This is a genomic window from Actinocorallia sp. B10E7, from assembly GCF_039871655.1.
In the GTDB taxonomy this organism is placed as follows: Bacteria; Actinomycetota; Actinomycetes; order Streptosporangiales; family Streptosporangiaceae; genus Actinocorallia.
On record NZ_JBDPLZ010000014.1, the window covers coordinates 55,585 to 112,224 of the forward strand.

At 70.6% G+C, this 56,640-nt stretch carries 52 protein-coding genes and 2 pseudogenes (2 of these 54 cut by a window edge); 24 read left to right on the forward strand and 30 right to left on the reverse strand.

Going from position 1 to position 56,640, the window contains the following annotated elements:
* The 13 genes from hypE to ABGB12_RS32030 form a co-directional block, all read right to left on the reverse strand.
* Positions 1-383 carry the start of a hydrogenase expression/formation protein HypE gene (gene hypE / locus ABGB12_RS31970; RefSeq protein ID WP_347683753.1) on the reverse strand. 691 nt of this gene lie to the left of the window's left edge, so only the first 383 of its 1,074 coding nucleotides appear in the window; it begins with the start codon at positions 381-383; its stop codon lies beyond the left edge, outside the window.
* Complete coding sequence (hypD, locus tag ABGB12_RS31975) at positions 380-1,507, reverse strand: hydrogenase formation protein HypD (RefSeq protein WP_347683754.1); 1,128 nt, start codon at positions 1,505-1,507, stop codon at positions 380-382. The genes hypE and hypD overlap by 4 nt, the downstream gene beginning before the upstream one ends.
* Before the next feature lie 18 nt (positions 1,508-1,525).
* A complete protein-coding gene (locus tag ABGB12_RS31980) occupies positions 1,526-1,798 on the reverse strand; it encodes a HypC/HybG/HupF family hydrogenase formation chaperone (protein ID WP_347683756.1) in 273 nt (90 codons plus the stop codon).
* 108 nt (positions 1,799-1,906) lie between these two features.
* Entirely contained in the window at positions 1,907-2,500 is a 594-nt protein-coding gene (locus ABGB12_RS31985) for a DUF5947 family protein (protein WP_347683757.1), read from the reverse strand.
* Positions 2,497-3,021, reverse strand: coding sequence for a NifU family protein (locus ABGB12_RS31990; protein ID WP_347683758.1), 525 nt, complete (start codon positions 3,019-3,021; stop codon positions 2,497-2,499). The genes ABGB12_RS31985 and ABGB12_RS31990 overlap by 4 nt, the downstream gene beginning before the upstream one ends.
* Positions 3,014-4,810 carry a nickel-dependent hydrogenase large subunit gene (locus tag ABGB12_RS31995; protein ID WP_347683760.1) on the reverse strand — a complete coding sequence of 599 codons (1,797 nt, stop codon included), beginning with the start codon at positions 4,808-4,810 and terminating at the stop codon, positions 3,014-3,016. The genes ABGB12_RS31990 and ABGB12_RS31995 overlap by 8 nt, the downstream gene beginning before the upstream one ends.
* A gap of 19 nt (positions 4,811-4,829) precedes the next feature.
* Positions 4,830-5,900 carry a hydrogenase expression protein HypE gene (locus ABGB12_RS32000; protein ID WP_347683762.1) on the reverse strand — a complete coding sequence of 357 codons (1,071 nt, stop codon included), beginning with the start codon at positions 5,898-5,900 and terminating at the stop codon, positions 4,830-4,832.
* Between the two features lie 19 nt (positions 5,901-5,919).
* A complete protein-coding gene (locus tag ABGB12_RS32005; protein ID WP_347683764.1) occupies positions 5,920-6,282 on the reverse strand; it encodes a hydrogenase maturation nickel metallochaperone HypA in 363 nt (120 codons plus the stop codon).
* Complete coding sequence (locus ABGB12_RS32010; protein ID WP_347683766.1) at positions 6,275-6,796, reverse strand: hydrogenase maturation protease; 522 nt, start codon at positions 6,794-6,796, stop codon at positions 6,275-6,277. The genes ABGB12_RS32005 and ABGB12_RS32010 overlap by 8 nt, the downstream gene beginning before the upstream one ends.
* Positions 6,793-8,175, reverse strand: coding sequence for a hypothetical protein (locus ABGB12_RS32015; protein ID WP_347683768.1), 1,383 nt, complete (start codon positions 8,173-8,175; stop codon positions 6,793-6,795). Before ABGB12_RS32015 ends, ABGB12_RS32010 begins: the two co-directional genes overlap by 4 nt.
* Before the next feature lie 157 nt (positions 8,176-8,332).
* Complete coding sequence (locus ABGB12_RS32020; protein WP_347683770.1) at positions 8,333-9,298, reverse strand: asparaginase; 966 nt, start codon at positions 9,296-9,298, stop codon at positions 8,333-8,335.
* An 89-nt stretch (positions 9,299-9,387) separates the two neighbouring features.
* On the reverse strand, positions 9,388-9,879 hold the full coding sequence (locus ABGB12_RS32025; RefSeq protein WP_347683772.1) for a hypothetical protein: 492 nt from the start codon (positions 9,877-9,879) through the stop codon (positions 9,388-9,390).
* A gap of 61 nt (positions 9,880-9,940) precedes the next feature.
* Complete coding sequence (locus ABGB12_RS32030; RefSeq protein WP_347683773.1) at positions 9,941-10,375, reverse strand: hypothetical protein; 435 nt, start codon at positions 10,373-10,375, stop codon at positions 9,941-9,943.
* A gap of 231 nt (positions 10,376-10,606) precedes the next feature.
* Between ABGB12_RS32030 and ABGB12_RS32035 the strand changes: the two genes are divergently transcribed.
* On the forward strand, positions 10,607-12,133 hold the full coding sequence (locus ABGB12_RS32035; protein WP_347683774.1) for an alkaline phosphatase D family protein: 1,527 nt from the start codon (positions 10,607-10,609) through the stop codon (positions 12,131-12,133).
* 3 nt (positions 12,134-12,136) lie between these two features.
* Here ABGB12_RS32035 and ABGB12_RS32040 read toward each other — a convergent pair whose 3' ends face one another.
* Positions 12,137-13,429 (reverse strand): FG-GAP and VCBS repeat-containing protein, encoded by a 1,293-nt coding sequence (locus tag ABGB12_RS32040; RefSeq protein WP_347683775.1) that lies wholly within the window; start codon positions 13,427-13,429, stop codon positions 12,137-12,139.
* A gap of 148 nt (positions 13,430-13,577) precedes the next feature.
* Between ABGB12_RS32040 and ABGB12_RS32045 the strand changes: the two genes are divergently transcribed.
* The 5 genes from ABGB12_RS32045 (at position 13,578) to ABGB12_RS32065 (ending at position 17,900) form a co-directional block, all read left to right on the forward strand.
* Complete coding sequence (locus ABGB12_RS32045) at positions 13,578-14,078, forward strand: hypothetical protein (RefSeq protein WP_347683776.1); 501 nt, start codon at positions 13,578-13,580, stop codon at positions 14,076-14,078.
* Between the two features lie 10 nt (positions 14,079-14,088).
* Entirely contained in the window at positions 14,089-15,222 is a 1,134-nt protein-coding gene (locus tag ABGB12_RS32050) for a sensor histidine kinase (RefSeq protein ID WP_347683897.1), read from the forward strand.
* On the forward strand, positions 15,219-15,872 hold the full coding sequence (locus ABGB12_RS32055) for a response regulator transcription factor (RefSeq protein ID WP_347683778.1): 654 nt from the start codon (positions 15,219-15,221) through the stop codon (positions 15,870-15,872). The genes ABGB12_RS32050 and ABGB12_RS32055 overlap by 4 nt, the downstream gene beginning before the upstream one ends.
* Before the next feature lie 94 nt (positions 15,873-15,966).
* Positions 15,967-16,884, forward strand: coding sequence for an ABC transporter ATP-binding protein (locus ABGB12_RS32060; RefSeq protein WP_347683780.1), 918 nt, complete (start codon positions 15,967-15,969; stop codon positions 16,882-16,884).
* Complete coding sequence (locus ABGB12_RS32065; RefSeq protein ID WP_347683782.1) at positions 16,881-17,900, forward strand: ABC transporter permease subunit; 1,020 nt, start codon at positions 16,881-16,883, stop codon at positions 17,898-17,900. The genes ABGB12_RS32060 and ABGB12_RS32065 overlap by 4 nt, the downstream gene beginning before the upstream one ends.
* Positions 17,901-17,911: 11 nt before the next feature.
* Here ABGB12_RS32065 and ABGB12_RS32070 read toward each other — a convergent pair whose 3' ends face one another.
* Positions 17,912-18,829 (reverse strand): SDR family NAD(P)-dependent oxidoreductase, encoded by a 918-nt coding sequence (locus ABGB12_RS32070; RefSeq protein WP_347683784.1) that lies wholly within the window; start codon positions 18,827-18,829, stop codon positions 17,912-17,914.
* Positions 18,830-19,068: 239 nt separating this feature from the next.
* Between ABGB12_RS32070 and ABGB12_RS32075 the strand changes: the two genes are divergently transcribed.
* Positions 19,069-19,830 (forward strand): DUF2071 domain-containing protein, encoded by a 762-nt coding sequence (locus ABGB12_RS32075; protein ID WP_347683786.1) that lies wholly within the window; start codon positions 19,069-19,071, stop codon positions 19,828-19,830.
* A gap of 9 nt (positions 19,831-19,839) precedes the next feature.
* Here the strand turns inward: ABGB12_RS32075 and ABGB12_RS32080 are convergent, their stop codons facing one another.
* On the reverse strand, positions 19,840-20,604 hold the full coding sequence (locus ABGB12_RS32080; protein WP_347683788.1) for an IclR family transcriptional regulator: 765 nt from the start codon (positions 20,602-20,604) through the stop codon (positions 19,840-19,842).
* Positions 20,605-20,670: 66 nt separating this feature from the next.
* Between ABGB12_RS32080 and ABGB12_RS32085 the strand changes: the two genes are divergently transcribed.
* From ABGB12_RS32085 to katG, 10 genes are all read left to right on the forward strand, one after another.
* Positions 20,671-21,828, forward strand: a complete 1,158-nt coding sequence (locus tag ABGB12_RS32085) for a cupin domain-containing protein (protein WP_347683790.1) — start codon at positions 20,671-20,673, stop codon at positions 21,826-21,828.
* The gene (locus ABGB12_RS32090; protein ID WP_347683792.1) at positions 21,825-22,673 is read left to right on the forward strand and encodes a fumarylacetoacetate hydrolase family protein; all 849 of its coding nucleotides are present in this window, start codon (positions 21,825-21,827) and stop codon (positions 22,671-22,673) included. The genes ABGB12_RS32085 and ABGB12_RS32090 overlap by 4 nt, the downstream gene beginning before the upstream one ends.
* Positions 22,673-23,383: a maleylpyruvate isomerase family mycothiol-dependent enzyme gene (locus ABGB12_RS32095; protein ID WP_347683794.1), complete on the forward strand. Its 711-nt coding sequence runs from the start codon at positions 22,673-22,675 to the stop codon at positions 23,381-23,383. The genes ABGB12_RS32090 and ABGB12_RS32095 overlap by 1 nt, the downstream gene beginning before the upstream one ends.
* 28 nt (positions 23,384-23,411) lie before the next feature.
* Positions 23,412-24,695 carry an FAD-dependent oxidoreductase gene (locus tag ABGB12_RS32100; RefSeq protein WP_347683796.1) on the forward strand — a complete coding sequence of 428 codons (1,284 nt, stop codon included), beginning with the start codon at positions 23,412-23,414 and terminating at the stop codon, positions 24,693-24,695.
* Between the two features lie 388 nt (positions 24,696-25,083).
* A complete protein-coding gene (locus ABGB12_RS32105) occupies positions 25,084-25,728 on the forward strand; it encodes a helix-turn-helix domain-containing protein (RefSeq protein ID WP_347683798.1) in 645 nt (214 codons plus the stop codon).
* A 113-nt stretch (positions 25,729-25,841) separates the two neighbouring features.
* Positions 25,842-27,416, forward strand: a complete 1,575-nt coding sequence (locus tag ABGB12_RS32110; RefSeq protein ID WP_347683800.1) for a bifunctional 3-(3-hydroxy-phenyl)propionate/3-hydroxycinnamic acid hydroxylase — start codon at positions 25,842-25,844, stop codon at positions 27,414-27,416.
* 8 nt (positions 27,417-27,424) lie between these two features.
* Positions 27,425-28,303 (forward strand): alpha/beta fold hydrolase, encoded by an 879-nt coding sequence (locus ABGB12_RS32115; protein WP_347683802.1) that lies wholly within the window; start codon positions 27,425-27,427, stop codon positions 28,301-28,303.
* Entirely contained in the window at positions 28,300-29,316 is a 1,017-nt protein-coding gene (locus tag ABGB12_RS32120) for a VOC family protein (RefSeq protein ID WP_347683804.1), read from the forward strand. Before ABGB12_RS32115 ends, ABGB12_RS32120 begins: the two co-directional genes overlap by 4 nt.
* A gap of 224 nt (positions 29,317-29,540) precedes the next feature.
* Entirely contained in the window at positions 29,541-29,972 is a 432-nt protein-coding gene (locus ABGB12_RS32125) for a Fur family transcriptional regulator (protein ID WP_347683806.1), read from the forward strand.
* Positions 29,973-30,091: 119 nt separating this feature from the next.
* Complete coding sequence (katG, locus tag ABGB12_RS32130) at positions 30,092-32,326, forward strand: catalase/peroxidase HPI (protein ID WP_347683807.1); 2,235 nt, start codon at positions 30,092-30,094, stop codon at positions 32,324-32,326.
* 168 nt (positions 32,327-32,494) lie between these two features.
* On the opposite strand, the gene ABGB12_RS32135 is transcribed toward katG, so the two are convergent.
* A complete protein-coding gene (locus ABGB12_RS32135; RefSeq protein ID WP_347683808.1) occupies positions 32,495-33,043 on the reverse strand; it encodes a hypothetical protein in 549 nt (182 codons plus the stop codon).
* A 377-nt stretch (positions 33,044-33,420) separates the two neighbouring features.
* Here ABGB12_RS32135 and ABGB12_RS32140 point away from each other — a divergent pair, with 377 nt between their 5' ends.
* Entirely contained in the window at positions 33,421-34,845 is a 1,425-nt protein-coding gene (locus ABGB12_RS32140; RefSeq protein ID WP_347683809.1) for an MFS transporter, read from the forward strand.
* A gap of 57 nt (positions 34,846-34,902) precedes the next feature.
* Here ABGB12_RS32140 and ABGB12_RS32145 read toward each other — a convergent pair whose 3' ends face one another.
* The 5 genes and pseudogenes from ABGB12_RS32145 to ABGB12_RS32165 form a co-directional block, all read right to left on the reverse strand.
* Entirely contained in the window at positions 34,903-35,241 is a 339-nt protein-coding gene (locus tag ABGB12_RS32145; RefSeq protein WP_347683898.1) for a carboxylesterase family protein, read from the reverse strand.
* Positions 35,175-35,630: a carboxylesterase family protein gene (locus ABGB12_RS32150; protein ID WP_347683811.1), complete on the reverse strand. Its 456-nt coding sequence runs from the start codon at positions 35,628-35,630 to the stop codon at positions 35,175-35,177. Before ABGB12_RS32150 ends, ABGB12_RS32145 begins: the two co-directional genes overlap by 67 nt.
* Before the next feature lie 92 nt (positions 35,631-35,722).
* Positions 35,723-35,914: pseudogene (locus tag ABGB12_RS32155) on the reverse strand (carboxylesterase family protein); the annotation flags it as partial.
* Between the two features lie 3 nt (positions 35,915-35,917).
* The gene (locus ABGB12_RS32160) at positions 35,918-37,069 is read right to left on the reverse strand and encodes a transposase (RefSeq protein ID WP_347683813.1); all 1,152 of its coding nucleotides are present in this window, start codon (positions 37,067-37,069) and stop codon (positions 35,918-35,920) included.
* Positions 37,066-37,862: pseudogene (locus tag ABGB12_RS32165) on the reverse strand (carboxylesterase family protein). The gene ABGB12_RS32160 and the pseudogene ABGB12_RS32165 overlap by 4 nt, the downstream one beginning before the upstream one ends.
* A 202-nt stretch (positions 37,863-38,064) precedes the next feature.
* On the opposite strand from ABGB12_RS32165, the gene ABGB12_RS32170 reads away from it, so the two are divergent.
* Positions 38,065-38,886, forward strand: coding sequence for a glycoside hydrolase family 16 protein (locus tag ABGB12_RS32170; protein ID WP_347683814.1), 822 nt, complete (start codon positions 38,065-38,067; stop codon positions 38,884-38,886).
* Between the two features lie 32 nt (positions 38,887-38,918).
* Here the strand turns inward: ABGB12_RS32170 and ABGB12_RS32175 are convergent, their stop codons facing one another.
* Together ABGB12_RS32175 and ABGB12_RS32180 are read right to left on the reverse strand one after the other, a co-directional pair.
* Positions 38,919-39,362 (reverse strand): hypothetical protein, encoded by a 444-nt coding sequence (locus ABGB12_RS32175; protein WP_347683816.1) that lies wholly within the window; start codon positions 39,360-39,362, stop codon positions 38,919-38,921.
* A 127-nt stretch (positions 39,363-39,489) separates the two neighbouring features.
* Positions 39,490-40,170 (reverse strand): metalloregulator ArsR/SmtB family transcription factor, encoded by a 681-nt coding sequence (locus tag ABGB12_RS32180; protein WP_347683818.1) that lies wholly within the window; start codon positions 40,168-40,170, stop codon positions 39,490-39,492.
* Between the two features lie 89 nt (positions 40,171-40,259).
* Between ABGB12_RS32180 and ABGB12_RS32185 the strand changes: the two genes are divergently transcribed.
* Together ABGB12_RS32185 and fxlM are read left to right on the forward strand one after the other, a co-directional pair.
* Positions 40,260-41,510, forward strand: a complete 1,251-nt coding sequence (locus tag ABGB12_RS32185) for an MFS transporter (RefSeq protein ID WP_347683820.1) — start codon at positions 40,260-40,262, stop codon at positions 41,508-41,510.
* A gap of 87 nt (positions 41,511-41,597) precedes the next feature.
* The gene (gene fxlM / locus ABGB12_RS32190) at positions 41,598-42,821 is read left to right on the forward strand and encodes a methyltransferase, FxLD system (RefSeq protein ID WP_347683822.1); all 1,224 of its coding nucleotides are present in this window, start codon (positions 41,598-41,600) and stop codon (positions 42,819-42,821) included.
* Positions 42,822-42,979: 158 nt separating this feature from the next.
* On the opposite strand, the gene ABGB12_RS32195 is transcribed toward fxlM, so the two are convergent.
* Positions 42,980-43,555 carry a hypothetical protein gene (locus ABGB12_RS32195; RefSeq protein WP_347683824.1) on the reverse strand — a complete coding sequence of 192 codons (576 nt, stop codon included), beginning with the start codon at positions 43,553-43,555 and terminating at the stop codon, positions 42,980-42,982.
* A gap of 390 nt (positions 43,556-43,945) precedes the next feature.
* On the opposite strand from ABGB12_RS32195, the gene ABGB12_RS32200 reads away from it, so the two are divergent.
* Together ABGB12_RS32200 and ABGB12_RS32205 are read left to right on the forward strand one after the other, a co-directional pair.
* Positions 43,946-44,599: a Crp/Fnr family transcriptional regulator gene (locus ABGB12_RS32200; protein ID WP_347683826.1), complete on the forward strand. Its 654-nt coding sequence runs from the start codon at positions 43,946-43,948 to the stop codon at positions 44,597-44,599.
* Between the two features lie 62 nt (positions 44,600-44,661).
* Entirely contained in the window at positions 44,662-45,105 is a 444-nt protein-coding gene (locus ABGB12_RS32205) for a hypothetical protein (RefSeq protein ID WP_347683827.1), read from the forward strand.
* A 12-nt stretch (positions 45,106-45,117) separates the two neighbouring features.
* Here the strand turns inward: ABGB12_RS32205 and ABGB12_RS32210 are convergent, their stop codons facing one another.
* The 3 genes from ABGB12_RS32210 to ABGB12_RS32220 are packed head-to-tail and all read right to left on the reverse strand — an operon-like array spanning position 45,118 to position 52,209.
* Entirely contained in the window at positions 45,118-46,287 is a 1,170-nt protein-coding gene (locus ABGB12_RS32210; RefSeq protein ID WP_347683828.1) for a hypothetical protein, read from the reverse strand.
* Entirely contained in the window at positions 46,287-49,652 is a 3,366-nt protein-coding gene (locus ABGB12_RS32215; RefSeq protein ID WP_347683829.1) for a hypothetical protein, read from the reverse strand. The genes ABGB12_RS32210 and ABGB12_RS32215 overlap by 1 nt, the downstream gene beginning before the upstream one ends.
* On the reverse strand, positions 49,642-52,209 hold the full coding sequence (locus tag ABGB12_RS32220; RefSeq protein ID WP_347683831.1) for a hypothetical protein: 2,568 nt from the start codon (positions 52,207-52,209) through the stop codon (positions 49,642-49,644). Before ABGB12_RS32220 ends, ABGB12_RS32215 begins: the two co-directional genes overlap by 11 nt.
* A 146-nt stretch (positions 52,210-52,355) precedes the next feature.
* Here ABGB12_RS32220 and ABGB12_RS32225 point away from each other — a divergent pair, with 146 nt between their 5' ends.
* Positions 52,356-53,615: a hypothetical protein gene (locus ABGB12_RS32225; protein WP_347683833.1), complete on the forward strand. Its 1,260-nt coding sequence runs from the start codon at positions 52,356-52,358 to the stop codon at positions 53,613-53,615.
* Here the strand turns inward: ABGB12_RS32225 and ABGB12_RS32230 are convergent.
* Together ABGB12_RS32230 and ABGB12_RS32235 are read right to left on the reverse strand one after the other, a co-directional pair.
* The gene (locus ABGB12_RS32230; RefSeq protein ID WP_347683835.1) at positions 53,612-55,141 is read right to left on the reverse strand and encodes an Hsp70 family protein; all 1,530 of its coding nucleotides are present in this window, start codon (positions 55,139-55,141) and stop codon (positions 53,612-53,614) included. The genes ABGB12_RS32225 and ABGB12_RS32230 overlap by 4 nt on opposite strands.
* A protein-coding gene (locus ABGB12_RS32235; RefSeq protein ID WP_347683837.1) for a dynamin family protein crosses the window boundary here: on the reverse strand, positions 55,138-56,640 show its 3' portion. 378 nt of this gene lie beyond the right edge of the window; the window shows 1,503 of its 1,881 coding nt (coding positions 379-1,881); its start codon lies off the right edge, out of view — the gene reads right to left on this strand; its stop codon occupies positions 55,138-55,140. The genes ABGB12_RS32230 and ABGB12_RS32235 overlap by 4 nt, the downstream gene beginning before the upstream one ends.

Sequence of the window (56,640 nt, forward strand, 5' to 3'; positions counted from 1 at the left end):
CGACGCAGGTCGTCCATCGGGAAGCCCTCTTCCAGGATGAACCCTGCGGAGAGGTACAGCGGCCTGGCTCCCGAGACGGCCAGGTCGTTGACCGTGCCGTTGACGGCGAGGTCCCCGATGTCCCCTCCCGGGAAGAAGAGCGGCGACACGACGAAGGAGTCGGTGGTCAGGACCATCCGGGACGCTCCCAGGTCCAGGGTCGCGCCGTCGTCCAGCGGTTCCAGGGCCGGGTTGCCGAACGCTCCGACGAAGACGTCCTCGACGAGGGTCTGGGTGGCCTTGCCGCCCGCGCCGTGGGCGAGCGTGACACGCTCCTCCCGCACCCTGGGGGCGCGCCGCCGGGCGCGTTCGATGCGGTCCAGCACCTGCTGCTCGGTCGTCATGCGAGTGTCGCCTCCTGCACGCGGTCCCTGGTGAACCGGCCGTAGTTGTAGTACGCGGCGCAGGCGCCCTCCGAGGAGACCATGCACGTCCCGATGGGGGTCTCCGGGGTGCACGCGGTGCCGAACACCTTGCACTCCCACGGTTTGATGACGCCTTTGAGCACCTCTCCGCACTGGCACGCCTTGGGGTCGGCCACCCGGACGCCGGGCAGGTCGAAGACGCGTTCGGCGTCGTGGACGGCGTAGGCCTCGCGCAGTCTCAGGGCCGAGTGCGAGATGAAGCCGAGCCCTCGCCACTCGAAGTGGGGGCGCAGCTCCATGGTCCGTCCGATGGCCTCCAGCGCCCTGGGGTTGCCCTCCCACGGGACGACCCGCGCGTACTGGTTCTCGACCTCGCAGCGGCCCTCGTCCAGCTGCCGCATCAGCATGTACACCGACTGCAGCAGGTCCAGCGGCTCGAATCCGGCGCACACCAGCGGCCTGCCGTAGTGGCTGGAGATGAACTCGTACGGCCGGCACCCGATGACGGTGGAGACGTGGCCGGGGCCGAGGAAGCCGTCGAGCCGCAGATCGGGCGAGTCGAGGATCGCCTTGATCGCCGGGATGATGGTGACGTGGTTGCAGAAGACCGAGAAGTTGACGATGCCCTCGGCCGCGGCCCGCAGCACGGTCATCGCGGTGGACGGAGCGGTGGTCTCGAACCCGATCGCCATGAACACCACCCGGCGTCCGGGGTTCTCCCGGGCGATCCGCAGCGCGTCCAGCGGCGAGTAGACCATCCGGATGTCGGCGCCCTCGGCCTTGGCGTCGAAGAACGAGCCGGTTCCGCCGGGCACCCGCATCGTGTCCCCGAACGACGTCATGATCACGTCGGGTTCGCGGGCGATGGCGATGGCGTCGTCGACCCGGCCCATCGGGATCACGCACACCGGGCAGCCGGGCCCGTGCACCAGCTCGACGCCCTCCGGCAGGTGGTCCTCCACGCCGTGCTTGTAGATGGTGTGGGTGTGGCCGCCGCACACCTCCATGAACTTGTAGCGCCTGCCGGGCTCGCACAGCGCGGTGATCCGCGCGGACAGCGCCCTGGCCTTGTCCGCGTCCCGGTACTCGTCGACGAACCGCATGGCCGCCTTCCTGGTCCGTTAGGTGATGTCGGATTCGGCGAGCGCGTCGAGCTCGTCGTGGTAGGCCCGGCCGAGTCCCTCGAGCAGGGCCAGGGTCGCCGCCGCCTCCGCCTCGTCGATCTTCGACATGGCGAAGCCGACGTGCACCAGCACCCAGTCGCCGGGCCGGACGCCCTCGGGGCCGAGCAGGCCCGTGCTGATCGGCCGCCGGACGCCGGCGACCTCGACCGTGGCCAGGTCGCCGCGGTCCGGCAGGAGTTCCACGATCTCTCCCGGGATGCCGAGACACATTCCGCGCTCCTCACATCCGTCGTATGCGCATGTAGCGCTTCATCGCCGGCAGGTTCTGCAAGAACAGGAACACGGCGAAAGCCGCGAAGAGGGCCAATACCCCGATCCCTACCCGTCGCACGTCTCTCCTTCCGCGAGGCTCGCGAAGAACGCCTCGATCTCCGGCCACACCCGGGTGCCCCCGGACAGGCCCTTCCACGCCCTGCGGACGACGGCCACCAGCCGGTAGCAGTCATCGACGGGCACCAGCCATCGTTCGTCCGCGCCGCGCAGCGTGTTCACCAGCACCGCCTCCACGCCCGGCCGCAGCCCGGCCAGCGGCGGGCAGGACCCGACCGCCTTCTCCCAGGCCGCCGGTTCCACCGGGTGTCCGGTGGAACCGGCGGGGCTCGGGTAGCGGGCGGTGACGACGCCGTCCGTGCCGAGGGTGAAGAACGCCAACCCGACCGGGACTCCCAGATCGGCGGGGTCCAGGCCGGTGAGCCGGCGTCTCCCGCCTTTCACCAGCCGGTAGTGGCCGCTCCCCTCGCCGAACAGCAGCGAGCAGGCCCGGCAGGCGCACAGCAGCGCGCCGTCCCGCTCGTCCAGCACATGGCCGTGCTCGTCCTCCACCGGGACTCCGCACAGGGCGCACGGGTCGGCCGTGTCCCGTTCCCGTGACTCCGCGCGCCGGATGGCCCGGCCGAGCGCCGTCGAGTTCACGAGGCCTTCTCCTGCGCCGGGCGGCGTGACAAGGACTCGACCGGGATGAAGGCGGGCTTCCCGCGCGGCGGCCGGACGTCGACCTCCGTCAGCTCCGGAACCGCCGCCATCACCGCGTCCCGGACCGCCTCCGCGGCCCTCTCCGCGCCGCCGCATCCTCCGCCGGAGAGCAGGACGCGCGCGACGGAGCCTTCGACGCCCTCCAGCCGCAGGTCGCCGCCCCGCAGGAGCGGGCGCACCCCGTCCAGGGCCCGTTCGATCCGCCGTTCGGGCGGCTCGGGGTGGATCTCGTGCAGGACCAGCAGATGGCCGACGAGTTCGTCGTCCACCAGCGGGCCCGCCGTGCCGGACTCCAGGTCCATGACCCGGGCGAGGGCCTCCCCGTACACCTCGGTGAGCAGGGTGACGGCGTCCAGCGCCTTGCCCGCCGTCGCGCCCGGGATCGCCTCCAGCTCGCCGAGCACCGCCTCGAGCCGGGCGAGCCGGTCGGCGACGGCCGGACCGTCGAGGCGCTCAGCCATGGGACGCCCCGAACATCGGCGAGTGCAGCTTCTTGAGGGTGCGGCCCTTGCCGAGGTACATGTGCACTCCGCAGGGCAGGCAGGGGTCGAAGCTGCGCACCGCCCGCATGATGTCGACGCCCCGGAAGTCCTCCGGGCCGTTCTCCTCGAAGATGGGCATGTCCTGGACCGCGTCCTCGTACGGGCCCGGCGTGCCGAAGCCGTCGCGCGGGCTGGCGTTCCAGGGCGTGGGCGGGTACGGGTGGTAGTTGGCGATCTTGCCGTCGCGGATCACCATGTGGTGCGACAGGACTCCCCGCACCGCCTCGTGGAAACCGGCCCCGATCGCGGCGTCCGGAACGTCGAACGGCTGGAACACCTTGGTCTCCCCGGCCCGCACCAGCTCCATCGCCTGCTCGACGAAGTGCACCGCCATCGCCGCGGCGTAGGCGATGAAGTAGGCGCGGGCGCGATTGCGTTCGATCGCGTTGGACCACGACGGGATGCGCCATTCCAGCGTCGTCTCCGGCAGCTCGTCGCCGCGCGGCAGCGAGATCTGGACGCTCGAACCCGTCGACTTCACGTACGGCGTGTCCACCCGGTTCGCCAGCGCGGTGGTGTACAGCCGGGCGAAGGCCCCGCCGCCCGTGTCCAGGGCGAGGTGCTCCTGGGACTCCGGGTCGTACCAGCGCGGGCTCATCACCCAGCTGTACTTGTCCTCGAAGTCGCGTTTCTGCGGCACGGGCAGTGTGGTCTGGTTCCACGGGTGGCGCATGTCGACGGGGTTGCCGAGCGGGTCCGCGGTGACGAACGGCTCGGCGTTCGTCCAGTCGTCGTAGTAGGAGCTGCCCAGGAGGATGCGCATGCCCAGGTTGATGTCGACGAGGTTCGTGGTGAGCAGCCGCCCGTCCACGACGATGCCCGGGGTCACGAACATCTCCCGGCCCCAGTGCTCCATCGTCTCGTAGCGGTAGTCGACGACGTTCGGGTCCTGGAACGCGCCCCAGCAGCCGAGCATGACGCGGCGGCGCCCCACCTCCTCGTACCCGGGCAGCGCCTCGTAGAAGAAGTCGAACACGTCGTCGTTCATCGCGACGGACTTCTTGATGAAGTCCACGACGCTCACCAGTCGCGACAGGTAGTCGGTGAAGATCGAATGCGTCGGCACCGTGCCCACGCCGCCCGGGTAGACGGTGGACGGGTGCACGTGCCTGCCCTCCATCAGGCAGAACATCTCGCGGGTGACGCGGCTGATGCGCAGCGCCTCCTTGTAGACCTCGCCCTCGAACGGGTTGAACGCCTCCATGATGTCGGCGATCGTGCGGTAGCCGTGGACGGCTGAGCCCGGCGCCAGGGTCTCGCGCGCCAGCCGCATCACGCCCGGGTTGGTGTCCTTGACCATGGCCTCGCAGAAGTCGACGAAGACCAGGTTCTCCTGGAAGAGCGTGTGGTCGAACATGTACTCGGCGGCCTCGCCGAGATTGATGATCCACTCGCCCAGCGGCGGGGTCTTGATCCCGTAGGCCATGTTCTGCGCGTACACCGAGCACGTGGTGTGGTTGTCGCCGCAGATGCCGCAGATCCGGCTGGTGATGAACCCGGCGTCGCGCGGGTCCTTGCCCTTCATGAACACCGAGTAGCCGCGGAACAGCGAGGACGTGACGTGGCACTCGGCGATCCGCCGGTTCTCGAAGTCGATCTTCGTGTAGACGCCGAGGTTCCCGATGATGCGGGTGATCGGGTCCCAGGACATCTCGACGAGCTGCCCCGGCCCGGTGCCCGCCGCCGTCCTCGGATCGGTGATGGCCATCGTTTGCGGTCCTCTCCCTCTACTGGCGGGGGCGCCGGTGCGGCCGGTAGCCGCTGGTCAGCACGTCCCGGTTGTGGCGCCACTTGGGTTCCTTGTTGACCGTGCCGTTGGTGATGCGCCGCATCCGCCGGATGAACGCCCCGTAGGGCTTGATCAGGGTGGACGACAGGGTCGCGCCGGGCGGCTCGTCCATGAACGGCATGAACTTGTCCGGGAATCCGGGCATGGTGCAGGCGATGCAGATGCCGCCCACGTTCGGGCAGCCGCCGATGCCGGCCATCCAGCCGCGCTGGGGGACGTTGCAGTTGACCACCGGCCCCCAGCAGCCGATCTTCACCAGGCAGTGCGAGGAGTTGTAGGTCTCGGCGAAGTCGGCCTGCTCGTAGGAGGCCGCGCGGTCGCAGCCGTCGTGCACGGTGTGGCCGAACAGCCACGTCGGGCGCAGCATGTCGTCCAGCGGCGGCGGGGGCGCGGCCCCCGCGGCGTGGTAGAGCACCCAGGTGAGGGTCTCCATGAAGTTGTCGGGCTGCACGGGGCAGCCGGGCACGTTGACGATGGGCAGTCCCCCGGCCGACCTGAAGTCCCAGCCCAGGTAGTCGGCCAGCCCCATCGAGCCGGTCGGGTTGCCCTCCATGGCGTGGATGCCGCCGTAGGTGGCGCAGGTGCCGGCGGCGACGACCGCCCACGCCTTGGGCGCCAGCGCGTCGATCCACCAGTTCAGCGTCAGCGGCTCGCCGGTCGTGCGGTCGTTGCCGAAGGACGTCCAGTAGCCCTCGCCGTTGATCTTCTCGTTGGGGACCGACCCCTCCAGCACGAAGATGAAGGGCTTCAGCTCGCCCGCCGCGGCCGCCCGGAACGGGGCGAGGAACTCCTCCCCGCCCAGCGTGGGCGAGAGCACCTTGTTGTGCAGGTGCACTTTCGGCAGACCCGGTATCACGCCGCGCACGACGTCCTCGATCGCCGGCTGGGAGGCCGCCGTGATCGAGACGGTGTCGCCGTCGCAGCTCATCCCCTCGGAGATCCAGAGGATGTGCATCTCCTCGTATCCGGCCCGTCCGGCGGTCCCGGCACGTTCGCTCGTGGAAGTCATCGCAGATCCCTCCTCGGTCTCAGCCGCTCGTTCCCGCGGGCTCGTCGACGGTGATGGACTCCAGGACCGCCTCGTGCTCCGGGGCCTCGGCGGCTTCCACGTCGAGGCCGCCGCAGCTCGGGCAGACGACCAGATTCGGGACGTCGTCGGCCGGGCTCTCGGCCCCGCAGGCGCGGCAGCGCACCGAGGCCGGCTCCTGGACCACCTCCACCCGGGCGCCCTCGGCGGGAGTGCCCGCCGCCGCCAGCTGGAACCCCTGGTCGATGACCCCTGGATCCACCGGGTGTCCGCTGATCCGCACCTTCACGCCCCGCACGCGGCGGCCGTCCGCCCGGTTCAGCACGGCCCTGACGATGGCGTCGCACAACCCCAGTTCATGCATCGGTACGCTCCTCGCTTCTTCCCGTCCCCAGTGCCTCGGCGCACGCCAGGTCCGCGACCAGGCGGACCGCCTCGTCCACGGCCGCGGCGACCGGCTCCGACAGGCCCATGCCCTCCTCGACCGAGGCGGGGCGGCAGCCCACCACTAGCACCCGGCCGACCTCGCCGCCGAGCCGGCGCAACATCCGCAGCACGGCCAGCGGGTGCAGGCCGTGCGCGTCGACGGTGACGGCGTCGTCCCGCCCGTCGAGGTCGTCCTCGCCGATCTCGAGGACCGCCAGCGTCCCCGCCCGCCCCTCCAACGGAACGGCGTCCACCATGATCAGCGTGTCGGTCCCGCCGTCGAGCAGCTCGTAGACCAGGTGGACGCCGCGGATGCCGTAGTCGGCGACCCGGACGCCGGCGGGCAGCCCCCTGGAGTCGACGCGGCGGACGACCTCGACGCCGAAACCGTCGTCGCCCAGGAACACGTTGCCGATCCCCGCCACGAGGACCCGGCGCCCCTCCGCGCTCATTCGGGGCCCGCCTCTCCGGGCGCCTCCGCGGCCAGGGGCTCCACCTCGTCGAGGGTGAAATAGCGGTAACGCCCGTACCAGCGGTCCAGGTCGGCGGCGGGATCGCCCTCGAGCGTGACGGCCAGGTGCACGACGTCGTCGACGTCGGTCAGCACCTTCTCCACGCGGGCGTCGCGCCCGTCCAGGAACCTGTCCTGCGGATCGGTCCCGCGCAGCCTCGGCCGCAGCCTGACCCGGCTGCCCGTGCCCAGGCGGACTCCGGCCACGACGGTCTCCTCGCCGCCCTCGCCCGGCGGGGGGACCATGCCCATCGAGCGCACCGCCCCGTGGAGCCGCTCGAACACCTCGGGCGGCATCGTGTCGACCCTGTCCAGGATCGCCGCGGCCCGCGCGTCGGTCGCCCGCGCCTCCCGCTTCTCCTCGTCGGTCAGGGTGAGGGTCCGCAGCGAGAGGATCTCGTCGATCTCACCGGAGTCGTGCAGGTCGCCGGGGCTCTCGGGGGCCACACGCGGGTGGTCGTACAGCAGGATGGGCGACGACAGGAGCAGGTCGTAACGCGCCGAAGGGCCGGCGAGGACCGGAAAGGTGCGGACGTTCTCGCAGGTCCGGGCCGCGGCGCACGCCCACTCGGGCGGTTCGAGCAGCGAGATGAAGGAGCCGCCGCGCACCGCCATCAGAACGTGGCAGGCCAGCGGCGAGACGCGCAGCGCCTCGTCCCTTTCGGCGCCGGCCGCGATGCCGCCTCCGGTGTTCTCCACACGGACGCGCAGCCGGGTGAGCGGCCCCTTCGGCCCCTCCCCCACCGGAGTGGCGGAGAACCGCACCGCCGCCGACAGCGGCCACCGGCGCCGCAGCACCCGTCCGGCGGGTTCTTCCCCGGCCCCTGGGATCACCTGGATGTCCTGGCCTCCGGGCAGCTCCAGGAAGACCTTCCGCGATCCGTCGGCGGTGTTGCCCTTCCCCTCCAGAGGGAACCTGAGCGTGAACTCGCGGGGGACGGCCTCGTCGAATCCGGTCTCCATGCCGGTGCCGGTGTCCAGGGCGTCGACCGGGCGGTGGCGGTGTCCGTCGAACTCCTCGACGCTCCGACGCTGGAGCTGGAGGAAGCGGATCTGGCACATCACCGTCTCCGCCGGCCCGTACAGCAGGCATTCGGTCTGCTGCCACCAGCCCTCCGCGGACCCGGCGACGCCCTTGTCGTCCGGGCCTCGGTGCCGCGTCCACTCCCGTGGCGTGAGCACCCCGAACTGCCACCGGACGCGGTTCTTGCCCGACGACCCCCTGTAGGGGTAGAGCAGGTATCCCTCGTACAGGATCGCGTCGGCCACCGACCGCACCGGCGCGAAGACGTCCTCTGCGCCGACCGTCCTCGTCCCCATGCCCCTTCGCCTTTCTCCGGGATTAGCGGCACGGCGATGTGACGTTGCGCGCCCACGCCATTCCCCTGGGTGATTTCCTCCGTTATAGCAACGCCCATCACCCTGGGTAAGTGGATCCGTCCCTTAGGTGGCCCTGCCACCTAGCCCGGCGCGTTCCTCAGAAGAGGTCCGGGGCGATCCTGATGGAGCCGACGGTCCGGCCTCCGCCCGTCACGGAGGTCTCGGCACGGGAGCCGAGCACGGGGGCGTCGACGCCCAGCGTGCGCAGGAGGGCGACGGTGACGGGGGTACGGGCCCGCATCGCGCCGTCCTCGATCTTGACCACGCCCGCGCGGCCGTCGGGCAGGCAGAAGGCGTCGACGCCCTCGGCCCCGCACTTCAGGACGAGCCCCGGGATCTGGGACATGAGGTCGTTCTCGTCGCGACGCGTACCCGACGTCCAGGCCGGGTACGTGCGCATCGCGGCGGCGACACGCGCTTCCTCGCGGCCCTCCGGGGCCGTGGCGAGACGATGGAAGGCGCGGGCCAGCCCGAGGAGCGTGACGCCGTACAGCGGCGCGCCGCAGCCGTCCACTCCGATCGCCGCCACCCGCTCGCCGGTGAACTCCTCCAGCGTGGAACGGACCGCGAGCTGCAGCGGATGCCCGGAGTCCAGGTACGTCTCCGTGGCCCAGCCGTTCGCCCGGCAGGTCGCCAGCATCGCGGCGTGCTTGCCCGAGCAGTTCATGAAGAGCGGGCTCTCCTCGCCGTCCGACCGCAGCGCCTCTCGCCGGGCGCCCGCGTCCATGGGCCAGTCCGGCGGGCAGCCCAGGTCGGCGGCGGTCAGTCCCGCCCCCGCCAGGATCTTCTCGGCGCCCTCGACGTGGAACGCCTCACCGGAGTGGCTCGACGCGGCCAGGGCGAGCAGCTCGCCCTCCAGCTCCAGCCCGTGCCGCAGCATCGCGACGGCCTGGAACGGCTTCACCGTCGAACGGGGGAACAGCGGCGCGTCCACCGGCCCCAGCGCCTTGACGACGTTCCCGTCCGCTCCCAGCGCCACGGCCGTCCCCCGGTGCCGGGACTCCACGAATCCCGACCGCTCTACCTCCACCAGAACCGGACAGACCGCCATTTCACCGCTCACACCATCAGGTTAGAGCGTGCCGAAACCCGGGAGGGACGGCCGGATCGCCGTGTCCCGCCCGGGTCCGCGCACGTGCTCCGTGCGGCGGGTCAGTTGAAGCAGTCCTGCTTCGGGGAGACCAGGCCCAGCTCGTAGACCTTGTTCTTCCTGTCGAAGAGGAACCAGTACTGGGTCTTCTTCTTGCTGCCGGGAGCCGGGACCCACCAGACGTTGATGTCCTCCCGCAGGGCCGGGTACGCCTTCTTCACCTGGGCCTTGGTGGAGCCGAGGGTGATGCCGCGCGGGGTCTTCATCCCCTTGCGCGCGAAGATCGCGACCACGCCGAACTTCTTGGAGATGTAGCCTCCGACCTGGTCCCGGCCGGTGCGGTGGGTCTTGAGGTCGAACCCGGTGCACCCGCCGTCGCGCCGCTTGAGGACGATCAGGCCGGTCCCTCGAGCCTGGCTCTTGGTCTGGCCGATCTTGAGTTTGCCGTAGCCGTACGGGCCCAGCCTCGGCTCGGCCGCCGCGGCCGGAGCCGCGACCGCCAGCGAGAGCGTCAGCGCGCCCGTCAACGCCACCGCGAGTCCGCGTCCTGTCATCGTCGCCCCTTGAAGTCGATCTTCTCCCAATCGTTGGGAGAATATCCCGCTTCGGCCGGGCTCAGGTGGGAGAGCAGCCGAGACCCCAGGCCCTCAGCATCTTCCTCGGCACTTTCCCGCAGAGGTAGCCTCCGGTGTCGCCCTTGTAGACCCAGCGCCCCCTGGCCCCCTGCTTGCGCCAGACGTGCGGCCCGTCCTGAGCGCTGACGGGGTTGCAGCTCAGCCGGATGTCGCCGACGGCCCAGTACACGGTCGGCTTGCCCCTGGTGATGATCTTGCCGTAGTAGAGGCGCTTGGGGCCGACCACCTTCGACCGCCTGGCGCATGCCAGCTGATAGGCGTACGACTTGTAGTACCTGTCCGCGAGCTGTTTCCTGACCTTCGGGGACGCCTTGAGGCCGACCGCCTCTGAAGGCTGGGCCGCCTGCGCCTCGACCGCTCCCGTCGGCACTGCCAGCGCGACCACCGTGAGACCCGCGATCACCAGTTTTCTCATACAGGAGAAGATGCCCTTTTCCCCGCACAGGTCGCCATGCCCGAGACGTCTTTACCGCGGGTTGTGACAGTCCGGATGGTCGGGACCCTGCGACGCGGCCGATCCGGATCGCGCGCCGAGGAGACCGACCGTCCTCTGACATGCGTCGTGCGCTCAGCCGGGCTTCACCCGCCGTTCGTACCGGTCATCTGCACTGACACCGTGGAGATAACGCGCAGAAGCGTCATTTCAGTGGGCGGTCTGACCACCCTGGGGGTGGCCTGCGGGCCCGTGGCTCCGACGTCGACGGCTTCGGCCGCCCCGCCGAAGAGACCCGACCCGTTCCGGCTGGGAGTCGCCTCCGGCGATCCGCGCCCCGACGGGATGGTGTTGTGGACGAGGCTCGCGCCCCGCCCCCTCGCCGAGGACGGGCTGGGCGGGATGGGACGCGCGCCGGTCGAGGTGCGCTGGCAGCTCGCCTCCGACGCACGGTTCCGGCACATCGTCCGGCAGGGCACGGCCACCGCGCGGCCGTCCGGAGGATTCGCGGTGCACGTCGAGCCGTCGGGGCTCGAGCCGGGACGGGAGTACTTCTACCGGTTCCGCGCCCAGGGCCACCTGTCCCCCACGGGCCGGACCCGCACCGCGCCGGCACGCGGCGCGCTGACACCGATGACGTTCGCCGCGGCGTCCTGCTCGCACTACGAACACGGGTACTTCACCGCCTACCGGCGGATGGCCGCGCAGGACCCCGACCTGGTCCTGCACCTCGGCGACTACCTCTACGAATACGCGCCAGGCTCCTACAGCGGCACGAACGGCGTCGTGCGCAGGCACACCGAAGGCAAATGCCAGACGCTCACCGACTACCGGCGGCGGCACGCCCAGTACAAGAGCGACCCGGATCTGCGCGCCGCGCACGCCGCCGCCCCCTGGGCCGTCATCTGGGACGACCACGAACTGGAGGACAACTGGACCGGGAGCACGCCCGGCTCGAAAGTCCCCGGTTTCAGCGCCCGGAAGAAGGCCGCGATGCGCGCCTACTACGAGAACATGCCGCTGCGAGCGTCGTCACGCCCGTCCGGGACGAAGCTGCAGCTGTTCCGCGGGCTCTCGTGGGGCGCGCTCGCGTCCTTCCACCTGCTGGACACCCGCCAGTACCGCACCGACCAGCCCTGCGACGACTGGATGCGGACCGGCTGCGACTCGCGGACGGACCCGTCCCACCGGGTGCTCGGCGCCCGGCAGCTGAAATGGCTGGAGTCCGGGCTGCGCGCCTCGGGCGCCCGCTGGGACGTCCTCGCCCAGCAGATCTTCCTCGCCCGGCGGGACTACGCGCTCGGCCCCGCCGTCGAGGTCGGGATGGACTCCTGGGACGGGTACGCCGCCGAACGCGACCGCCTGTTCGACGCCGTCCTGAGGTCGGGCGCCCGCAACCCCGTCGTGCTGACCGGTGACGTCCACACCGCCTACGCGAGCGACCTGCTGCGCGACTTCGACGATCCGGCCTCGGCCCGGGTCGGGGTCGAGCTCGTCGCCACCTCGATCGCCAGCGACGGCGACGGCTACCGCGACCGGAGCGTCAACGCCGTCCTGCTGCAGGAGAACCCGCACTTCGCCCTCATGGACCAGCGCCGCGGCTACATCATCGGCCGGCTGACCTCCGAGTCGCTCACCGCCGACTTCCACACCCTGGAGTACGTCTCACGGCGCGGCGCCCCCGCACGGCGCACCGCCCGGTTCGTCGTCCCGGACGGCGCGCGTTCCCTGGCCCGCTGACCCTCAGCCGAGGGAGAACCCGGTCAGGCCCCTGCCTTCGAGCGGGAGCCTGACCTTGCCTCGGTAGACGCCCCCGGCGAAGCCGTTCTCGCCGGGGGCTCCGACGATCAGGGCCCGGTCGGCGATCTCGAGCGCGTAGCCGTAGTGGGCGGCGGAGCCGAGGCCTGAGCTGAGGAGTTTCGCCTTGGCCGCGGTCAGGCCCTTGCGCCTGCGCGCGTGGAGGACCTGGACGGCGCCCGCCCCGGGGACGCCGATCGCGAGGTCCGGGACGCGGTCGCCGTTCAGGTCGCCCGCCGCGAGGGCGGCGCCGAACCGGTCGTAGCGGTGGACGTCTCCGGCCAGGCCCTTGGTGAGCCGGTTCCACATCGGGCCCTCCTCCTTGAAGGACGGCCCGTACAGGACGTGGACGGCTCCTTCTCCGAAGCCGAGGTCCTTGTGCGTCAGGGCCTCACCGGGGACGCCGACCGCCAGATCGTCCCGGCCGTCGGCGTCGAAGTCCGCGACCGCGAGGGCGCTGCCGAATCCGTCGCTGCGTTCGGGCGAACCGCGCAGCCTGCCCGCCTGGGAGATGTTCCGGCCCTTGGCGCGTACGGCGTCCAGGATCGTCACCGAGCCCTCGCCCCGGTGGCCGTCGCCGGGCAGGCCCACCGCGAGTTCCTCACGGCCGTTCCCGTCGAAGTCACCGGCGGCGAGGACGGCGCCGAACGCGTCCGTCTGCGCCTTGCGTTTCCCCTTCCGGCCGAGGGATGCGGAGAAGACCTTCGATCCGCGCAGTCCTTCGGCGCGCAGTCCGTACACCGCTACCGCTCCTCCGCCCTTGCGGCCCGGTGCCCCCGCGGCGAGTTCGAGGTCGCGGTCGCCGTCGAGGTCGGCCACGGCGAGGGCCGTGCCGAACTGGTCGCTGCCGCGCTTGGGCAGCCTCAGCACCTGTCCCTGCCGCAGGCCGCCCTCACCGCCCAGATACACCCGGACGGACTCCGCGCCGGGCATCCCCACCGCGAGGTCGGCGCAGCGGTCTCCGTTCAGATCTCCCACGGCCAGCGAGGCGCCGAACCCGTCCCCTCGCCGCACGTCCGCCGGAACCAGCCACTCCTGTCTGCCGTCCCCGTACAGGACGCCCACCTGTCCGGCGCGCGCCTGCCCGCCGACCGTCGCCGAGGGCGCCCCCACCGCGAGATCCCGCCTGCCGTCGCCGTCGAAGTCGGACCCTCCCCGACACTCCGCCGCCCGAGCTGCGGTTCCGGGCACCACCAGCATCCCCGCCATGAGCAGGGGGACCATCACAAGGCTTCGCACCCCGCCAACGTCCCCGCCCGACGGAACGCCCCGACAGCACCTGGATGTCCCCCTCGTGAACCTTTCCCACCAAAGGACCTCCCCCCGCGGCGCACGACCGTACTTTCGGCCGGTTCCTCCCGAGGCGGCCCTCCTTAGCGTGAACGGCATGAGTACTGCCGACGGCCCGTCGCGGACGGGTGGAAAAGCGACCGACATCTGTCTCGGCCTGGTCTTCGCCTCGGGACTCGCCTTCACCGCTTACATGCTCATCGTCAGCTGGGGCGGGGCCTACTGGCTCCTCGACACCGTCGCGGGAACCACCGTGGCGGTGCTCGCGCTGGCGCGCGAGCGGAACCGGTTGGTGACGGCGGTCGCGGGGCTCGCCGTCTCGGCCGCCGCGATCGGGATCTCCGACATCGCTGACCTGCCGCGCGAACCCGGACCGGCCACCTCGCTCGCCTTGGCCGTGCTCGTCGGGTCCGCGATCCGGGGGCTCTCCGCCCGAGCCGCGTGGGCGGTCTCCGCGGGCGGCCTGGTGGTGGTGACCGGTGCCTGGACCGCCGGAGGCGGTGCGGTCGCGGTGTGGGCCACGCTCGGCTGGCTTTCGGCCGTCGCGGCCGGGACGGCGCTGCGCCACGACGACCGGCGCCGCCGGTTTGTACCGTGACGTGGTGACCATGCCGAATCAGCGTCTCAGGACCGCGTCCGCCGCAGGGCTCGGCGCGGTCTTCCTGGCGGCGATCGCCTTCGAGTCCTTCGCCATCGCACAGACCTGGGGCCTGGAATACACGCCCTTCAAGAGCGCCGCCGCGGCCGTGGTGTGCGGGCTGGCGCTCCTGCGCCACCGTGACGCCACCGTGGCCGCGTTCGCGGGCCTGGCGGTGGCGGCGCTGACGATCCCGGTCCCCGGGCTGGTCGAACTTCCCGCCGAACCCGGCCCCGCCCTCGCGCTGGGTCTGTCGGTGCTCACCGGCCACGCGGTCCGGATCCTGCCCGTTCCACGGGCAGCCGCGGTGGCCGCCACCGGGCTCTTCCTCGTGGCGGGCTGCCAGCTCGTCGCCTGGCATTTCCTGCAAACGAACACCACAGTGGCGGTGGTCAACGCCATCGCCTGGCTCGGCGCGGTCGCCGTCGGGCTGTATCTGCGGATGCTCGACGCCCGCACCCGCGCCACGGCCGAGAAGGTGCGCAGGGACGAGCGGCTCGAACTCGCCCGTGAACTGCACGACGCCGTCGCCCACCACATCACCGGGATGCTGGTGCAGGCCCAGGCCGCGCAGATCGTCGCCCGGCGCACCCCGGAGAAGGTGCCGGAGTCCCTGGCCGGGATCGAGGCCGCCGGCGCCGAGGCACTGGCGGCGATGCGCCGGGCCGTCGGACTGCTGCGCGACACCGCCGACGCCGCGCCGTCCTCGCCGGGGCCCGAGCGGCTCGGCGAACTGGTCGAACGGTTTCACCGGCAGGGGCCGCCGGTGAAACTGACCCTTCCGGACGACACCGCCTGGCCGCCCGAGGTGAAGACCACCCTGTACCGGATCGTCCAGGAGTCATTGACGAACATCGCACGGCACGCCCCGCAGGCCCGGTCGGTGACCGTCACCGTGGACCGGGACGACCGGTCGGTCACCGTCGAGGTCGTCGACGACGCCCCGACGGTCCCGCCCAGACCCCATCACCGGCCGGGATACGGTCTGATCGGGATGCGCGAACGCGTCGAGATGCTCGGCGGCACCCTGGTCGCGGGCCCGTCCCCCGGCGGCGGCTGGTCGGTCGCGGCCACCCTCCCCACCGCGCCGAAAGGGCCCCGATGACGATCAAGGTACTGATCGCCGACGACCAGGCGATGATCCGCGGCGGCCTGCGGCTCATCCTCGAGGACCAGCCCGACATCAGCGTGGTCGCCGAGGCCGCGGACGGCGTCGAGGCCGTCGAGCTGGCCCGGCGGCTGCGCCCCGACGTCTGCCTGGTCGACATCCGGATGCCCCGTCTGGACGGTCTCGACGTCACCCGCGCGCTGGCCGGGCCGCAGGTCGCCGACCCGCTCCGGGTCATCGTGGTCACCACCTTCGACCTCGACGAGTACGTGTACGGGGCGCTGCGCGGCGGCGCGGCGGGTTTCATCCTCAAGGGCGCGAGCCCGGCCCTGCTCGTCGAGGCCGTCCGCGCCGCGCACGGCGGGGAGGCGCTGATCTCGCCGTCGGTCACGCTGCGCCTGCTCGGCCATCTGGCCTCCGGCGCGGCCCCGCGGAGACCGGCGGAGTCCCCTCTGTCGGAACGGGAGCTCGACGTCGTGCGGGCCATCGCCCGCGGCCGCACCAACCAGGAGATCGCCGCCGAGCTGTTCATCTCCCTGAGCACCGTCAAGAGCCACCTGTCAGGCGTCCAGGCCAAGCTCGGCCTCCGCAACCGCGTGGAGATCGCCGCCTGGGCCTGGGAGAACCGGATCGTCGAGAGCTCCTGACCGTCGCGGAACCGGCCGAAAGTACGGCCGCCGCCGAGCGGAACCGTGCTTTGGACCGGCGCCTGGACGGGGGCCGGAAAACGACGATCAGGGCATGTCTCAAGAACTCTCCCGCTCCCCCGTTCTGCAGGCCGAGGGCCTGACGAAACGGTACGGCCGCCGCGTGGCCCTCGACGATGTGGATCTCTCCGTGCCGCAGGGCCGGGTGATCGGGCTCGTCGGGCCGAACGGGGCCGGCAAGTCCACCCTGCTGCACCTGGCCTGCGGGCTGCTCGAACCGTCGGAGGGGTCGCTGCGGGTGCTGGGATCCCGTCCCGCCGCCGACGCGGCGCACCTCGCCCGGGTCGGGTTCGTGGCGCAGGACACCCCGGTGTACGGGTCTTTCAGCGTGCGCGACCACCTCCGCATGGGCGAGAGGCTCAACCCGTCATGGGACCGGGCGCTGGCCGAACGCCGGCTCGAACAGGTCGGGCTGGATCCGGCGCAGAAGGCGGGACGGCTGTCCGGCGGCCAGCGGGCGCAGCTGGCACTGACGATCGCCGCCGCCAAACGCCCCGAACTGCTGATCTTCGACGAGCCGGCCGCGGCGCTCGACCCGCTGGCCCGCGAGGGCTTCCTGCACAACCTCATGGAGTTCGTCTCCGAGCTCGGCGCCAGCGCCGTCCTCTCCTCCCATCTGCTGGGCGACATCGAGAAGGTCTGCGACCACCTGATCGTGCTGTGCGCGTCCCGGATCCAGGTCGCGGGCGACGTCCGCCACCTGCTGGCCGTCCACCACCGGGTGACCGCACCGCGCGAACTGCTCGAGAGCCCGCCGGACGGCATCGAGGTGATCCGCGTCGAGCACGGCGACCCGAGCAGCCGGGCCGTCGTCCGCGCCGACGCCGGACTCGGGCGGCTGCCCTGGACCGTCGAACCGGTCACGCTCGAGGAACTGGCCATCGGCTACATGACCCGAGCTGCCGACCACCCGCTCCGCCCCGCGACGCCCCGACAGGAGACCGCCCGATGATCTGGTTGAGCTGGCGCCAGTTCCGCTTCCAGGCGTTCGTCGCCTTCGCCGTGCTCACCGTGGTCGGCGGCTACCTGCTGAAACTCGGTCTCGGCATCCGCGACGCCCACGACGCCGCGCTGGCCCGCTGCGGCGGCGGGGACTGCGCCGGACCGCTGGGCGAGTTCCAGAGCGCTTACCAGAACCCCCTGCTGTTCCTGGCCGCAGGACTCGGTCTCGCCCTGGCCCTGATCGGCGCCTTCTGGGGCGCCCCGCTCGTCGCCCGGGAACTCGAAGCGGGCACCCACCGCATGGTGTGGAACCAGAGCGTCACCCGCCGCCGCTGGCTCGGCGTCAAACTGCTGGTCGTCGGCCTGGCCGCGGCACTGGCGGCCGGGCTGGCCAGCGCCCTGCTGACCTGGGCCGCGGCCCCGGTCGACGAGGCCGCGGGGAACCGTTTCAGCACCGTCTTCTTCGGCTCCCGCGACATCGTCCCGGTCTCCTACGCGGTCTTCGCGGTCGTGCTCGGCACCGCCATCGGCCTGCTGGTCCGCCGTACCCTGCCCGCCATGGCGATCACGCTGGCGGCGTTCATCGCCTTCCAGTTCCTCGTCCCGAACCTGCTCCGACCGCACTTCCTCCCTCCGAAGACGACGACCATGGCGATGACCCCCGACGCCATCAACCAGGCGCGGGCTCTGGGCGACATCAGCGGCGCCCCCGTGCTCAGGGGCATCGCCCTCCCCCAGGCCCCCGACGCCTGGATCAGCCGTACCAGTCCCTTCCTCACCGCCGACGGCGAAACGCTCAGCGACGAGAAGTTCGACCACTGCTTCAGCAACGCACCTCGAACCGGCGCTTCCGGCACCTTCGGTGACACCGCCGTCTGCTTGGGCGAGCTCGACCTCCACCTGGAGATCTCCTACCACTCCGGTTCCCGGTACTGGTCGTTCCAGTGGATCGAGACCGTCTTCTACCTGGCCGCCTCCTCCGTCATCGGCGCCTTCGCCCTGTGGCGAGTCCGCCGCCTGACCTGACCGCGGAGCCGTCAGATCGTCGGGCCCAGGCCGGTGAGGGCGGCGCTGCCCGTCCAGAGCTCGGCGGCCTGGGCCTCGTCGTAGGACTCCTGGGAGGAGCGGCGCTCCTGCGGACCCTCGAAGTAGCGGCCGGTGACGCCGTCCAGGGAGGGGTCCAGGATGAGGCGGGCCAGGTGGCGACCGGACGTGCGAGGAGTGTGGGCGTTGATGGGCAGGAGGATGAGCAGCGGAAGGATGTAGCGCCACATGAAGCGGTAGAGCGTGCCGCGGCCGCCGGCCAGGCCCGTGCCGGGCATCAGGCCGGGGTCGAAGGCGTTGGCCGTGATGGTGCCGTCGCCGAGCCTGCGTGCCAGTTCGTAGGCGGCCATGACGAGGCACAGCTTGCTGGTCGTGTAGCGGCGGCGCCCGTCCTCCTTGCCGGTCTCGGTCTCGGCGGGGTGCGCGAGCGTCGCGACGTCGGCGTATCGGGGCGCGGGCGCCCCCGTCGACTGCTCCGGGTCGTGCGTCGAGCTCGACACGAAGACGATCCTCGCCCGCTCCGCCAGTTGCGGCAGCAGCTCGTTGACCAGGACGAAGTGCGCGAGGTAGTTGACCGCGAACGTCTCCTCGAACCCGTCCCGGCTGTAGTGGAGCCCTCCTTCGCTGTGCGACACTCCCGCGTTGCAGACGACGCCGTGCACGGGCGGCAGCCCCAGTCCCGGCAGTTCCCGGACGAACCGCCGCACCTCCTCCAGCGAGGCCAGATCGACCTTCACCGCAACGACCTTGCCGCCTGTCTCCTTCTCCAGCCTCGCCGCGGCCGCCTCCGCCCGGTCCTGTTCCCGGTCCACCAGCACGACGCGCCATCCGCCGCCCGCCGAGGCGATCTCCCTGGCCGTCTCCCGCCCCAGCCCTCCGGCCCCGCCGGTGATGACGACCGTTCGTTCCATTGTTCGCTCCCCGCTGTCTTCACCCGTCCACACGGTGGCGAGCGTGTCCATACCTGATCTCTTATCGGACCCGGATGACCCTCATGTTTCCATTTAACCCACTTCCGTTTCCTTCTGCGTTCCAGACTGCGACCTCGACCGAATCGAACGATCTGGAAGGCGTCGCGGAGCGTCTCAGGAGACATGAGCAGGAAAAGAGCGTCTCTCCAGATTCATCGCACCCAGCCGGGCGGGTGTCCGTGACCTTCACCGGCACCCCCAGGCCTCCGTTGAGCCCGTACCACGCGGAGACCGAGCTGGACGACTTCGCGATCGTCACCTATCGGGTCTCGTCCGCTGCTCTCGCCGCGCACCTGCCGGACGGCTTCGCTCCCCGCGAGGTGACCTTCGACGACGGCACGACGGGGGCGCTCGTCTCCGCCGTCGCGTTCGCCGACCGCGACTTCCACTTCCGCTTCTGCCCTCCGGTGGCGATCTCCTGCGGCCAGATCAACTACCGCGCCTACGTCACCGCGCATGGCCGGCCCGGCGTGTGGTTCTTCGCCACCAGCCTCGACCACCCCTTGGTGGTCCTGCCCCGGCTGCTGTGGGGCATGCCCTGGCGGCGCAGCCGCATCACGATCGACGCCGACTGGGGCGACGGCGCCGGGCGGTGGCGCCTGACCACGTCCGACCGGACGGGCACCGGCGGCTGCGACGCGGTGCAGACGGACCCGCCTCCCGGGCGGCTCGACGGTTTCTCCGGCCGCGACGAGTGGATGGAGTTCCTCACCCATCCCACTTCGGGCTGGTACCGGCGTTCGAACGGCCGCATCGGCGAGTACAGCATCTGGCACCCGCCGATGGAGCCGCGGCTGTTCGAGGCCAGGGCCGCGCGCTTCCCCCTGTTCGAACGGCTCGGCCTCATCGGCCCCGACGACGAGCCGCACTCGGTGCTCGCCCAGCGGACGCTGCACTTCGACGTCCACACTCCGCCCCGCCGCTATCCGGCGGGAGCGTAGTCGCCGGGTTCAGTCCGACCGGGCGAGGTCGGCCTCGAGGGCGCCCGCGGCGCGGGTGAGGACGTCGACCAGTGACGGCAGCCGGTGCCGGTCGTAGCGTCCGCTCGGCATCGACACCGACAGACCGGCGAGGGCGGCTCCGTCCGGGCCCCGCACCGGCACGCCGATCGCCACCACGCCGCGCTCGGAGCGGCCCTGGTTGAGGGCGAAGCCGGTACGCCGCAACCGGGCCAGCTCGGTCCGCAGCCCGGCCGGGTCGGGCCGCTCCCCCGGCCGTTCGGCCGCGTAGAGCTCCTCGAGCTCCTCGTCGGACAGCTCGGCCAGCAGCAGCAGCCCCGCGGTGGTGCGGTGCGCCGGGAAGACCATGCCCTCGCGGGAGCCCACCCGCAGGCTCTGGGCGCACTCGACGCTGGCGATGAACCGGACGGTGTCGCCGGTGCGCACCGCCAGGTTGACGGACTCGTCGAGCACGCCGACCAGCCGGTGCAGGTGCGGCAGGGCCACCGCCCGCAGCCGGGACGCGGCCGAGGGCGAGTGGGCGGCGAGCTCCAGGACCGGCCCGGCCCGGTAGACGCGCCGCTCGTCCTGGACCGCGAAGTCCCGGTACACCAGCATCGCGAGCAGCCTGTGGGCGGTGGAGCGGGCCACGCCCAGCCGCTCCGCGACCTCCGAGACGGTCAGTTCGCCCTCGAGCTGCAGCATCGCGGCGATCCGCAGCGCGTGATCCACGCTGTGGATCAGGTAGGGCGGCGGCGTCTTCAACGGCTTGTCCACGTCTCCTCGATTCTGCACAGCAGAATTAGTTGTTCTTCACCGTGTGACAGCAGCAACACTAGCCGTATGAGCACCCCTGTGACCACGCCAGAGTCCCCGGTGCGGCTGCGCGCGGTCGACGCGCCGGGCCAGCCCGACGTCACCCCCGCGCTCGAAGATCTCTACCGCGGCTTCGAGCAGGAGCTGCTGGTGCCGCTGTGGACGGAGATCGGCGACCTGATGCCGGCCCGCCCCCGCTCGCGCGCGGTGCCGCACCTGTGGCGCTGGGAGAACCTGCGCCGGCTCGCCTCACAGGCCGGAGGCCTCGTCCCGGTCGGCCGCGGCGGAGAGCGGCGCGCGATCGCGCTGGCCAACCCGGGCCTGGGCGGCCGCCCCTTCGCGACCCCCACCCTCTGGGCCGCGATCCAGTACCTCATGCCCGGCGAGGACGCCCCCGAGCACCGCCACACCCAGCACGCCTTCCGCTTCGTCGTCGAGGGCGAGGGCGTCTGGACGGTCGTCGGCGGCGACGCCGTACCGATGCGCCGCGGGGACTTCCTGCCCCAGGCCGGCTGGAACTGGCACGCCCACCACAACGCGACCAGCGAGCCCATGGCCTGGATCGACGGCCTGGACATCCCCTTCCAATACGCCGCCGAGACCCAGTTCTTCGAGTTCGGCCGTGACGAGATCACCGACGCCGAGCGGATCACGCCCGAGCGCTCCCGCTCCGAGCGGCTGTGGGGCCACCCCGGCCTGCGTCCGCTGTCGGCGGGCCGGCTCGCCCCGGGAACCCCGCTGCTGGCCTACAAGTGGGAGTTCACCGACCGCGCCCTGGCCGACCAGCTCGCCCTCGAGTCCGAGGGCCACGGCGGTACCGTCGAGCCCGGCCACGCGGCGGTCCGCTACACCGACCCCTCCACCGGCGCCGACGTGCTGCCCACGATCCGCGCCGAGATGCACCGCGTCACCCGCGGCGCCGAGACCGCTCCGGTCCGCGAGACCGGCTCGTCGGTCTACCAGGTCTTCGACGGCTCCGGCACCGTCACCGTCGGGGACAGGACCTGGTCGGTCACCCGCGGCGACCTGTTCGTCGTCCCGTCCTGGCAGCCCTTCTCGGCCCGGTCCGAGGCCGGCTCCACCGACTCCGACTCCGGCGCGCTCGACCTGTTCCGGTTCAGCGACTCCCCGGTCTTCGAAGCACTCCAGCTCAACCGCACCGCCACCGAAGGGACCACCCGATGAAGCTCGCCACCCTCCGCGTCAACGGCTCGACCCGGGCCGTACGGCTCGACGGCGACCGGCTGGTCGACCTCGGCACCGCCGACCTCGGCGAACTGCTCTCCCAGGACGACTGGGCCGCCAAGGCCGCCGCCGTCGACGCCGACACCGCCAGGACCTACCCCGTCGAGGGCGCCGACTTCGCGCCGGTCGTCCCGGCCCCCTCGAAGGTCGTCTGCGTCGGCCTCAACTACAAGAACCACATCCAGGAGATGGGGCGCGACCTGCCGCAGTACCCCACCCTGTTCGCGAAGTTCGCCGACTGCCTCATCGGCGCCACCGACGACATCGCCCGCCCCGAGGAGACCGAGGAGTTCGACTGGGAGGTCGAGCTCGCCGTCGTGATCGGCAGGCGGGTCCGCCGAGCCAGGGGCGCCGAGGCCGAGGCCGCGATCGCCGGGTTCACCGCCCTCAACGACATCACCTGCCGCGACTGGCAGTTCCGCACCCGCGAATGGCTGCAGGGCAAGATGTGGGACTCCTCCACCCCGGTCGGCCCCTACGTCGTCACCCCCGACGAGCTGCCCGGCGGCGTGCGTCCCGCGCTGGAGGTCAAGCTCAGCGTGGACGGCGAGGTCATGCAGAACGACAACACCGGCGACCTGCTCTTCGACCCGGTGGCGCTGGTCGAGTACGTCTCGACCGTGGTGCGGCTCAACCCCGGCGACATCATCGCCACCGGCACCCCCGGCGGCGTCGGCCACGCCCGCGACCCCAAGCGCTACCTGACCGGCGGCGAGAACATCGTCACCGAGATCCAGGGCATCGGCCGGCTCGAGAACACCGTCGCCAAGGACGGTGCAGCCTGATGCGCCGCACCTTCGAAGAGGCCCTGAGCTGGAGCGGGACGGGAACCAGGCTGTTCCTCGACGCCGCCGCGGGGTGGGGCGAGGAGCAGTACCTCGCCCCCTGCGGGCTCCCCGGCTGGACCCGCAAACACCTGGTCGCCCACGTGGCCGCGAACGCCGACGCGCTGAGCAACCTGGTGCGCTGGGCCGCCACCGGCGAGGAGACCCCGATGTACTCCTCGATGCGGCAGCGCAACGCCGACATCGAGGCGGGCTCCACGAAACCCGCCGCCGAGCTGGCCGCCTGGCTGCGCGAGTCCGCGGACCGGCTCGCCGCCGGCACCGGCGCCCTGAGCGCCGGGCAGTGGAGCGCCGAGGTCGTCACCGCGCAGGGCCGCACGGTCCCCGCGACCGAGATCCCGTGGCTGCGTTCGCGCGAGGTCTGCGTACACGCCGTCGACCTGGCGGCCGGCGTCTCCTTCGCCGACCTGCCCGCCGCCTTCCTGGTCGCCCTGGCCGACGACATCGTGGGCAAGCGCGGCGGTGCCGCCGGCCCCGCGGCCGTCCTCACCGCCGCCGACACCGGCGACCGCTGGGAGCTGCCCGGTGAAGGCAACGCCGTCGCGGTCACCGGCCCGCTCGCGGAGATCGCGGCTTACCTCGCCGGCCGTCCGCACGCCCTGACCACCCCCGACGGTTCCTCCGCGCCGGTCCTGCCGGCGTGGCTGTGAGCGTCTCCGGCATCGAGGAGAGCACACCGTGACCACACCTTCCACCCCCGCGAGCCCCGTCGACGTCCTGATCGTCGGAGGCGGCATCGGCGGCCTGAGCGCGGCGTTCGCCCTGTCCCGTGAGGGACTGCGGGTGCGTGTGCTGGAGCAGGCCCGCGAGTTCGGCGAGGTCGGCGCCGGCATCCAGATCGCGCCCAACTGCACCCGGATCCTGGACGACTACGGCCTGCTGGAGGAGGCCAAGAGCCTCGGCGTGCTGCCCAAGAGCATGGTGATGCGCGACGCCGTCGACGGCAGCGAGCTGACCCGCCTTGACCTGGCCGATCTGGAGCGCAAGTACGGCTTCCCGTACATGGTCATCCACCGCAGCGACCTGCACGGCATGTTCCTGCGCGCCTGCCGGCGCTCGGGCGTCGACCTGGTGACCGACGCGCGGGTCGTCGGCTACGAGAACACCGGGTCCGGCGCCCGGGTGCTGCTGGAGGACGGCCGCGCCGAGGAGGCCCGGGTCGTCATCGCCGCCGACGGCCTGCACTCGGTCGCGCGCGGGCTCCTGGCCGACGACGAGCCGGTCAGCTCCGCCTACGTCGCCTACCGGGCCGCGGTGCCCATCGAGAAGGCGGGCCGGGACGTGGACCTCAGCGAGGTCTCGGTCCACATCGGCCCGCGCTGCCACTTCGTCCAGTACGGGCTGCGCGGCGGCGAGATGCTCAACCAGGTCGCGGTCTTCCAGTCCCCCAAGGCCCTCGCAGGCGAGGAGGACTGGGGCACTCCCGACGAGCTCGACGACGCCTTCGCCGGGACCTGCCCGGACGTCCAGGCCGGCATCCCGCTGATGTGGCGCGACCGGTGGTGGCGGATGTTCGACCGCGATCCGATCATGACCTGGGTCGACGGCGACATCGTGCTGCTCGGCGACGCCGCCCATCCGCCGCTGCAGTACATGGCGCAGGGCGCGATCATGGCGATCGAGGACGGCTGGGTGCTCGCCGGGCACGTCGCGGCGCGCCGCGCCGAGGACGGCTCGATCGACTGGGCCGGCGCGCTCGCGGCCTATGAGGCCGTCCGCCCCGAGCATTGCCGCCGCGTCCTGAGCACGGGCCGCGTGTGGGGCGAACTGTGGCACCTCGACGGCCTTCCCCGCCTGCAGCGCAACGCGCTCCTGCGGGCCCGCGACACCTACGACTACACCTTCACCGAGTGGATCTACGGTCCGACGGCCCTGACCCCCGAGGAGGAGCCGCCGATGTTCACCCCGATCCCCCTGGACTCCGTCGACGTGTCCGGCCCGGGTCCGGCGTCTCCACGGTGAGAGCCGGACCCGGGGCGGTCGTCTGTTTCCCGGTGGTCAGCGCGAGCCGAAGAGACGGGAGAGAAAGCCGCTCTTCGGCTCCTTCGGGTGGCCGGGGCAGCGATTCCGGGCGGGGACCGACCGCATGACCTGGTCGACGTGCTGGCCGCACCCGGCCCAGGTGGTCTTTCCGCACTTTTTGCAGGTGACGGCTCTGCACATGGGGATCTCCTCGGGTCTCGTCGTTGATTGGAAACCGATACCTTGCCCTTCAATATACCCCTAGGGGTATATGACCCGGTATGTCCGAGAGCGGGACGGGGAGCGACACCCCCGAAACGCCAGGTGCCGGGGCCTGCGGCCGGACGGGCATACTCGATCTGAAAGATCACTGGAGGGGACGACCACCATGGCGGGTCCGAAGACCGACCGCAGGCAGCAGCACGGGGAGATATCCCGCCAGCGCATCCTCGACGCCACCGTCGAGATCGCGGCCGAGCGCGGTTACGAGGGCACCAGCATCTCGCTGGTGAGCAAGCGGTCAGGACTGCCGGCGAGCTCGATCTACTGGCACTTCAAGGACAAGGACCACCTGCTGGCCGCCGTCATGGAACGCAGCTACCAGCTGTGGCAGGCCCGCCTGTCGCAGGCCTGGGAGGCCCCGGAGCCGGGGGCGGACCGCGCGGAGGCCCTGTCCGCCATGAGCCGGGCCATCTCGACCAGCCTGCTGGAGCAGCCGGAGTTCCTGCGCCTGGGGATGATGCTGACGCTCGAGCGCCGCCCGGTGGAGGCGAAGGCACGCGAACTGTTCACCCGGATCCGCGCCGAGGTCCACGGGCTCGCCGTGACGGAGTTCGAGCGGGTACTGGCGGACGTGCCCGAGGAGCGCCGCACCGACCTGGCACGGCGGCTGGCGACCTTCACCCTCGCCGCCTCCGACGGCCTCTTCCTCGCCTACCACCTCGATCCTGACGGCTTCGACCTCGTCGCCGAGTTCGAGATGCTCTCGGTGACGGTCGACGCGGCCCTCGGCCGCTGGATCCCCAAGGCCTGAGAGCCGGGACCGCCCCGTTCCCACCCTGCAAGACCGCCGGACGCCCACTTCCCTGTAGTGACCGTTCCTGAGTATATTGACCGCTCCAGTACTTGAAGAGGAGCGCGGGTGACATGGGCGAAGACGATGCCTACGACGTGGCGGTGATCGGGTACGGGCCGACGGGGGTCACCGCGGCGAACCTGCTCGGCGGCATGGGTCTGCGGGTGGCGGTGATCGAGCGCGACGCGGAGGTCTTCTCCCGGGCGCGGGCGATCTCCACCGACGAGGAGGTCCTGCGAATCTGGCAGCGCATCGGCCTGGCCGAGCGGCTCAAGCGGGACATGCTGGCCGACCTGCCGCTCGAGTTCGTGGACGAGCACGGCAGGCCGTTCCTCAGCGCGTGCCCGCCGTCGCGCGGCAACGGGCACCCGCCGCAGATGTTCATCTACCAGCCGGCCTTGGAGCAGGTCCTGCGCGAGGGCGTCGACCGGTATCCGAACGTGGAGCTCCTGCTGGAGCACGAGTGCCTGCGCCTGAGCCAGGATCCCGGCGGGGTGGAGCTGACGCTGGTGCACACCGGCGGCGATGCCGTCCGGAGGCTGCGGGCCTCTTATGTGATCGCGGCCGACGGCGGCTCGAGCCTCACCCGGGCGCAGCTGAACATCGGATATGAGGGCCGCACCTACGAGGACCGCTGGGTGGTCATCGACACCGAGATGACCAGGCCGTGGCCGGGGCACGACCGGCTGAGGTTCCACTGCGACCCGTCGCGGCCCGCGGTCGACTGCCCGACCCCGCTGGGACACCACCGCTGGGAGTTCCCCATCCTGGACGGCGAGGACGAGAAGTACCTGGTCGGCGATGAGGCGATCTGGAAGCTGCTGGCCCGCTACGGCATCACCGCCGAGCACGTGAAGATCCTGCGGGCCACCGTCTACAGCCACCATGTGCGCTTCGCCTCCCGCTGGCGCGCCGGCCGGGTCTTCCTCGCCGGGGACGCCGCGCACGCGATGCCCCCGTGGATCGGCCAGGGCATGGCCGCCGGGGTGCGGGACGCGGCCAACCTGTGCTGGAAGCTCGCCGCCGTCCTGCACGGGCAACTGCCCGAGACGCTCCTGGACACCTACGAGGCCGAACGCAAACCCCATGTCCGCGGGATCACCGACCGGGCGGTGGCCGTCGGGAAGATCATCACGGAGCGGCGGCGGCCCCTCACCCGCCTGCGCGACCCGCTGGGCAGAACGATCATGCGCGTCGAACCCCTGAAGCGATTCCTGCAGGAGAACGCCTGGGTGCCGACGCCGCGCTATCCCGACGGCCTGCAGGCCACGCCGCGCACACCCGCCACCGGCCGCCTCATCCCCCAGCCGTTCGTCACCGGCCCCGCCGGTGAGCGGGTGCGGCTGGACGACGTGCTCGGCTCGCGCTGGGTGCTGCTGCACGCCGGAACCAGGGCGGAGCATCCGTCCTGGGCCGGGCTGGGCGTCCCGTCCCTCACCGTCAGACCGGCCGGGTCGACGCCGGCGGAGAACACGATCGTCGACAGCGACGGCGTCCTGCAGTCCTGGATGACCCGGCACCGAGCGGCGGCCCTCGCCCTGCGCCCGGACGGCTTCGTCTACGCGGCGGCCCCCGCGGGCACGCCGCTCCCCCCGCCGCCTACCGGTTTCTCCCTCGTGCCGCCCCCGACCACCAGCCAGAAGTGAGGACCACCATGACCACGACCGTGCCGCCGGGGATACCGGAGCTGCGAGAGTCCCTGGTCGACGTCGACGGCAAGAAGATCTTCGTCGCCGAGACCGGGGACGGGCCGCCCGTGCTGATGCTGCACGGCGGCGGTCCCGGAGCCTCCGGCGTCTCCAACTACAGCCGCAACATCGCGGCACTGGCCGAAAGGTACCGGGTCATCGTGCCCGACCTGCCCGGCTACGGACGCAGCACCAAGGGCGTCGACCCCGACGACCCCTTCGGGTACCTCGCCGACAACATCCGCGGCCTGCTCGACGCCCTCGGCATCGACCGCGCCCACCTGGTCGGCAACTCCTACGGCGGCGCCTGCGCCCTGCGCCTGGCCCTGGACACCCCGCAGCGGGTGGACCGCATGGTGCTCATGGGGCCCGGCGGCATCGGCACCACCCGCGGCCTGCCGACGCCCGGCCTGCAGTCCCTGCTCTCCTACTACGGCGGAGACGGGCCCTCACGCGCCAAGCTCGAGAAGTTCATCCGCGAATACCTCGTCTTCAACGCAGCCCAGATCCCCGACTCCGTCATCGACGAGCGCTACCAGGCCAGCATCGACCCCGAAGTGATCGCGGACCCGCCGCTGCGGCGCCCGTCCGGCCCGAACGCGCCGCGCACCCTGTGGCGCATGGACTTCACCCGAGACAAGCGCCTGTCCCGCCTGCCCGTACCCACCCTCGTCCTGTGGGGCGCCCAGGACAAGGTCAACCGGCCCAGCGGCGGCCCGGCGCTGGCCGGACGCATGCCCGACTGCGACCTGTACCTGGTGGCCAACACCGGGCACTGGGTGCAGTTCGAACGCCCCGAGCTCTTCAACCGCCTGTGCGCCGACTTCCTGGGGGGACTGCGATGACCCCGCCCCTCGCCGCGCCCTCGGTGTTCGGCACCGTCCACCTCGGCTACGTCGTCATCGAGACCGACCGATTCACCGACTGGCGGCGCTTCGGCACGGACGCCATCGGCATGCACCACGAGGATCTCGACGAGCGGCGCATGCGCTTTCGATTGGACGATCAAGAGTGCCGCTTCCTGCTCGTGCGCGGCCCGGCCGAAGACGTCGTCGCCGTCGGCTGGCACGTCGACGACCACACCGTCTTCGAGCGGATCGAGGCCCGCGTACGCTCCCACGGGGTGCCGATCAAGCACGGCACCGACGAGGAGGCGGCGCTGCGCGGCGTGGAGCGGCTGCTGCGCTTCCCCGGGCCCAAGGGCATCACCCAGGAGATCTACACCACGCCCCGGATCGCCGGCGAGCCGCTGAACATGCTCGCCCGCGGATTCGTCACCGGCGAGGCCGGCATGGGCCACATCGCCCTGACCAGCACCAAGCCGGCGCAGGTCCGCGGCTACTTCGACACCGTCTTCGACGCCCGCCTGAGCGACTACATCGACGAGACCATCAGCGGCGTCAAACTCAAGATCCGCTTCCTGCGCGTCAACGAACGCCACCACACCATCGCCGTGGCCTCCGTCCGGGGTCTGCCGCTCGACCCGATCCCCACCCGGGTCCAGCACCTCAACATCCAGGTCGCCCACCTCGACGACCTCGCCCAGAGCTACCAGCGCGTCTGCGAGCTCGGCTTCGACATGGCCCTGTCGGTCGGACAGCACACCAACGACAAGGAACTGTCCTACTACGCCCGCACCCCCTCGGGCTTCGAGTGGGAGGTCGGCTGGAACCCCGTCACCGTCGACGAGTCCACCTGGCAGCCCACCACCCACCATGGCATCAGCATCTGGGGGCACAAGCCCGTCGGGCAGACCATCGTCGACAAGCTCGACCGGTTCCGCGTCGGAGCGCTCTCCCTCGTCCGCCCCGAGAAGACCGTCCCCCGGCTCGGCGGCGCGGGCGTCCCCGACGACTGAGGGGGCGGACGCCCGCGCCGCCGATCCCGAAGGACGAGGGGTGCCGCCGTTCTCCGGCGGCACCCCTCGTGTCTCACAGGCGGGCGCCATGCGGCACGTTGTGACCTTCGTCACCGATAGAGCGGGCGAGCGGGCGGGAGCGCCCGAGGCGCTTGCCGTTTCGCGGCCAAACTTGGCCATATCGCTTAATTGACTTATTCGTGTTTAGGGGGTTGAGTGGTGGCGTGAGCGAAACGGAGACACCCGCCGCGCTGCTGCGCGGAGCAGGGCTGAGGGTGACCTCAGCCCGCGTGGCGATCATCGACACTCTGCGCACCGGCCAGCACCAGACGGCGGAAACCGTCGCGGAGCAGGTCAGAAGCCGTGTGGGCACCGTCTCCACGCAGGCCGTGTACGAGGCGCTGAACGCGCTCACCGACGCCGGGCTTCTGCGCCGGATCGAGCCCATGGGCAGCGCCGCCCGCTACGAGACCCGCGTCGGCGACAACCACCATCACCTCGTGTGCCGCGGTTGCGGCGCGGTCACCGACGTCGACTGCGCCGTCGGCCACGCGCCGTGCCTGGAGCCCGCCCACGCCGCGGGCTACGAGGTGGACGAGGCCGACGTCATCTACTGGGGCACCTGCCCGCAGTGCCGAGAAGGGCGTGACTCATGACCGGCAGGACCATCTCCACGACCGACACCATCTCCCCCGCGCCGACCCGATGAAGATCGAGGACCGTCCCGCCCTCGGGACTCCCGGATTCACCCTCGCCCAGCTCTCGAAGGAGTCACATGTCCGAGAACCATGACGCGATCGTCGTAGACGCGAAGACCGAGGAGACCGCCGGCGGCTGCCCGGTCGCGCACGGGCGCGCCCCGCACCCGACCCAGGGCGGCGGCAACAGCCAGTGGTGGCCGGAACGGCTCAACCTGAAGATCCTCGCCAAGAACCCCGCCGTGGCCAACCCCCTCGGGGCCGGGTTCGACTACGCCGAGGCGTTCCAGAGCCTCGACCTGCCGGCCGTGAAGCGGGACATCGCCGAGGTGCTGACCACCTCGCAGGACTGGTGGCCCGCCGACTTCGGCAACTACGGCCCGCTGATCATCCGGATGGCCTGGCACAGCGCCGGCACCTACCGGATCAGCGACGGCCGCGGCGGCGCAGGGGCGGGCCAGCAGCGCTTCGCGCCCCTCAACAGCTGGCCGGACAACGCCAACCTCGACAAGGCCCGCCGCCTGCTGTGGCCGGTCAAGAAGAAGTACGGCCAGAAGATCTCCTGGGCCGACCTGATGATCCTCGCCGGCAACGTCGCGCTGGAGACGATGGGCTTCGAGACCTTCGGCTTCGGCGGCGGACGCGCTGACGTCTGGGAGCCCGACGAGGACGTCTACTGGGGCCCGGAGTCCACCTGGCTCGGCGACGAGCGCTACAGCGGCGACCGGGAGCTGGAGAATCCTCTCGCCGCGGTCCAGATGGGCCTCATCTACGTCAACCCCGAGGGCCCGAACGGCAACCCGGACCCGCTCGCCGCGGCCCGCGACATCCGTGAGACGTTCCGCCGGATGGCGATGAACGACGAGGAGACCGTCGCCCTGATCGCGGGCGGCCACACCTTCGGCAAGACCCACGGCGCGGGCCCGGCCGACCACGTCGGCCCCGACCCCGAGGCCGCCCCGATCGAACAGCAGGGCCTCGGCTGGAAGAGCACCTTCGGCACCGGCAAGGGCGGCGACACGATCACCAGCGGTCTCGAGGTGACGTGGACGAACACCCCCACCCAGTGGGACAACAGCTTCTTCGAGATCCTGTTCGGCTACGAGTGGGAGCTGACCCAGAGCCCCGCCGGCGCCAACCAGTGGCGGCCGAAGGACGGCGCCGGGGCGGGCACCGTCCCCGACGCCCACGACCCGGCCAAGAGCCACGCGCCGTCCATGCTGACCACCGACCTCGCGCTGCGCTTCGACCCGGTCTACGAGCCGATCTCGCGGCGTTTCCTGGAGAACCCGGACGAGTTCGCGGACGCCTTCGCCCGCGCGTGGTTCAAGCTGACCCACCGCGACATGGGCCCGGTCGTGCGCTACCTCGGCCCGGAGGTCCCGTCCGAGGTCCTGCTGTGGCAGGACCCGCTCCCGCCGGTGACGCACGAACTCGTCGACGCCGAGGACGTCGCCGCCCTCAAGGCGCAGGTGCTGGCCTCGGGCCTGTCGGTGTCCCAGCTGGTGTCCACCGCGTGGGCGTCGGCCGCGTCCTTCCGCGGCAGTGACAAGCGCGGCGGCGCCAACGGCGCGCGCATCCGCCTCGCGCCGCAGAACGGCTGGGAGGTCAACGAGCCCGACAAGCTGGCGGTCGTGCTGAGCACCCTGGAGGGCGTCCAGCAGGCCTTCAACACCGCGCAGACCGGCGGCAAGCGGATCTCGCTCGCCGACCTGATCGTGCTCGCCGGCGCCGCCGCCGTCGAGAAGGCCGCCAAGGACGCCGGTTTCGACGTCGAGGCGCCCTTCACGCCGGGCCGCGTGGACGCCTCGCAGGAGCAGACGGACACCGAGTCGTTCGCCGCGCTCGAGCCGACCGCCGACGGCTTCCGCAACTACGTCGGCAAGAGCAACCGGCTCCCGGCCGAGTTCCTGCTGCTCGACAAGGCGAACCTGCTGAACCTGAGCGCTCCGGAGATGACGGTCCTCGTCGGAGGCCTGCGCGTCCTGGGCGCCAACTACCAGCAGTCGTCGCACGGCGTCCTCACCGACGCCCCCGGCACGCTGACCAACGACTTCTTCGTCAACCTGCTCGACCTGGGCACGACGTGGAGCTCGACGTCCGAGGACGCGGCCGTCTTCGAGGGCCGCGACGAGGCCACGGGCGAGGTCAAGTGGACCGGCACCCGTGCCGACCTCGTCTTCGGCGCGAACTCCGAGCTCCGCGCGCTCGCGGAGGTCTACGCGAGCGACGACGCGAAGGAGAAGTTCGTGAAGGACTTCGTCGCGGCGTGGGACAAGGTGATGAACCTCGACCGGTTCGACCTCGCCTGATCCTGCTGTTCGGGTCGGCCCGCGCGGGCCGACCCGAACATCCCTGCCCGAAGAGCTTCACTCCGGCATGACGAAGCCCCCGATCACTCGGGGGCTTCGTCGTATGAACCTGCCGGATCACCGTGGACGGACCGTCCGCGATGCGCCCGGCCGTGGTTCAGATGGCTGTCAGCCTCCGGCCCACCAGCGGTAGCCACCGTCGAAGTAGCCGGTCACGGTGGCGTACGGCTTGTAGGTGCGGCCGTTGCCCGTGTAGTAGAACCGGCCCTTCACCTTGGCGGTGGTGGAGCTCCAGCTGCGGGTGTGGGTCAGGCTCTTCTTGGCCCAGCCGCGCCAGCGCCAGGTCGTCCGGTCGTAGGTGTAGCTGCGGTACTTGGCCTTGGACGAGACGACCTCGTAGCCGTCGTAGCACCAGTCGAGGCGAACCTTGACCCAGATCAGCCAGCGGCCGCGCTTGGAGGCGCGGAGGCCCTGGGTGCGCTCATACTGGCGGCACGAGGCCTTCTTGAGGGCCGCGACCTCCTTGGCGCTGTACCTGGTTCCGTCGTGCTCGGCCCGGGCGAGGAACTCCATCCCCGAGATCGTGCCCTGGCGCACGACGGTGTCCTCGACACCGAACTCCCCTGATCCGGGAGACGCGGCGGCGGGGGAGCCCATGGGGGCGAGCCCTGCGAGCAGGGCTACGGACAGTGCGGCCGCGGTTGTGAACCGTCGCATGAAGGCCTTCCCGTGTAAAGGGTCCATAAATTTCACATGATCATAACAAGCAGATCAAGATCAAGTCGGCTGGTTGCACCGCGACCTAGGCCACACCTGGCCAATTCCGTTTATTTGTACAGATCGGCCAATCTGTCGACCGCGCCGGACGGCTGCACGTCGCGCACCGGACAGGACCGCCACCATGGCGTACATCAACCCTGATTTCACAATCCTCGAGATCTGTCAGACCTTCTGCGGCCAGTCGTCGCCCCATTCCAGGCCCTTGCTCCGACCGGCACACCCGAAGGGCAATACGTGCGAAACATGGCTGTTTCTTATATCTTGTACGATCCAGGCATATGTCTGATGTATTACCACCCGGACAGGAGCAGACCATGGCCGACACGCCTGACGTGCCGTCGAAGGCTTCGGGGGCACCCGCCGTTCTGCCCGACGGCGGCACCGTCGAGATGGCGGTGTTCCCCAAGCGCCCCGCGCGTACGGTCGATCTCGGCAAGTCGGCTCCGCTGGGCTGGTGGCCCGCGATCGTCGTCGCCCTCGTCGCCTTCATCGACCGGGTCGAGATCAACCTGATCTCCGGCGCCCTGCCCGCGATCCAGGACCACTTCGGCTTCAGCGACACCGCGGGCGGCGCGATCCCGACCGCCGCCAGCATCGCGGCGGCACTGCTCCTGCTCCCTGCCGGACGGCTCGCGGACCGCGCCCCCCGCGTGGCCACGATCGCGGTCGTGGTGCTGGTCTGGTCGATCTGCTCGGTGCTCAGCGGCCTGGCGACGACCTTCGTGATGTTCTTCGTCGTCCGCATCCTCATCGGGGCCGCCGGACAGCTCTACAACCCGCCGGCCTCCAGCCTGCTGGCCGACTACTTCCCCTCCCGCAGCCGCGGCAAGGCCTACGGCTTCGAGCGCGCCGGCTACTACATGGGCCTGCCCGCCGGAGTCATCCTCGGCGGCGCGATCGCCGAGGCCCTCGACTGGCGCGCGGTCTTCTTCATCGCCGCGGTGCCCGGCCTGCTGGTCGCCGCACTGGTGCTCACCGTCAAGGAACCGCTGCGCGGCCTGGGCGACCGGCTCGACAGGCTCCGCGACGACACGGCCGAGCCCGCCGACGCCCACGCGTCCCCCAACGCCGGTGGAACCTCTCTCCTCAAGGAAGCGCGCGGCCTGCTCAAGGTGCGCACTCTCAAAGGCATCATCATCGGCCAGGCTCTGCTCTCCCTCGCCGTCGCGGGCCTGTTCTACTGGCTTCCCACCTTCCTGGAGCGCACCGAAGACCTCGGCTACGACGCCGCCTCCGGACTCGCCGGCGGGGTCGGCGGCACCGGCATCGTGATCGGCATCGTGGTCGGCAGCCGGACGGGCGACCGCTTCCACGGCATCCGCCCCGGCTGGCGCATCAAGGTCGCCACCGGTTTCCTGCTCCTGGGCGCGATCGCCCTCACCGGCGCCGTGCTCCTGCCCGGCCTGTGGCTGCGCATCACGCTGGTGGCCGTGGCCTGCGCGGGATTCGCCGCCGCCATCCCGAACCTCACCGCGGCCTCCGCGGACGTCGTCCCCTCGGACCGCCGCGGCATGGGCTTCGCCCTGCTCACCTTCCTGGTGACCCTCGGCGGCGCCCTCGGCCCGTTCCTCATCGGCCTGACCTCCGACATCATCGGCTCGACCGGCTACGACGGCGAACCCCTGGCACTGGCCATGCTGGTCCTGGTGCCGGCGATGTTCCTCGCGGTCCTCGCCCTGGTGCGCATCCGCGGCACCTTCGAGGACGACGCCGCCCAAGCGTCCGGGACGGCCTGCTGAGCACCGCCGTATCCGGCTCGTCCGGCCCCGGGGCACGGGCCCGGGACCGGACGAGGGTCAGAGGGTCATGCGGTCAGGAGGCCGGCTGGTCCCACAGGTCGCACTTGTGCTCGCGGTGATCGCTTCGGGGGCGAGGATCTGGACCTTCGGGAAGAGGTTCCAGCGCGGGGCGTTCGCGGCGTAAGGGATGCCGGTCTTGGCGAAGTTGGTCCAATATCCGAGCATCTTTTCCGACAGGGCGTTCTGGGCGGGCGTGCCCGTGACGCCGCCGAAGACGTACCGGATCTCCGAACCGTGCGGGGCGCCGATCGGGAAGCCGATCGGCAGGTTCAGATAGTCCATGGAGTGCCGGTCGGCGAACTCGTACTGGTAGGACCGAACGTACCGGGCCGCCAGGCTCGCGGTCCGGGACTGCGGGCAGGAGAACTGGGAGTCGGCGGGTAACCCTCCGCGGTGAGCCGCCTGCCGGCCAGGTCGTAGGTGGTCGCCACGGTGAGCCGCCCCTCGTCGGCGATGGTGCCCTGGAGGAAGGGGACCCGGTGGAAGCGCCCTCTCTTCAGCGCGTCCGGCACCTGCAGCGGCAGGACCTTGCCGTCGACGTTCGGTACCCGGCGGGCGGTCGGGCTCAGCGAGGCGGTGAGCAGCTGGTCGGCGGGCTTGGCGCGCAGGCAGGCCACGTCCGGGCAGCCCAGGGAGGTCGCCCAGGTCGCGCCGTTCCGCTGCTGCGACTCCTGGGTGGGCAGGGGGAACCCGCAGCCCGACTGGGCGATGGCCCGGTCGAGCATCCCGGCGGCGCGGGGCGAGACCAGGTTCTGGCAGACGCTCCCGCCTCCGGCCGCTCACCGAAGATCGTCACATTGCCGGGGTCGCCGCCGAACACCGCGATGTTCTCCCGCACCCAGCGCAGAGCGGCCTGCTGGTCGAGCAGCCCGTAGTTGCCCGACAATCCCTGCGGCGACTCCGCGGCCAGGCCGGGGTGAGCGAAGTAGCCGAACGCTCCGAGCCGATAAGTCAGCTTCTCGGCCCTGAAGGGCCGAGCTTGCAGCTCTTCACCGCACCTGGCGGGTATGGTTCAGGCCGCGTCGTCGGCAGCGTGACTCACTGCCCAGACCACTTCACCGCGCCTGGCGATGTTGCGGCCTGCGTTCACGTCGGCGTGCTCAGCGAAGCCACACGACGTGCAACGGAAGGTGGACTGGTCGGGCCGGTTGCTCCTGCTGACGTGATGGCATTCGGAGCAGCCCTGTGAGGTGTGGCGGGGGTCGACGAACACCATCGGCACCCCGGCGAGGACGGCCTTGTAGGAGATGAACGCGCCGAGTTGCGCGAACGACCAGGAGTGCAGGGTGACCCGCTGGGGCTTACGGAGCCGTACCCTGTCGCGGATACCGCCCAGGTCTTCCAGGGCGATGCCGCGGCAGGTGCGTTGAGCCTCGGTCACGAGCTGCTTGGCGATGCGGTGGTCGGTGTCGGCCGCGAAACGCGCCTCCCTACCGGAGAGTTTGCGCAGCAGCCGTTTGGCGGACCTGGTGCCCTTCTTCTGGAGCCTTTGGCGCAGGCGGCGGTTGCGGTGGCGGACCTGGTTGAGGCGCCTGCCGGCGTGGCGGTCGCCGTCGCTGGTGGTGGCGATGTTCACGATGCCCAGATCCACGCCCAGGAAGCCGACAGGGTCGCCCAGTTCGGGAGCTGGAACCTCGCAGGTGGCGTACAGGTACCAGTTACCGCCCCGCAGCACCAGATCGGACTCCCCGCGCCGGTGGGCGGTGAGCATCCTCCACTGGGCCGGGGAGCATTGGAAAGGAATACCCCGCAGGCGGCCGCGGACGGTCCAGATCGAGACGGTACGGGCCTCGATCTGCCAGGACAGTGACCGGTCGTCGAACGGCTGGGCGGCGTCCTTGCAGAACCGGACCGGTTTGCCCTCCACCGCCTGGCGCCGTTTGGAGCCCTCGGGGCCGTAGTTACCGGCTTTCAGGTTCGCTTTCAAAGTGGCGTAGGCCCCGGCGACTTTGCGGATCGCGTGGATCGCGGGCTGGGCGGACAGGCCCATCGCCTTCACCTCGCCATACACCAGCCGCTGAAGCGGCTGCTTACCCGTCACGCCGGTGGCGAACGCGCGCCGGGAGGCGTGGTCGGCGGCCCGGTTGCAGGCGTGCAGCGTCTCCCGAAGAGCCGCCCGAGCGGCCTCGTCCGGGAGCAGCTTCACCTGCACCACGAGCTTCACCCGCACAACGTAGCGTCTCCTTCCCGGCACTGAGAGTGTTTCCCGATCCCGGCATGCGTCAAGGAGGTGAGGCTTCGTCCACGACCTGCATATTCGTTGTGTCTCGGACGGCGGGAACGCGTCGGCCGGCCGATGCGCGGCGCTCGATCTCGCCCCGTGGGGGGCGATTCCTCCCGGCCGTGAACGGCCGGGATTCCTTGCTGGATCCTGTTGAAGTTGACGACGACCACGTCGCCCTTGGCCGCCAGGTTGCCGCCGTCGTAGAACGTCCCGGAGCCGACGGTGAAGCCGCCGCCGTGGATCCACACCATCACCGGCCGCTTCTGCAGCGACCGTTGCGCGGGCGTGTACACGTTCAGGTACAGGCATCCTCACTGGTCGTGCCCGGCCCCGCCAGGTCGCCCCAGGGAGTGGACTGGCCGCGTTGCATGCAGGGGTCGCCCGGCGTGGTGGCGTCCCGGACGCCCGACCAGCGCGCGGGCTGGGACGGAGGCTTCCACCGCAGCGGCCCGACCGGCGGCGCGGCATACGGGATGCCGAGATAGGAGTTCGCCGCGTCCCCGGCCTTCCCCTGCACCTGCCCGTACCGAGTCGTGACGGTCGGCCCTTCGGCCGCCGCCGAGGGAGCGGCGACCGCGCCGACGACCGACAGCACCCCTGCCCGTGCCGTCCATGGCGATCGTCGGCGACTCCTCGCCAGGAATCTCGTGAGCGGACCGGACATCGGCACCTCCGTAAGGAAGGGTGGCGGCAGTGGCCACCGCAGTGTCGCAAGGCGCACGAAACCCGACATCGCGCAAATCACCAGTCTTCACCGGAGCGGAACTGGCGCGCTCCACGATCCCGAGGAGCGGGCAGACCGCGCACCGACAGCGGTCCCCTCGGAAACCTCGATGGGAGATCATCGGTAGTTCCGCGTAGAAGAAGGCGAGGCTCTACAATCGCCGCTTCACCACGCGGAAAATGCGATGGCTCCCAGATATGGAGGAACCCGGATGCCCCGTCCGGCAACCGTTCTCGCCGTCTGCGGCCTGCTCGCCCTGAGTACACTGCCCGTGCTTCCAGCGGAGGCCAAGGCCGCACCGAAATGGAAGCTCGTCTGGTCGGACGAGTTCCGCGGAAAGAAGAACACGCCGCCGAACTCGCGAAAGTGGTATTCCCAGACGGGGGACCGGAACGGCTGGGGCGTCGGAGGACTCGCCTATTATGACCCGGCGAACGCGAAGCAGAACGGGGCGGGCCGGCTGTTGATCACTGCACAAAAGGACAACGGGAACACGCAGTGCTACTACGGTCCGTGCGAATACCGGTCCGCGCGGCTCCAGACGGCGGAGCGCTTCATGCGGAAGTACGGACGGTTCACCGCGCGCATCAAGTTCCCGGTCGGACAGGGTGTGTTCCCCGCATTCTGGTTGCAGACCAGGAACACGAAGTACGGGACGAAGAAGTATGCCGAGATCGACATCGCCGAGATCGTCGGCGCCCGGACGCGCAACGTCTACGGAGCCGCGCACCAGACCAAGCAGGTGGCCGGCTTCCAGAAGGTCCTGAACAAGCCGGTGAGCGCCGGTTACCACGTCTACGGCGTCGACTGGACGCCCGGGTCCATCCGCTGGTGGGTCGACGGCAAGGTGTACGGAACGCTCAAGCGCTACAAGGGATGGTCGTTCGACCAGCGACTGCAGATCATCCTCAACGTCCAGATCGGCGGCGACTGGCAGGGTCCGCCGAACGCCGACACCGGATTCCCCGCCACCATGGCGGTCGACTGGGTGCGGGTCTACCAGCCGAAGCGCCTGCGGCAACCGGTCCCCTGACCGCCGGCGCGGCGTCCGGCGCGGTCACGGGCTCAGCCGCGGAGGGGCTCGATGACGCGGATGTAGTCGACCAGCCGGACGCCCACCTCGAAGGCCAGGTCAGGGCCGGAGTCCGTGGGATCGGGCCAGGTCTCCGAGACACGACGCCAGATCCGATGGCCGAGGAAGTCACCCGCCACGGGGTCGTCGCCGAGCTCGGCGCGCCATTCCGGCTCGCGGTCCCGCAGCCGGGCCAGGACCGCGTCGTTCTCCTCGGCCTTGCCGTGCTCGGTGTGGAACCCGACTTCGAGCGCGAAGGCCTCGGCTCCGGGAACGCCGTCCGGACGGATCATCTGGGCCTCGTAGTGCTCCCGTACCGCCTCGCCGAACCAGACCTTGATGCCGTTGTGCCGCACCTTGATCCGGGGTTCGCCGAGAGCCCGCGGAAGCGCTCCCCGCACCACCTCGTGCACCTGATCGAAGAACTCACCGTCCACGGCCCCAAGTCTGCCCGATCAACCGGCATTCCCCTACACGGCAGCACTTCGACCCGATCCCGGACATCCGGCATGGACGCGCATCGCCCAAGGGCGCCTCGCTCTGACCGCTCGCCGGGCCGGCTCTTCACGCGGCGGGCGGGGTGATGGGGAGGCCGGCGCGGCGCCATTCGGGAAGACCGCCGTCGGCGGGGCGGGCGCGGAACCCCTCATCGCGCAGCAGCCGCACGGCCTGGGGAGCGAAAACGCAGTAGCGGCCGCGGCAGTAGGCGACGATCTCGGCGTCGCGGGGCAGTTCGGCCAGACGGACGGCGAGCTGGTCGTGGGGGATGCCGATCGCTCCGGGAATGTGCCCGGCGTCGTATTCGGGCGCAGGCCGCACGTCCAGGACGAGGACCTCACCGTTCTCGGCGCGGCGGGCCAGCTCGGCCAAGCCGACGGGCTCCAGGGCCTCGATGTCTCCCAGGTAGTCGCGGGCGGCTCGTTCCGCCTCGGCCAGGCGGTCGGCGGCGAAGTCCTGTACCCGCCGCACCAGCACGGCGACCTGCTCGTCGGCCGGCCGGTAGAAGACCTTGACCCCCGAGCGGCGCGAAGCGACCAGCCCGGCCGCGGCCAGGGCCTTGAGCTGGGCGGAGGTGTTGGCGACCTTCATCTGCGCGGCGGAGGCCAGGTCTTCGACGCTGCGCTCTCCCTGGGCGAGCAGGTCCAGCAGCTCCAGCCGGGCGGGGTTGGCCAGGGCCTTGCCGACGCGGGCGAACTGCTCGTAAAGCGCGGTCTTGTGTGCTCGTGCCCGCTCAGCCTCCTGCATGCCCACGATCATCCCACGCCCTCCAATCTTCCAACGTTCTTTAGAATAGTGTAATACTGGGCCGGTACGCCCGAGGTCTGGAGATGACGATGGACACGAAGACCGCGCCGCTGCCCGTGGTGCTGGGGCTGCGCGCCAACGCCGCGCAGTTCGCCCTGCTGGTGGCGGTCAACGCCCTCGTCGGCGGCATGCTCGGGCAGGAGCGCATCGTGCTGCCGCTGCTGGCCGAGCGCACCTTCCAGCTGAGCGCCTACACCGCGGCCCTGACCTACATTCTGGCGTTCGGCCTCACCAAGGCCGCGGCGAACTTCTTCGCCGGAACCTGGTCGGACCGCTACGGCCGCAAGCCCGTGCTCGTCGCCGGGTGGCTGGTCGCGCTGCCGGTCCCGCTCCTGCTGATCTGGGCCCCCTCGTGGGGCTGGGTGGTGGCCGCCAACGTGCTGCTCGGGATCAACCAGGGCCTGACCTGGTCGACCACCGTCATCATGAAGATCGACCTGGTGGGGGCCCAGCGCCGCGGCCTGGCGATGGGACTGAACGAGGCCGCCGGATACCTGGCGGTCGCGGCCACCGCGATGGCCACCGGATACCTCGCCTCCGCCTACGGGCTGCGGCCCGCGCCGTTCCTGCTCGGCGCCTCCTATGCCGCCCTCGGCCTGGGCCTCTCGGTGCTTGCCGTGCGCGAGACCCGCGACCACGTCCACCACGAGACCACCACCCTGCCCGCGCCACCGGACCAGACGAGCACCGGGCAGATCTTCGTGCGGACCAGTTTCACCGAGCCGGCGCTGTCGTCGGCCAGCCAGGCCGGGATGGTCAACAACCTCAACGACGGGCTCGCCTGGGGACTGTTCCCCCTCCTCTTCACCGCCCACGGCCTGTCCGTCGGGCAGATCGGGCTGCTGGGCGCCCTCTACCCGGCCGTGTGGGGGCTCGCCCAGTTGGCCACCGGCGCCGCCTCCGACCGGCACGGCCGCAAACCCTTCATCGTCGCGGGGATGCTCCTGCAAGGCGCCGCCCTCGCTCTGGTCGCCACCGGCACCACCTTCTCCGCTTGGGCGATCGCGCTGGTCCTGCTGGGCGCGGGCACCGCCATGGTCTACCCCACCCTGCTGGCCGCCGTCGGCGACGTCGCCCATCCCGCCGCCCGCGCCCGCACCGTGGGCGTCTACAGGCTGTGGCGCGACGGAGGCTTCGCCGTGGGCGCCCTGGTCTCCGGCCTGATCGCCGACGCCTACGGCATTCCCGCCGCGATCTGGGCCGTGGCCGCCCTCACCGCCGCCTCCGGCCTGCTGGCCGCGGCGCGCATGTACGAGACCCATCCGCCCGCACGGCGATGACCTCGGCCGCGACGCCCCCTCGACCTTCGAGGCCCACACGATCGTCACTCTGCGGAACTGTCAGACCACGCGACTAGGGTGTGGCGAGTGACGGCAGACACCCACCGCACCGCATCCGCTGCACGACTCCGCGCCGCGATGGTCGACACATTGCGAAAGCAGGGCTGGATTCGCCGGCCCGAAGTCGCCGCAGCCTTCCTCGCCGTTCCCCGGGAGGTCTTCGGACCGGAGGCACCGACTCTGGAGGCCGCCTACTCGGCCGACGACGTCATCCGCACGCGCTTCAACGACCGGGGGCGGGCCATCAGCTCGGTGAGCGCGCCGTGGCTGCAGGCGGACATGATCGAAGCCGCGCGCGTCCGGGAGGGAATGCGGGTCCTGGAAGTGGGAAGCGGAGGATACAACGCAGCCCTCCTCGACGAGATCGTCGGCGAGACCGGGCACGTGGTCACTGTCGACATCGACCCCTGGGTCACCGAACGAGCCGGCCGGTTCCTCGCTCAGAGCGGCCATGCAGGCGTGACGGTGGTGACCGGTGACGCCGAGCACGCCGCCGACCCCTACGGCCCGTTCGACGCGATACTGGTCACGGTCGGCGCCTGGGACTGCCCGTGGGGAAGGCTGCTCGCGCAGGGCGCCCGCATGGTCGTCCCGCTCGTCTTCTCGACGATCACCCGCTCGATAACGTTCGTCCGCGACGGCGACAGACTCGTGGGCGAGAACCCGACGGTCTGCGGGTTCGTCCCCATGCAGGGCGCCGGCGCCCACCCCGAGGCGGAGGCACTCCTCGCGGACGGTGCGGTACGGCTGACGATCGAGGACGATCCGGGCTTGGACGTCGCCGAACTCGACAAGGCGCTCACCGCCGCCAGGACCGAGTCCTGGACCGGAATCACGGTCGCGGGCAACGAGCCGTTCGACACCCTCAACCTCTGGATCGCGACCGCGGACACGGCCCTCGGCCAGATCTGGAAGGACCCGGCACGCACCTGTGACCTCGCCGAACCCGCCACTCGCTGGCACTGCCCCGCCCTCATCGAGCGTGACGGCTTCGCCTATCTGGCCCTTCGCGAAGTCCCTCCGGTCGGCGACGGTCGAATCCGCTTCGAGTTCGGCGTCTACGGACACGGCCCTCACCGCACCGAACTGACCCGGCGGCTCCACGACCACATCCAGACCTGGAACCACGACCGGCGCCGCCGCCCTGGTCCCGCTTTCACCCTCTACCCGGCCGACGCCCGGGTGCCGACGCCGGCCGTCGGCCGGATCTTCCTCAAGCGCCACACGGCCCTCCTGATGCGGTGGGCCTGACTCGACCTGCCCTGTCACCGGCGAACTTCTGTCCGCAGTCGATGAGGAGATCGAAAAACCGCTCGTCTGGTGGTAGCCCATCTGGTGGGCGATCGGGCGGGTCGGTCTCTTCGGGGGCGGATGACCGGCAAAGGATGCGGTTCCGCCCCCTGCGGACGTCAGACGCGCCTGTAGTGGTGCACGGAGGCGATGGTGGTGTTGGGTCCGTCGGCCTCCAGCACCAGCTTCAGGGTCTTGGAGGTGCAGGTGTACTGGCCGAAGGTCGGGATGAACGGGTCTTCCAGGCCGGCCCGGTAGTTCCTGGCGAGCTTGGCCGTGCCCGTGGGCTGATCGCCTAGGACGCTGGAGATGGTGGCGTTGCCGGTGGCGGTCTTGGGCTTGAGGGTCAGGTTGCCCGTCTTCTTCCCCATGAGGGCGGACTTGAAGGTCAGCTTCTTCTTGAAGACGTCGGTCACGGTGTAGGGGTCGCCTTCCGCGACGCCCTTGGTGACGACCTTCTTGGCGCGGGAGAAGTCGTAGGCGGCCGACTTCCTGGTGATGGTCAGCCGGGTGCCCTCACCGCCCTTGGCGTTGGCGGTGACCTCTTCGATGTGGCTCTTGAACCTGTACTTGGTGAGCTTCCAGGTGCCGACGGCGCAGGAGCCGGCCGCGGCGGAGGCCGGTGCCGGGACGGTGAAGGCCAGGCCGGCGGTCAGGGCGGCGGCCGAAAGCAGCCGGAGAGGGGTGGTGGACAAGTCGGTACTCCTTCGAAACGACCAGCGGCGGGGGCACTGGTGATTCAGATGACCGCCGGAGGCAAGAAGATCGGACGACTTTGGAACACGTCCCACCCGGTGACGTGAGAGGGCTTCTCGTGCCGGCCGGGAACCGGTCGGCGCGGCTCAGCGCTCAGCGGCGCCACCTGGCATGGCGAAGGCTTCTCGGAAAGACCTGTCAGACCACGCCACCATTATTCACTCACGAGCAACGAGACCTCCGACGAGCGAATTACCCAGATGTAGACCGCAGGTGACAACTTGCTAACTAAGCTTTGCACCTCAGCCTTTCTCTCCGCCTCTCCTGCCATGGTTCTCTCTGGGGCAGGTGATGAAGTGAACTCTGAACACTGGCCATCAGGCAGTCTCATGGACTCACTGACGGCCGCGGAGCGTGCGGCTTTCCTCGCCGCCGGAACACGAATGCAGTACGAACACGAAAGCACGCTGATTCTCCAGGGGAACATGGATCGCGAGGTCTATCTTTTGGTCGACGGCTTCGTGCGGGTGACCGCGACCAGCGACACCGGAAACACTGCACTGCTCGCCTTTCGGGCGAAAGGCGATCTTGTTGGCGAGTTCTCGGTACTCGACGAAAAACCCCGAAGCGCCACGGTGGAGGCCGTCGGTGCCCTTGTCGCGGTCCGCATCAGCGAGGTCCGTTTCTGGCGCCTCCTGAACGAGGCCCCGGGCATACACCACAAGATCACAAAAAGTGTTCTCCTCAAAATGCGGATGGCCACCGGGCACCGTGTCGCCAGCCGCGCGCTGGATGCCCGAGGCCGTCTGGCACGCGTTCTTTATGAGCTGAGCAGGCGGCATGGCGTGCCCAAGAAGGAGGGAATCGAGATCACCCTTCCGATCACCCAGTTCGAACTCGGCGCGCTCGCCTCCGTCAGCGAGTCCACCACCGAACGGATACTGAAGGATTTCCGCGAGTCCGGTCTCATCCGGACCCACTACCGCCGCGTCCTCATCCTCAAGACGGAGGAACTGAAGCGGTCCGCTCAGTCCATCGAATGATCTTCCTCCGCTTTCCCCGAGAAAAGGGAGTTCGCCGCGAACCCTCGGTGCATAGTAGGGCAATGATCGAACCGGTGCTCGGGATCCGTCGGCTCTGCCTCGCCCTCGTGGCGGAGAGCGGACCCGGGCGGTTGCGCGGCCTGCTCGGCCCCGCGACCGCCATGGAACGCGTGCTCTGGCTCGCCGACGAACCGACCGCCGGGATCGGCATCTTTCCGCCCGGAATCGACGAGCCCCGCGCCGTCTCCGAGGCCGTCGACGCCGTCCGCAGACTCCCCGGCCTTCGGCTCGTCCTCCACGAGGGCATCGTCACCCTCGACGGTGAGTTCCAGGGACCGGGCATCGAGGACATTCGGGCCCTGGCCGCCCACGCGCTTACCCTCCCCCCGAACACCGTGCTCCTGTCCTCCCGCGTGTACACCGACCTGCGCCGCGTGTCGGCCGCCTCCGGTTACGCCCCCGCCCCGGCCTCCCCTGTCCCCGCCTACCTCGCCGCTTTCCGGTGATCTACGGAAGGATCAGGTGGGGACGTAGGCGACACGGGGGCCCGTGGTCTTCTGATCCTCGGTCTGGACGGCGCCGTGCAGCACCCAGGCGATCTGGCCGGCTTGGATCCCCGGCCGGGTCGCGACGTCCTCGCGGCTGACGCGGACGTTCTTCCCGGATTTCTGGCCGTCCTTCCGCGACGGGTACGGGGCGCTGAGGGGCGGAGCCGTCACGCCGTGCCCGCGCAGCAGGCTTCCCGCGCTTTCCAGGATCCGGTCCCACCAGCTGCCTTCCCGAGGCAAGGGCACCGGAACCACCCCACGGACCGCCTCATCGACGCTGAGCAGGACATCGGCCTTCCTGCCGTCCTGACCGGAGACCGAGCCGAACGCCAGATTCGTCAGCTTGGCATAGTCCTCGATGAGCTCGTCGTCGAAAGCCTCCAGGGTCTCCTTGCCGGCGGAGCCCAGGGAATGGCCGTTGCGGACGGCCGGATCGTGCTTGGCGAACCACAACATGGCCTTCGCCACCCTCTCCAGATAGCCGAATCCGTCCTCTCCGGCCCGGGGCAAGGCCCCGGGATCGGGAACGCCGGGATAGCCGAGCTCCGCCAGCGGAGGCACGAGGAACCCGCCCCCTGCCTGGACCTCGCATTCCGGAAGCCGTGCGGCGGCCTCCGCCGCACGGGCTCGGAGCGCGTCGGCGTCCGCGGACGGCAGCCGCAGCGCGAGCAGATGCAACCTCTCCCACAGGAGCTCCGTATCTGCGGCGTCGGACCCGTTCTCCACAAACACCGGCAGATACGGCCTGGCCACTGGATCCTCGCCGAGCTCCCTCCAGAGCCGGCCCAGCTCGACGGCGAACAGCTCACGCGGTTCGGGTTCCGACAGGGGTACCGATTCTGGCTCCGGTTCGACGGCGACCGACGCGGTCGCCTCCTGCGCGGGCTCCGGCGGTGGCTCCTCCCCCGGAGTGGTCTCAGCCGACGAAGCCCCGGGCTCACCCGGCGCGGCCAGCAGTTCCTCCAGAACGTCGCGCAGCTCGGCGTAGAGTCTCCGGAGCGGGACGTCCCCGAGCCCGTCCTGGTCGTTCACGCCGAGCGTCAGCTCGACGGTCCACTGGATCAGCCGCCGACGCGTCCGGTCCACACCGTGCTCCGCCTCGTCCGCCAGGATCCGGCCCACCGTTTCCGAGAATTCCATCAGTGCCTTCCACTGAACGGGTCGCGGTCCTTATTGAACTCCGGCTTCACGTCTTCCATCTGCACGCGCAGCACGGAACCGGCGTTCCGCTCGAGGTCGCGCAGGGAGTCGGCCTTCCAGTAGGACAGGTTCCCTCGGTGCAGCACCAGGGTCCCCTGCGCGTCGAGGGAGACGACGTACCGGGCGTTGGCGTCGCGGTTCGGCGGGGTGAGGGGCTGCAGCTCCTCCTCCCTGCCGCCGGGCCACCGCAGGAAGAAGTGGTAGTCGTCGTCCTCGGGCGGGCTGAACAGCGTCTCGGAGATACGGCCCGGCCGCGGCTTGAGGTTGGCGTCATCCGACTCCCGGAAGAACTCCCCGAAGTATTCGGTGACGTCGTCGTCGGGCCCCGGCAGCCAAATGGGGAACAGCAGCTGCCTGTCGGAGTCTGCGCAGTCCTTGCGGTACCCCCGTCGCACCCACACCTCTGCGGGCAGTTCACGCAGCCGGTTCTCGATGGGGTTCCAATATTTCTCGGCCAAGTGGTCCTGGATCCGGATCGTGTCGCCGACATGCGCCAGGCACACGTAATGCGGCCGTCCCTGGCACAGGTTGAGGTACGGGGTCAGCATCTCGTCGATCTCCAGCTGCGCCCGCACCAGCGACCGCCCCTTGCCGTGCGCGGTGGCGCTGAACATCTCCTTCCGCACCTCGATCTTCTCCCGGACCGCGTACCGTTCGTAGTTGAACGCGCCCCACCCGATGGATCGGCCGGCCCGCAACGGACGCAGCACCCGGAAGCTCGGCATGAGGTCATACCACCTGTCACTGCGCGCGCCCGTCCGGCCGTCGTCCAGTTCGGTCATCCGGGTTCCCGCCCGCAGCAGCGGCGTCGTGTCCCTGCCCATCAGCGCGAGCACCAGGGAGCATGGCACCGACACCCTCAGGTTGTCCACGTTGACGAACAGCTGGGTCCAGCCCTTGCTCAGTGCCTCCACCGCCGACTCGACGCCTTGGGCTCGGTTGCGCAGTGCCTGGCCCCAGGCAGCCCCGATGGAGGCGGCCTCCTTGGCGAACTGGGTCTCGACGGTAACGGCCGCGCGGTTCCACTCGACGCTGTCGACCTCGAATCCGCCGCCGCGCCGCTCGACCGCCCCGAGTTCGGCCAGGACGACCTGCCTGGTCAACGGCATCATGCTCGTCTTGCCCGACAGGACGACCCGGTCGAGGCGCTCGCCCTTCAGAGTCTCGCCGACCAGCCAGGTCGCGAGCTGGACCGCCTCGGCGAGCACCGGCCGGAGCAACCGGTGCAGGTCGGTAGCGGCCAGCCGCAGACCGTTCTCCGGGACCAGCTGCCCCAGGCTCTCGTCGATCAGGGACGTGACCTGCCGGAGCCGGAACGCCTCGACGGTGTAGGACTCCTGCCCGCCCCCACCGAGATCGATCTTCACATCCTCGGCGAGCTTCCACAGCACGTCGAAGGCCTGCCTCTTGCCGCCGTCGGCCCAGTTGGTGGGCAGCACCGAGTTCAGCCGGTCCCGCAGCGCCGGGGGCGCCGGGACGTCCGCACCGGACTCCAGGAGCACCTCGACGAGCGACTTGGACGCGTCCTGCTCGAGGTCGACGAGCGCCCTGACCCGTTCGCGCTCCGCCGGATGGTCCGTTCCCCGCGCCATCGCGTCAACGAGCGCGGCCTTGATCCAGTAGCAGACCCGGAGCGTGAGGTAGTCGCCTCCGAGCTGGGGGTCCCCGGTCGAGTTCAGCACCTCGGGGCGGACCTCGTAGTAGCGGCCGCGGACCAGGTCGTCGCACTCCGGGTCCGGCTCGGTGCGATCGATGAGCGTCAGCCTGATCAACGCTATGTCGGTGGTGCCCGCGCCAATGTCCAGTACGAGCATGTTCTGCGTCCACGTCGGCGGGTCGTCACCGATCCGCCGCGCGCGGGCACGCAGCGCCCCGACGCCGAACTCGCGCCGGTTGCTGCCGAAGTCCCGCAACAGGAAGAACAGGCCCGCGGCGACGCTCTCGTCGAAGTCGGTGACCGCTACCTCCATCCGCAGCGTCTTCTCGATCAGGTCGCGCAGCCGCTGCCTGGCACCCGGCGGTGTCACCGTCGGATAGGTGACGACCAGTTCCGTGAGGGCCGACGGATGGCCCTCCCTGTCCTCGTGGACGAAGGACTCGGCGCTCTCCACCAGATGTCGGTAGACATGCGCGATGAGGTCGAGACTGTCGGCCTGCCGTCTGTCCCTGCCGGTGCTGTCCGGGACGGGGACGGGCTCCATCAGCCGTGATTTCAGCCCGCGGACCGCCCCGGCGCCGTCCTGACCCATCTCGATGGAGACCGGATGACCGAGTCTGGGAGTGACGACACTGGGAATCTCGTACCGGTCGTTCTCCTTGTCGAACTTGACCCGGTGCAGGAAGTACTCGGCCAGCGGCGGCACGCTGAACGCCTGATCGTGGAGGGTGAGGAGCCTGGGCGCGAGCCAGGCGCGCAGGGCGGGGCCCGCCACTGCCAGCCTGTTCTCCAGGGCCGCGGTCACCGCATCGAGCAGCGGATCGACGCCGACCGACAGCCTGGCCGGCCCCCGCAGCCAGCCGATGATCGTGTCGAGGGGCACCCCGTCGAGTTCCGGATCAGCTCCCGCCAGGTCGCCGGAGAGCAGTCTGAGCTGCGCCTCCCAGGCCTGGCACAGCTCGGGAACATCCTCGGGACCTTTGGCGAGCAGGTCGGCGAGCGCGCCGCGCATCCGGGTCGCCTGCCCGGGGTCGATCACCATGGCGGGTGCGTCGGAGTCGTCGAAGACGGTCACGGTCGAGGATGAGTAGCCGAAGTCGACAGCGGCGAAACCGGCGAATCTCACCCTTCCCTCTAGATTTCGGATGGGCGCGGGGACCCGGACGTGCTGCGTCTCCTCGTCGAGATCCAGAGCCTGCGGCGGCACCGGTGTGCGCGGCGCTATGAATCTCAGGGAGACGTGGGCCTCGCGGGCCGTCGCGACCCGGTCCGGTCCCGCGAACACGTATTTCCAGCTCGCCCGGAGCGTCACAGGACGCCCCGCGGAGGCCTGGAAAGCCGGAATGAGCACGTTCTCGAAGACCATTTTGCCGCCGGACAGCAGCGCCGGCGAGGTCATCCAGCCTACGGACGGCTCAGGCCGCCACGACTCCTCGATCACACGCCGCGCCTGCCCCTGGTCGCCGATGTCGCCGGCGACCTCCACCCGGACCTCCTGCAACTCGAACTGCGCCCCGTGGCCCTCGTCCGTCCTGGCCAGCACCTCGGGCAGCACGTACACGCCTTCGTGCTCATACAGGTCGAACGTCTCGTTGCCCGTGTAGCGGACGTGCTCTCCGCCCGCTTGGAACACCAGGTTAAGCCGCATCGCGTTTCCTCCATTCGTCCAGCAGGCTCCGCAGCGGGCCGCCCTCCCCGCTGTCCTCGCCCTCGAGCTCTCCCATGTCGAAGTCCTGATCGTCGAAGAACATGCGGCGGACCTGGCTCTGGTTTGGCAGGATCTCCCGGAAAGCCGTCTCGAGCATCCGCTGGAGCCGCTTGTGGACGGACTCCAGGTCTGCGATGGCCCGGCGGGTCACCGCGTCGGCCAGCCCGAACGCGAGCTGCCTGCGCAGCCGCAGAACGTAGAGCTGGTGCCGGGCGAACTCGGCGTCCGCATGCTCCGGCGCCTGCGAGTGCCATGGCATCGCGCTCCCCCGGTACAGCGGGAACGCCGCCGCGATCTCCGCGTCGTCCGGGATCCGGTCCGGCGCGGCCCTGGTGAGCAGCTCCGGTTCCGGACGGTCCGGATCGAGCCCCACGAAGATCTCCAGGTCGGCCATCGCCTCCAGCCGCCGCATCCGGACCCTGCTGCTCCGGTCGACCGTCCGCAGCCGCGCCGTCCCCTGTTCGAGGTGCTCACGCAGCTCCGGGTCCTGGAGCCGGTACCGGAGCGGTTCGAGGGACGGGTCGTGCCGCGACACCCAGGAGGCGATGGACTCGCTGATCATCCGGCGGCTCTCCCGGACGGCGACGATGTAGCTGTCGGCGAAAGGCTCGTAGAAGGCATCGGTGGTCTCCTCCGCGTGGGAGCCGACGAACAGGTCGCCGTCATCGTCGTCATCGTCGTCCCACCAGCCGCCCATCCCCTCGCCCTCCTCGTCCATCTCCGGGGGGTGGCTCTTGCGGATGAAGCCGTTCTCCGCCCTCTGCATGATCGCCTGCCACTGCGACCACTCGCTGACGGCGACCAGCGCCTGGTCCCGGATCCAGTCGAGCAGCGGACGGCCGTCTGCCAGCAGGATCACGGTGGGGTCGCGCAGCTCCCGCGCGGCCCGCGATACGGGCTGACAAGCGGCCCGGAAGTCGTCGAACAGGCTCTTCACCACCTCGTAGCCGGCCTGGCGCTCGCTGGGCGGCCGGTTGTCACCGAGGCTCCGTTCGAGCTGCGGCAGCATCCGCTCCAGGATCGCCCTCTCCCGGCGCACGCCCTCGACCTTGTTGACGAGGCCGTGCTCAGCCGCGTGATCCTCGATGAGCCGGCGGAGCGCGCGGACGCCGCCGTCCTTGACGAACTCGGTGAGCACGTCCTTCCAGTGGCCGGGTTCGACGAGCCCGGCGATCGGCTCCCAGCCCTCGGCGGACTTCCGGGACTCCGGGACCGCTTCGGTCAGGCGTTCCTTCTCTTCACCGGTGATCCCGTCCACCGGCATGCCGTAGACGTCGATGCCGCGCACCGCGGACACCAGCGTCATCCGCCGTTCCTGCCGGCCGACCAGGTCGCCGGCGTTGCCCATGAACGAGGTGAGGTCGTGGGACCCGGCGATGAGCTGCTCGAACGTCAGGGACTCGGTGATCCCGGAGGGAAGGTGCACCGCATCGAAGATGTTGCCCACCGCGAGGATCGAACGGCGCAGCTCCGTCTCGTCCCGGCCGTACTGGGCGAGCATCGAGTAGAACTCGTGCGGGATGTCGGTGCCGGGGCGCCGCATCGAGAACACCGTGACGATGGTGTGGACGGAGCGCAGTTCGCTGCGGCTCAGGAACGCGTCCCGCTGGGAGGATCTGGTGGCCGACAGCCCGGGGAAGTCGAGCAGCACGACCTCGTTGCCGCCGGTGAGGCGCTCCAGCGACCAGACCCGCGGATCGACCAGGACCCGGTAGGCCACCCGACGGATCAGTGGGAAGGTGGCGCGCAGCGCCGACAGGTCCGACCTGACCTGGTCCCGATCGACGCCCGGCCGCACGGGCAGCTCGGGGAACTCCTCCGGCAGTTCCCTGTCGGTTCCGAGGTCGAGTGCCTGGCGCACGGTCTTCTCGCCGATCGACACCGACGTGCCCAGCAGGTCCTCGGCGCTCTTGTGCGCGCGGCGGATCTCCAGCAGCTCCATGACGACCTTGCTGATCTTGGGGATGTGGCGGTCGCCGTCCCACAGCTTGCGCGCCCAGGTGACGAACCTGTCCCAGCCCTCGGTGACCGGGTCGTAGTCCCGCATCTCCGAACCGTCGCGGCCGGGCAGCTCCTCGTAGCGCAGCAGCAGCACCTGGATGATGTCCCGGACACAGGCCGAGAGCTCCTGTTCGGTCAGATAGGAGATCTCGGCACTGCCGTCGATCCGGGTCGGCTCCCCGGGCGTACCCGCCCTCAGGTAGAGGGCGGTGACGTTGCCCGTCGTGGCGCGCGACTCGACGGGCAACAGGTCGGGGCAGCCCAGCAGGGTGCCGAGCAGCAGCGACTTGCCGACGCTGTACTCGCCGACGACGCCCAGCGTGATCGGCTCTCCGGCCGCCCGCCGGAGGTGTTTCACCTGCTGCTCCACCCGCTTGCGGAGGTCCTGGACCGCGGGGTGGTCGGGAAAGGTCTCCGCCTGGAGGGCCTCCCAGAGCCGTTTCGCGTCCTCCTGGACCAGCCTGATCTCGTCGTGGTAGTCCGCCTCGTCAGTCACCCGAGCTCCCGCGCGTCGCCGTAGCCGTCCCGTTCAGCGAATCAGTCACGTATGCCGGAGATTCCGTCATGTGACGGGATGCGCAGCGATTCCCTGGGATTCACTGAACGCGATCATCACCGGCCCGACAGGTGAGAGGCACCGGAATGACGACGCAGAACATCATGCCGATTGTTGTGGCGGCGGTCGCCGTGCTGCTGGTCACCGCGCTGTGGCTGCGCGCGCTGACCACGCTGAGACGGTTGCGGCGCCGAGTGCGGGAGCTCGAGTGGCAGCAGCAGCAGCTACCACGGCAGACCTGGACGGCGGGCCCCACCGACGGCGAGTGGCAGCGGATCCAGGGAGAACTGCGGCAGGCCCGCGACGAGACACGGCTGCTCAGGGAGACGCTGCAGCACGCCGAGGCCGAACGGCAGCAACTCTTGGGCGAGCTGCAGCAAGCCCGCGCCGAGGCCCAGATGCTCCAGAGGACATTGCAGCACGCCGAGGCCGAACGGCAGCAACTCCAGAACGAACTGGTCCGCACGCACCTGCGGGAGTCCGAGCCGCCGCTGCCACCTGACGCGCTGGAGCGGCTCGGCGACCCGCAGGCGCTGCCGGACGCGCCTGACACCCTGCCGGACAGCGTCGTCGACGGGGCCCGGTTCGGGAGCCTCACCGTACGGGCCGGCGCGGTCCGCGGGGAACTCGGGCGGAACAATGGATTCGTCCGCAAGCAGACCGTCGGCATGAGCGTGCTGACGAAGACGAACCCGCCCACTCTCGTGACATGCGTGGCGGCGGGCCTGGCCGGCCGCGCGACCTCCGGGCAGCTCGGGGCCGTCCAGGCCTGCCGGAGTCTGCCGGACAAGCTCGCCGATCGGGCCGCCGCACTCGACCTGGCATGGCGGAACGCGGCGGCGGGCGCCCCGTCGGCCGAGCTGGCCGAGCTGCTGGCCGGTGCGGTGACCTCTCTGAACGGGCCGCTCAACCAGGTGGCGAAGGAGCGGTCGCTGCGTCCGTCGCACATCGCGACCGAGGTCTCTTTCCTGCTCACCCGGCTCGGTGACGCCGGGCGGAGGCGGCATCTCGTGGCCGGGGTCGGTGCGGGCGCGCTGGTGCGCATCACGCCGGACGGCCGGTGGACGACCGAGTTCCGGGCCGGGGACGGCGAAAGGCCGACACTGCTTCCCGAGAGCTCCGGCCCCCCGGCGTACGCGTTCGTCGAGTCGGAGCCCGGAGACGTGCTGCTGCTCTGCTCGGGCACCGCCGCTGAGTTCCTCGAACGGGACACCACGCGATCGGCGCTGACCGAGCACTGGAGCAAAGGCGCGCCGTCGCTGGCGCACTTTCTCTGGCAGCTCGGCCTGCGCGACCAACTGGAGCGCATGGACCGGGCGATCGTCGGCCTCTGGGAGCACCCCTAACCCGCGCCGAGAAAGATCTTCTCCGCGACCCTGGAAGACGAGGGCAGTTCCTTGAACCGGCAGACCAGCCGCAACTCGCCGCCGGCCGCGTGCACCGTGATGACGTTGCTGCGCTCCCCGGACTGGCGGCACTCGATCTCATGCGTCCCACCGGGGATCTCGAACGTGGTGCTCTCCCGATTCGCCAGCCGGGCCCTCACCTGGCCGTCCACCAGCACGACCATCGCACCGTACGCGCCGTTCATCGCATGCTCGCGGGTGATCGACACCTTGGTCACCGGGCCGCTGGAGGCCCTGTCCGAAGACCGCGGAGAGAGGATGCCGCCACCCCGCCCCCGCGCTCTGCTTCCCTGCCCTGCGGCCGTCCCCTTTCCCGAGCCGCCCCGCGGCTGCGCAGGACGTGCCGCGGGGCGTGGTCGCGTGGAACGCGTCTTCGGCGGACCCGCCGCGGCGAGGACGGCCGCGCCACGGGCGATGGCCAGTTCCGGCTCGTTGACGGGTATGACAGGGCGGCCTGTGTGCTCGGCGAGCATGCGGGAGACCAGAGGGACGCGGCAACTGCCCCCGACCGGGATGATCCGATCGACCTCCGGCCATGACAGGCCGTTGGCCGCCAGGAGGCGGTCGCATTCGGCGAGGGTTTCGGCCAGCACCGGACGCAGCGCCTCCTCCAGCGCCGCACGGGTCAGCTCGGCCATGACCGGCGGGACGAACTCGCTGACCAGGGCCTCGTGCACCTCGACGGCCGACAGCTGGCACTTGACCTGCTCCGCCGTGTCGCCCAGCCGCAGCCTGCGGCCCAGGAGTTCGACGGAGCCGGCCGCGTCCGCGCCGAACAGCTCGTCCCTGGCCGCGGGCTCCGCCTGGGCTGCCAGCAGGCGCAGGACGATCCGGTCGAACTCGGTGCCGCCGAGATCACCGAGGCCGCCGGCCGCGCCGAGCACCTCGTGGCCGCGAGCGTCGCCGTGCGCGAGCGCGCAGTCGAACGTGCCGCCGCCCAGGTCGTAGACCAGTACGGTACCGGAGGCCGTACCGAACGCCTGGGCCAGCGCCGCGACCGGCTCCGGAACGAGCCGCACCACGGCGGGATCGAATCCGGCCGCGGCCGCAGCCTCGCGCATCAGCGCGTGCTTGCCCGCCTCCCAGGCGGCCGGCACGGTGATCACGACCTGGGCGGGCTCGCCCGCAGCCTGCTCGGCCGCGCGCTCCCGCAGGAAGCGCAGTACCTCGGCCGCCAGCTCGTCGGGGCGCAGTGCCCGATCACCGAGCCGCGCCCGGTCCCGGACCCCGAAGTCCCGCTTGAACTCCGCGCGGAACGCCCACGGGCGCCACAGCTTGGCGTTCTGCGCGGCGTGCCCCACGGCGATCCGGCCGTCCTTCAGCACGCACACCGTGCTCGGCACCGACACCGCCCCGAGCGGGGAGGCCGGATCCCGGACGAGCTGGAACGTGCCGTCGGCGTGCGCGATGACGAGCGTCGAGTTCGACGTACCGAAGTCGATGCCGTAGCCGATCTCGCCGGTCACATGTCCCCCTGCGCGGTCCCGCCCAGCCCTTCGGCCCTCCGGCGCAGCGCGTTGATTCGGGTGAAGAGCGCGGTGTACCGGTCGGCCCGGATCTTGAGTTCGGCGGCGCGTTCCTCCCGCTCCAGGGCGGTCTGCCGCTTCACCCGGTTCAGTTCCCTGATCGTCTCCTGCTGGGACTGGGACTGGGCGTCGATCTGCTCCTCCAGCGCCGAGACCATGGCGCGTTCGCAGTCGACGAGCCGGTGGGTGAGATCCTGCTCGATCTGCCGCGTGGTCCGGCTGATCATCGTGGTGACGTCGGTCTGCAACCGCGCCAGGTACTCGCGCCTGGCCCTCTCGTCCTCCCGCTGCCTGGCCTCGCGGTTGCCGGCGAACCAGCCGACGATCTGGCCGATGACCGACCCGACCACCGGACCGATGAACGGGCCGATGACCGGAACTGCCAGCCCCACCCCGAAACCGATCAGCGCCCCGGCGCCGGCGCCCGCGACCCCGCCGCCCCACACCGAGCGGAACCTGCCCCACTTCGCGCTCTTGCGCTCCTCCGAGACGGGCATCCGGATGTCCGGCGTGACCGGGACCGGCGAGCCGCCGGCGGAGACGTCCCCGGCGAGGACGGGCGTGGAGGTCATCACCGAGTACTCGGCGGCGAGCTGCTCGACGCGCTCCAGCAGACGCCGGGTGGCGCGCTGCGCGGCGTCGACGAGGCCGTCGGCGACCTCGCGCACCAGGCTGTCGGGATCGGACAGGGCGCGGGGCGATCTGAGGGCGGCACGGAACTCGTCGGCGATCATGTCGAAGTCACGGCGCAGGTCGTTGCGGATCGGACGGGCCTTCAACTCCAGATCGGCGTGGAGTTTGCCTCTCCAGCGGCTGTTCTTGGCGGAGTTCGCCTTCGCCGCTTCCTGAGCCGCACGGATCTCGGCGTCGATTCTGTGGAGGGAGTCGTCGTCGTTGAGCGCGGCGAGCGCGTTGGCGACCGGGGCGGCCGTCTCGGTCAGCGCCTCCTCGATCGCGTCCAGGCCCCGCTCCAACTGGGCCCGGCCGCAGGTGATCGTGATGCCGTGCCACAGCGCCCGCTCCAGTTCGGGGAAGCCCGACTCCTCCAGGCTGATCGGATCGTCGTTCAGGACCGCCGCCCGTTTGCGGAGCGACGAGACCCCGACGATCACCAGGTCGTCCGCGGCCCGGCCGGTGGCCTCGGCGATCCTGGCGCGGGCCTGCTCGATCATCGGGGCCGGATTCGGCTCCCGGTCGATCATCGTGATGGCGGTGACGACGATCGGGCAGTGCTCCAGCGCTGTCTTGAGGAACTCCAGCTCGACCGTGCCGAGCGGTTCTGTCACCATCGCGACGAAGAGGATCGCGTCGGCGTTCGGGAGGAACGCCCGGGTCGCGGCGGTGTGCGCGACGTTGAGGCTGCCGACGCCCGGCGTGTCGACGAGCACCAGTCCCGACTTCAGCTGCGGAATGGGCGCGGCCATCTCGATCCGCTCGAC

Bases quoted from the DNA above. Each gene is read 5' to 3' on its own strand.
- ABGB12_RS32085 (WP_347683790.1), top strand. From the start codon at position 20,671: ATGAGCACCCCTGTGACCACGCCAGAGTCCCCGGTGCGGCTGCGCGCG.
- ABGB12_RS32140 (WP_347683809.1), top strand. From the start codon at position 33,421: ATGGCCGACACGCCTGACGTGCCGTCGAAGGCTTCGGGGGCACCCGCC.
- ABGB12_RS32115 (WP_347683802.1), top strand. From the start codon at position 27,425: ATGACCACGACCGTGCCGCCGGGGATACCGGAGCTGCGAGAGTCCCTG.
- ABGB12_RS32015 (WP_347683768.1), bottom strand. From the start codon at position 8,175: ATGGGGACGAGGACGGTCGGCGCAGAGGACGTCTTCGCGCCGGTGCGG.
- ABGB12_RS32050 (WP_347683897.1), top strand. From the start codon at position 14,089: ATGCCGAATCAGCGTCTCAGGACCGCGTCCGCCGCAGGGCTCGGCGCG.
- ABGB12_RS32180 (WP_347683818.1), bottom strand. From the start codon at position 40,170: ATGCAGGAGGCTGAGCGGGCACGAGCACACAAGACCGCGCTTTACGAG.
- ABGB12_RS32215 (WP_347683829.1), bottom strand. From the start codon at position 49,652: ATGCGGCTTAACCTGGTGTTCCAAGCGGGCGGAGAGCACGTCCGCTAC.
- ABGB12_RS31990 (WP_347683758.1), bottom strand. From the start codon at position 3,021: ATGGCTGAGCGCCTCGACGGTCCGGCCGTCGCCGACCGGCTCGCCCGG.
- ABGB12_RS32025 (WP_347683772.1), bottom strand. From the start codon at position 9,879: ATGACAGGACGCGGACTCGCGGTGGCGTTGACGGGCGCGCTGACGCTC.
- ABGB12_RS32045 (WP_347683776.1), top strand. From the start codon at position 13,578: ATGAGTACTGCCGACGGCCCGTCGCGGACGGGTGGAAAAGCGACCGAC.
- ABGB12_RS32200 (WP_347683826.1), top strand. From the start codon at position 43,946: ATGGACTCACTGACGGCCGCGGAGCGTGCGGCTTTCCTCGCCGCCGGA.
- ABGB12_RS32150 (WP_347683811.1), bottom strand. From the start codon at position 35,630: ATGCTCGACCGGGCCATCGCCCAGTCGGGCTGCGGGTTCCCCCTGCCC.
- ABGB12_RS31980 (WP_347683756.1), bottom strand. From the start codon at position 1,798: ATGTGTCTCGGCATCCCGGGAGAGATCGTGGAACTCCTGCCGGACCGC.
- ABGB12_RS32205 (WP_347683827.1), top strand. From the start codon at position 44,662: ATGATCGAACCGGTGCTCGGGATCCGTCGGCTCTGCCTCGCCCTCGTG.
- ABGB12_RS32120 (WP_347683804.1), top strand. From the start codon at position 28,300: ATGACCCCGCCCCTCGCCGCGCCCTCGGTGTTCGGCACCGTCCACCTC.
- ABGB12_RS32005 (WP_347683764.1), bottom strand. From the start codon at position 6,282: ATGCATGAACTGGGGTTGTGCGACGCCATCGTCAGGGCCGTGCTGAAC.
- hypD (WP_347683754.1), bottom strand. From the start codon at position 1,507: ATGCGGTTCGTCGACGAGTACCGGGACGCGGACAAGGCCAGGGCGCTG.
- ABGB12_RS32090 (WP_347683792.1), top strand. From the start codon at position 21,825: ATGAAGCTCGCCACCCTCCGCGTCAACGGCTCGACCCGGGCCGTACGG.
- ABGB12_RS32010 (WP_347683766.1), bottom strand. From the start codon at position 6,796: ATGAGCGCGGAGGGGCGCCGGGTCCTCGTGGCGGGGATCGGCAACGTG.
- ABGB12_RS32210 (WP_347683828.1), bottom strand. From the start codon at position 46,287: ATGGAATTCTCGGAAACGGTGGGCCGGATCCTGGCGGACGAGGCGGAG.
- ABGB12_RS32060 (WP_347683780.1), top strand. From the start codon at position 15,967: ATGTCTCAAGAACTCTCCCGCTCCCCCGTTCTGCAGGCCGAGGGCCTG.
- katG (WP_347683807.1), top strand. From the start codon at position 30,092: ATGTCCGAGAACCATGACGCGATCGTCGTAGACGCGAAGACCGAGGAG.
- ABGB12_RS32110 (WP_347683800.1), top strand. From the start codon at position 25,842: ATGGGCGAAGACGATGCCTACGACGTGGCGGTGATCGGGTACGGGCCG.
- ABGB12_RS32225 (WP_347683833.1), top strand. From the start codon at position 52,356: ATGACGACGCAGAACATCATGCCGATTGTTGTGGCGGCGGTCGCCGTG.
- ABGB12_RS31995 (WP_347683760.1), bottom strand. From the start codon at position 4,810: ATGGCCATCACCGATCCGAGGACGGCGGCGGGCACCGGGCCGGGGCAG.
- ABGB12_RS32000 (WP_347683762.1), bottom strand. From the start codon at position 5,900: ATGACTTCCACGAGCGAACGTGCCGGGACCGCCGGACGGGCCGGATAC.
- ABGB12_RS32185 (WP_347683820.1), top strand. From the start codon at position 40,260: ATGGACACGAAGACCGCGCCGCTGCCCGTGGTGCTGGGGCTGCGCGCC.
- ABGB12_RS32105 (WP_347683798.1), top strand. From the start codon at position 25,084: ATGGCGGGTCCGAAGACCGACCGCAGGCAGCAGCACGGGGAGATATCC.
- ABGB12_RS32070 (WP_347683784.1), bottom strand. From the start codon at position 18,829: ATGGAACGAACGGTCGTCATCACCGGCGGGGCCGGAGGGCTGGGGCGG.
- ABGB12_RS32030 (WP_347683773.1), bottom strand. From the start codon at position 10,375: ATGAGAAAACTGGTGATCGCGGGTCTCACGGTGGTCGCGCTGGCAGTG.
- ABGB12_RS32055 (WP_347683778.1), top strand. From the start codon at position 15,219: ATGACGATCAAGGTACTGATCGCCGACGACCAGGCGATGATCCGCGGC.
- ABGB12_RS32095 (WP_347683794.1), top strand. From the start codon at position 22,673: ATGCGCCGCACCTTCGAAGAGGCCCTGAGCTGGAGCGGGACGGGAACC.
- ABGB12_RS32135 (WP_347683808.1), bottom strand. From the start codon at position 33,043: ATGCGACGGTTCACAACCGCGGCCGCACTGTCCGTAGCCCTGCTCGCA.
- ABGB12_RS32170 (WP_347683814.1), top strand. From the start codon at position 38,065: ATGCCCCGTCCGGCAACCGTTCTCGCCGTCTGCGGCCTGCTCGCCCTG.
- ABGB12_RS32065 (WP_347683782.1), top strand. From the start codon at position 16,881: ATGATCTGGTTGAGCTGGCGCCAGTTCCGCTTCCAGGCGTTCGTCGCC.